Raw genomic sequence first — 57,189 nt, forward strand, 5'->3', positions numbered from 1 at the left:
GTGATCAGGTCGCTGATGGTACCGATTTTCATGTCGTGGGTTTTGGCAAATTCGACCAGATCGGGCAAACGCGCCATTGTGCCGTCGGCTTTCATGATCTCGCAGATCACGCCCGAAGGGTTCAGCCCGGCCAGGCGCGAGATATCCACAGCGGCCTCGGTATGGCCCGCGCGCACCAGCACCCCGCCCCGCTTGGCGCGCAGGGGGAAGATATGGCCGGGGGTTGCGATGGCCGCCATGGTGTTCTGCTCGTTGATCGCAGTCGCAACGGTCAGGGCGCGGTCAGCGGCGGAAATGCCGGTCGAGACACCTTCGCGCGCCTCAATCGACACGGTGAACGCGGTTTCGTGACGGGACGAGTTGTTGACGGCCATCATCGGCAGGCCCAGCGAATCCACGCGTTCGGCAGTCATCGGCAGGCAGATCAGCCCGCGCCCATGGGTGGCCATGAAGTTGATCGCCTCGGTATCCGCGAATTCGGCAGCGATAACCAGATCGCCTTCATTCTCACGATCTTCGTGGTCGACCAGAATATACATCCGGCCTTTGCGCGCCTCTTCGATGATCTCTTCGATCGGGCTGATCGCGTCGCGCAGTTGTGCTTCGACGGGTCCGGGGGTTTCAAAGCTCATTGGGCAGCCTTTCGCTGAGCAAGTTTGCACGGGTGGATAGACCACCGCGCGCGCAAAGGCCAGTCTGCAAACGCCCCGAACCGGCCTGAACGCGGCGTTTCAGTCAGGACATTTCAGCCAAACGCGCGACGTAACGGGCCAGCGTGTCAATCTCAAGGTTCACTTTGTCACCGACGGAAACGTCGCCCCAGGTTGTTACTTCTTTGGTATGCGGGATGAAGTTGATGCCAAAATCGCAGCCTGCGACGTCATTGACGGTCAGAGACGTTCCATTCAGTGCAACCGAGCCCTTGGGCGCAATGAAACGCGCCAGGTCCTTGGGTGCGCGCAGAGTTACGCGGGTGCTGTCGCCCACGTCTTCCACCGCGACAACTTCGGCCACGCCGTCGACATGACCGGACACAATGTGCCCGCCCAATTCATCCCCAACCTTCAGGGCGCGCTCCAGATTGACACGCTTACCAACCTGCCAACTGTCCAGATTGGTTTTCGACACGGTTTCAGCGCTGATCTGGACATCATACCAATCGTCGCCCAGCGCAATAACGGTCAGGCAGACACCATCGCTGGCAATCGAGGCGCCAATATCAATGCCGCCCGTATCATATTCCGTTTTGATCCGCGCCCGCAGATCGCCCTGCTGGTCCAACTCGGTAACAGTGCCAACATCTGTAACGATCCCCGTAAACATTGCTTTAACCCTCAGCTTCTAACCTGTGACCAGTTTTCCAAGCCGAGGTAAGCGTAACAGACTGCATGGGCAAGCCCCGCCTTGCCGCGAATGATACAAACGGGCATAATTTCCGCACCAAAACGAAACGAGCAGCACCAATGCCACCACTCACCACCGGCGCAGATGGCCGCGTGTTCCTGTTTCTACAGGGGCCGCATGGCCCATTCTTCAGCGCTCTGGGCCGCGCACTGCGCGGAACTGGGGCTGAGGTCTGGCGCGTGGGTTTCAACGCCGGGGATGAAGTGTTCTGGTTCGACCGCAACAGTTTCATTCCCTTCCTCGATCCCGTCGACACATGGCCGGGTCGGTTCGCGGACCTTATCGAAACTCTGAACGTCACGGATATCGTGTTGTACGGAGACACCCGGCCCGTCCACGCCCAGGCAGTAGAAATCGCGCGCGCCCGAGGTGTCACGGTGCATGTGTTCGAAGAGGGTTATCTTCGACCATGGTGGATCACCTATGAGCGTTCAGGCTCTAACGGGAATTCTCGGCTGATGACACTGGCAGTCGAGCAGATGGAACGGGCGCTGGATCGCTCTGACACGCCGAAGCCGCCGCCTCCGTCGCATTGGGGTGATATGCGGCAGCACATTTTCTATGGCGCGCTCTACCATTGGTTCCTTTTGTTTCTGAACCATCGTTTCAGCAACTTCCGGCGGCACCGAGACTTACCGGTCTCAAAAGAATTCCGCTTGTACTTCAAACGGTTGATGCTGATGCCGTTTCACAGGATACAACGGCGCTGGGCCACGGCACGGGCGCGCAGCAGCGGATTGCCGTACCATCTGGTCCTTCTTCAATTGGGACATGACAGTTCCGTTCAGTCTCACTCGGATTATTCCTGCATGTCCGACTTTCTGGAACACGCGATCCAAGGATTTGCAGAGGGCGCCCCCCAGCATCACCAGCTTGTCGTGAAAGAGCATCCACTGGAAAACCACCGCGAACCCTTGCGGCACAAAACCCGCATTATTGCCAAGAAATACGGGATCGCGGATCGGATTCATTATGTCCCAGGCGGAAAACTCGCCAAACTGCTGGATGACGCCAATTCCGCGGTCACGATCAACTCGACAGCAGGTCAGCAGGTGCTGTGGCGTGGAATCCCGATACGTACTTTCGGCACATCCGTCTATGACAAGCCGGAGTTCGTGTCAGAACAGCCCATTGCAGAGTTCTTTGCCCACCCCGATCCGCCAGACCACGACGCCTATCAGGTATACCGGGATTTTCTATTGAAAACCTGTCAGGTGCCGGGCGGGTTCTATTCCAGATACGGTCGACGCCAGTTGCTGCGCCGCGTCGCAGACATGATGCTTAGCCCATACGACCCTTACCATTCGGTCCTTGCTGAGACAGAGACTCAGACGCCACAGTTAAGAATAGTGGAAGGAAACGAACAGGTTGTTACTGGAAGTCACGCGAAGAAACAGATAGCGTAACGCAAACAAAAAAGACTGAGGATATTCGGCAGTGCAGAGCTTTCCAATCCACTGGATGCGGGGGGTTACCCTTGTGGCCGCGCTTGGCCTTCTGGCGGCGTGTCAACTTCCAAAGTCCGGACCCAGCAAGAACCAGATTCTGGCCGGTTCCGTTGAAAACGGCGGCAACGCCTTCGTCGTGGAAGTCGACGATCGTGTCGCGCAGGCTACGTCCGCAGTTCCGCAATTCGGCTTTCCCGCCTCGTTTCAAAGTGCGCAGAGCTTGGCCGCAGACACAGTCCGCCCAGGCGACGTGTTGGGGCTGACGGTGTGGGAAAACGTCGATGATGGCCTGTTGACTGGGCCAACCGGGGCCGCCACAGCGCTGAACGAGGTTCAGGTAGACAGCGACGGGTTTATCTTTGTGCCCTATGCGGGGCGTGTCCGTGCAGCCGGAAACACCCCGGAACAGTTACGCACGCAGATCACCCAAGAGCTCAAGGATCAGACGCCCGATCCGCAAGTCGAAGTGCGTCGTATCGCCGGTGACGGATCAACCGTTTCGCTCACAGGTACCATCGGGGCACCGGGTATCTATCCGATTGAACGCCCGACACGCACCCTGACGGGCATGCTGTCCCAAGCTGGTGGTGTTGCTGTTGGGTCAGACATCGCACTGGTAACGCTAATTCGCGGCAACGAACGGGGCACGGTCTGGTACGAGGACTTGTTTAGCAACCCGCGGATGGACGTGGCCCTGCGCGGCGGTGACCGAATTCTGGTTGAGGCTGACGCACGGTCTTATATCGCATTGGGCGCGACCGGCGGGCAGTCGCGTGTTGCCTTTGACAGCCAGGACCTGTCCGCGCTTGAAGCGCTTGCCCAAGTTGGCGGCTTGCAGTCCTTATCTTCGGACCCCACAGGCATTTTCGTTCTGCGGCGAGAGCGGCAGGACATCGCGCGTTCGGTTATGGGGCGCGCGGATCTGCAAGGGGATCAACGTATGATCTACCTGCTGAACCTGACCGCCCCGAACGGGCTATTCGTGGCCCGGGACTTTGTCATTCGCGACGACGACACGATCTATGTGACCGAGGCGCCCTACTCGCAGTGGAGTAAGTCGATTTCCCTTATCGCGGGCGGGCTGACACCCTTCGCGAACGTCGCCACGCTCACGGGCGGCTGATGTATCCCGAGACATCGGTCGGGGCTGATCGCACCCGACTGTTTGTTTACAACGGCGGTTTTCTGACGGGGCAGCGCATACGCCGCATTCTGACGCTTGCAGGCTACGACATTCGGTTAGGCCTTCCCAGGGAGGACGATGTTGTCGGCATTTGGGGCAACAGCCCTACGGCCCATCGCGGCCTAAACATAGCCAAGAAGCATAACGCGCCCCTTCTTAGGGTCGAGGATGCCTTTTTACGTTCGCTGCATACGGGACGAAGCGGCGAGGCCCCGTTGGGCCTGCTGCTAGATCGCACCGGGTTGCACTTCGATCCGGCCCAACCGTCTGATCTTGAAACGCTTCTGAGCTCTCACCCGCTGGACGATACCGCCCTGCTCAACAGGGCGCGTGGCGGGATCACCCGTATGAAAGAGCTCCACATCAGTAAGTATTCCGCGTTTGATACGGCCCTTTCGCCACCCGACCCCGGATATGTTCTGGTCGTGGATCAGGCGCGCGACGACGCATCGGTCACCGCCAGCAAGGGCGACGCTGCGCGGTTCCGTGAAATGCTTGTCATAGCGCAGGAAGAAAACCCGGGCGCGCGCGTTTTGATAAAGACCCACCCTGAAACGATCGCAGGGCATCGCGCCGGGTATTTTTCTGAGCAGGACTTGTCCGATCGGGTCACGATCTTTGACGCCCCGCTGAGCCCCTGGACCTTGCTGGAAGGGGCCGTTGGTGTTTACACCTTGTCGTCCCAATTGGGGTTCGAAGCCATCCTCGCCGGGCACAAACCCCGCATTTTTGGCGAGCCGTTCTATGCCGGTTGGGGATTGACACAGGACGAACATTTCTTCCCGCGCAGGCAGCGCACTTTGACCCGTGCGCAGTTGTTTGCGGCCGCTATGGTTCTGTATCCAAAGTGGTATGACCCGTTTCAAGACCAGTTGTGCGAGTTCGAAACGGTTCTCGACATTCTTGAGGCGCAAACGCGCGCTTGGCGGCAGGATCACAAAGGTTGGACAGCCTCGGATATGCGGCTGTGGAAGCGCAAACACCTGCAACAGATGTTCGGGCGCGAAAAGAAAATGCGGTTCACGGCTGGGGTTCCTGAAAATCCGGACCGACCACACATGGTATGGGGCAATCACGCGCGCGACGCCGGGCATGTCACGCGGGTCGAAGATGGATTTCTCCGGTCCCGAGGGCTTGGCGCGCGTCTTGTGCCACCCCTGTCCCTGGCCACCGACGACATCGGAATCTACTACGACCCGACCCGCCCGAGCCAGCTTGAGGACTTGATCGCCCGGCGGGAAACCCTGCGACCGGATCAGGAAATCCGAGCTGAAAAGCTTGTCTCGCGCATCGTGTCTGCGCAACTCAGCAAATACAATACGGGCGGCTCATGCCCGGAATTGCCCGAAGGCCACCGGATACTCGTCCCCGGTCAGGTAGAGGATGACGCGTCAATCCTTCTGGGCACCAACAATGTGCGGACCAATCTTGAGCTGTTGCGCACGACGCGCGAGGCGAACCCTGACGCCGTCATCATCTACAAGCCGCACCCGGATGTCGAAGCCAAGCTGCGCGAAGGCGAGATTGACACGGCAGGGCTAGCTGATGTCGTCGCGATGAACACCGACCCGGCACTGTTGCTTTCGCAAGTCCAGGAAGTCTGGACCATGACGTCGCTGCTGGGGTTCGAGGCGCTAATACGGGGCGTCAGCGTCACGACGCTTGGCGGGCCTTTCTATGCAGGCTGGGGGCTGACCCAAGATCTGGGATCCGTTCCCGCGCGACGCGGAGCGCGCCCTACGTTGTTGGGTTTGGTGCACGCGTCGTTGATAGACTATCCACGCTATTTGGACCCCTTCACCGGCCAGCCCTGCCCTGTCGAGGTTGCGTTACAGCGTTTGGCCGACGGTTATGGGGCGACAGGTGGCGCGTCTGTTCGCCTGCTGTCCAAACTACAGGGCATATTTGCCACACACGCGCATCTCTGGCGGAGAGGTTAGCGGAAAGATCGCGTCCAGCGGTGAAGCACATCCGGCCCAACAGCCCGCGCCTCCAACAGTTCGAACCGAGGTGCAGCATCCAAAGTCTCCAGCCCAAGTGAACCGATTGCCGACAAACCTTCCGCGCCGATTGTCAGGCCAGCACTGAATCCGACCAACTCATCGACAAAGTCTTCGGCCAGCAATGACGCCGCCAGCGCTGACCCTCCTTCGCAGAAGACACGGGTCAGACCGGCCTGCCCCAACTGCTGCAAAAGGTCCGTGGCATCAATCTGGTGATCGTTTAGCGCGCAAGGGATCAGCGTCGCGCCAAGCCCTTCCCAAGCGCGCGCACGCTCGGGATCCGGCGATGGGCCGTGGCACAGCCACAGCGGAATCTGCGCCGCGGTTCTGGCAAGTTGGCCGATCAACGGAATGTCCAGGTGGCGCGACACGACAACCCTTACAGGCTGGTTGTCTATTCCAAGATCGCGCACATTCAGCGACGGGTCATCTGCCCGCGCGGTTCCGGCCCCGACCATCACCGCGTCATGCCGGGCGCGCATCGCATGCACCACACGCCTTGCCTTGGGGCCAGTGATCCACTGGCTATGACCGCTTGAGGTCGCGATCCGGCCATCAAAACTGCTGGCCAGTTTGAGGGTCACAAAAGGCCGCCCCTGTTCAGTTTTCAGGAAGAACCCCGCATGATCCCGGGCCGCTTGATCGGCGAGAACCCCGGTGGTCACTTCAATTCCTGCCTCGCGAAGCATCGAAAAGCCCTGCCCGGCCACGCGCGGATCGCTGTCCTCGATCGCTGAGACAACGCGCGAGACACCCGCCGCGATCAGAGCTTCGGCGCAGGGCGGCGTCTTACCGTGGTGAGAACATGGCTCCAGAGACACAAATGCTGTCGCACCGCGCGCCGCATCTCCGGCCTGAGCCAGGGCTTCGGTCTCGGCATGGGGTCGTCCGCCCGGCTGCGTCCAGCCGCGCCCGACGATCCGACCGTCACGCACGACAACGCAACCGACGGCCGGGTTTGGCCAACACGTTCCCTGACCGCGCTGACCCAAGGACAGGGCCAATGCCATATATCGCTTATCTGTTTCGATCACTCGTCTGACGAAGGCTGCGGCGGTCGCAACTCGTGGACGAACTCCTCAAAGTCATCGGCCGCCTGGAAATTCTTGTACACGCTGGCAAAGCGAACATAAGCCACCGTGTCAATCCGCGCCAGAGCTTCCATGACGATCTCGCCGATCTTGCTTGAGGGGATATCGGTTTCGCCCATGCTTTCCAGACGGCGCACGATGCCAGAGATCATCTGGTCAATGCGATCCGGCTCAATCGGGCGTTTCTGCATCGAAATGCGGATCGAGCGTTCCAGCTTGTCGCGGTCGAAGTCTTCGCGCTTGCCGTTGGTCTTAATCACAACCAAATCGCGCAACTGTACGCGTTCATAGGTCGTGAACCGTCCGCCACAAGCCGGGCAGAAGCGGCGTCTGCGGATCGCAACGTGATCCTCTGCCGGACGTGAATCTTTCACCTGAGTGTCGATATTTCCGCAAAACGGGCAGCGCATCCGCCGTCTCCTCGTCCCTTTATCCGCCTCTTTTTGTAAGCACTACGGCTTACTTATCCACAACTATAGGGCAGCCGCTAGGGTTTGGGTAGTCGGAATTTTTCACCGCAAGATAAAGGGGTCAGGCAAAATGCGCAGCGACCCTTCTATTATGAGCCATCGCACGATGTTCAAACAGGTAAACACCCTGCCATGTTCCCAGCAAAGGGTGCCCGTTCGTTACCGGAATGCTAAGGGAAACCGGTAAAAGTGCGGCCTTGATATGCGCGGGCATATCGTCGGGACCTTCGTAAGTGTGACGCAGATAGGACATCGACGGGTGATCAGATGGCGGCACCAGCCTTTCAAAGAAGGCTTGCAAATCCGTCTGAACCTCAGGGTCCGCGTTTTCCTGGATCACGAGGGAACAAGACGTGTGCCGCACAAACAATGTCAGCAAACCATCGCCTGAGACCGAGTTAAGCCAGTTGCGCAGGTCCAAGGTGAATTCATACAACCCCGGCCCTTTCGTCGAAATAATAAACTCGGTCTGCATTTAGTGGTTCGCTTCGCCTCAGTTCAAGAAAGGACGGACGTTACAGCGCCCGTTGGCACCCTGAACTGACATGCTTTCGCCGGGGTTGAAACCCGAAGACACCGAACTGCTTTGCTGGGCCACCCCACCCGCAGGCGGTTGTGTCGAGAACTGGACGGCCGTACGGCGGCCCGTTGCCTCGCTGGGGCCATAGCCGCGCACGACATAGATGCGATCTTGCCAGCCCGCACCCAAAGTTCGACGCGCAAAATCCGCAGCCGCGCACCAATAGCCGTCAACGTCCCTCCGTGATCGCGGGATCACTTCGAAAACCGAGTTGTTCAGCGCGACGGTCTGAAACCCGTTTCGCGCAGCTGAGGCCGAAGCCGGTGTACTCAGCAAGATCGCAGCAGTCACTGCTATAGTCATAACCTTTTTCATAATCATACTCTTTCCTGTTACGAGGTGAATTTTGAAATAGTGTACATTCATAGCGAGCAAGGCCGGTTCACAATCAATTCAGACGCGCCCTAAGATCACGTGAGCGCGCGTCAGAATTGTATCAAGCTGTTCGCCTTCTTTACAGGTCTTCGACCCGCAAGCACTCACAACTGCTTGATGAAAGGCTGATCACGTGTCGGGGAGCCTCTGGTCGTCTGCGCGACAATTTGGCTGGGCTCTGACCTTCATCCCCATAAAGGTGCCAACCCGACAACGCGCGAATAATAGATGGATCATCAACACAGGGCTTGCCGAATTCTGCCAAACTTTTACGATTTACAGTCAGTTGAAAGAAAGTTCCCTCAGGCCCTCCAGCGGGTAGTCTGGTGGAAATCACATTGAATGCGCTAAAAAGACATTATGGATGTAGATATTGCTCGCCTCCAATTGTTGACCAGAATGCTTGAAGATCAAGCGAACGATCCGGCTATTGTGGATCAGGTTCTGGAGAAAAGCGGCCTAAGTCGCGACGACCTATCGCCTGCGGCTTCGACCTATAGCGCCCAGAAAGAGGCGCTTTTTGTGCGGTTCGCCTGCGATGTGCTGGCCGACGCGACATTTGCGGCCAGGGCCGGTCTGCAGTTCAAGTCATCATCAAGCCTGACGGCCTATATCAGTAAGTACTCGCGCGATCTGAAGCAGGTACTGGAAAATGCGTCCCGGTATCACGGCCTCATAGACCCCGCCCTGATGTTCAGCCTGAGAGTGGCAGGAAACTTCGCTGCAATCGAGGCGGAGTGGAAAGACGCAAGCTATGCCCGCTATCACCGGCGAACCGAATTCCTGTTGTTCGCGGGTCTTGCCCGGCTGCGGGACCTGACGCAATCGAACTTCTTTCCGATTGAAATTCGCTTTCAGCATGAAGTTGGAAGCAGTAGGAACAAATACCAAAGGCTGGCTGGCTTTCCGGTGCTGTTCGGAGCTGAGAGGGTCGAAATCGTACTGGCACTGTCCTCGCTGGACCTTCCGGTTCCAACCTATGATCCAAAATTGCGCGAGCATCTGTTGGAATACGGCGACCGCGTTATCGCCGAAAAGCGGCAACCAAAACAAAAGCTGCGCGCTCAGGTCGAAGGGTTGATCACCCGATCCTTGCCCGGCGCCATCATTCAATCCGAAGACGCCGCCGCAAATCTGGGGCTAAGTGCCCGGACCTTTGCCCGAAGGCTCAAGGAAGAAGGCACAAGCTATCGCGAAATCGTCGAGGACCTGCGATGCGATCTGGCCCAGACCTTTATCACCAACGGGATGCCCCTGTCCGAGATTGCGTTCTCTTTGGGATATGCCGATCAACCCGCGTTTTCGACCGCATTCAAAAGGTGGACGGGGCAAGCCCCAAGTGCGTTTCGAAGCAGGCTGGATGTGTCAGCCAAAGTTTGAGACCGGGGGTCATTGGCGCGAACGCCTCGCCCCGGCCCGTCCCATGAGTGGACACCCGCGATATAGAACCGCTGCCACCCGTTGACTTGTGAGTTCTCGCCAATTTGAGTTTTGAACAAGACTTCGTGTTCACGATGGTTGTCCAAAGAAAAAGGCGCCTGATGTCAGGCGCCTTTTTTTGATCACTGATCCAGGAAGGACCGCAGTTTGCGCGAACGGCTGGGATGTTTCAGCTTCCGCAGCGCCTTCGCCTCGATCTGACGGATACGTTCGCGGGTCACGCTGAACTGCTGACCCACCTCTTCCAGCGTATGGTCGGTGTTCATACCGATGCCAAAGCGCATCCGCAGAACCCGCTCCTCACGCGGGGTGAGCGAGGCCAGAACTCGTGTGGTCGTTTCCTTGAGGTTTTCCTGAATGGCGCTGTCCAGCGGCAGCACGGCATTCTTGTCCTCGATGAAATCCCCAAGCTGGCTGTCTTCCTCGTCGCCAATCGGCGTCTCGAGGCTGATCGGCTCCTTGGCGATTTTCATCACCTTGCGGACCTTCTCCAGCGGCATTTGCAGCTTTTCGGCCAGTTCTTCCGGCGTCGGCTCGCGGCCGATCTCGTGCAGCATCTGGCGGCCGGTCCGAACCAGCTTGTTGATCGTCTCGATCATATGAACCGGAATACGGATTGTGCGGGCCTGATCCGCGATAGACCGAGTGATCGCCTGACGAATCCACCATGTCGCATAGGTCGAGAATTTGTACCCGCGGCGGTATTCGAACTTGTCCACCGCCTTCATCAGGCCGATGTTACCTTCCTGAATCAAATCAAGGAATTGCAGACCGCGGTTCGTGTATTTCTTGGCGATCGAGATCACCAGACGCAGGTTGGCTTCGACCATTTCCTTCTTGGCCTGACGCGCCTCTTTCTCACCCTTTTGAACCTGCTGCACGATGCGGCGGAATTCGGGGATATCCAGACCGACATATTGCCCGACCTGAGCCATATCGTTGCGCAGTTCTTCCACCTTGGCGGTCGAGCGTTCGATGAACATCTGCCAACCCCGGCCCGGCTTTTCGGCCATATCCGACAGCCAGTTCGGGTCCAGCTCGCGCCCGCGATAGGCGTCGATGAATTCGCGGCGGTTGATCCGTGCCTGATCCGCCAGTTTCACCATCGCGCTGTCCAAAGACATCACGCGGCGGTTGATGCCGTAAAGCTGGTCGATCAATGCTTCGATCCGGTTGTTATGCAGGTGAAGCCCGTTCACCAGTTCCACAATTTCGGCGCGCAGTTTCTGATAGGTCGCTTCGTCCTGTTCGCTGAACGAGCCGTCTTCGTTCAGGGTGGCCGAAATCCGGCTGTCCTGCATTTCTGACAGCATCGAGAAGTCGGTCGAGATGCGTTCCAGCGTCGTCAGAACCTGATCTTTCAGCGCGGCTTCCATCGCGGCCAGCGACATGTTGGCCTGATCGTCGTCGTCATCGTCGTCGTCGTTGTTGAGCGGGTTGCCGTCAGCATCTAGCTCGGGACCGGTATCTTTAGCTGGCTTCGCCGCCTGCACGTTCGAGGTATCGACCACAGGCTCCTCGACATCGCCGTCTTCGTCCATCTGGTTGCCAAAGGTGGCCTCCAGATCAATGACGTCGCGCAGCAGAATATCTTCGGACAGCAATTCGTCGTGCCAGATCGTGATCGCCTGGAAGGTCAGCGGGCTTTCACACAGACCGGCGATCATCGTGTTGCGGCCAGCCTCGATCCGCTTGGCGATGGCGATCTCACCCTCGCGGCTCAGCAGTTCGACCGAGCCCATCTCGCGCAGGTACATGCGCACCGGATCGTCGGTGCGGTCCAGCTTTTCGGTTGCTGCCCCTGACAGGGCAACTTCGCGGTTGCTTTCGGTCGTGGTGAGTTCGGTCGAGCCTTTGTTTTCTTCTTCCTCGGCCTCTTCATCTTCGATGATGTTGATGCCCATCTCGGACAGCATCGACATCACGTCTTCGATCTGCTCCGAGCTGACCTGATCCGGCGGCAGCACCTGATTAAGCTGGTCGTAGGTGATGTAACCTTTCTCGCGGGCCTCGGCGATCATCTTCTTGACCTGGGCCTGGCTCATGTCCAGCGAGATTTCCTGTTCCTGCTCGTCGGATTTGCGGTCTTCGTTGGTATCCTTGGCGGCCATTCAATGCTCCTGCAGGGATGGGTGATTCGTCTGATCCGAATCATTAGCGCGTAGAAGTGATTCGGCCACCCGTTTACCTGTTTTTCTTTTCCAGTGCCTTACGAAAACACCACTTTACCGGCGTTTTCGCTCAAAATTGATTCCGGACGTGATTGCCTCGAACGCGTCTTTCTCGTCGCGGTTGATTCGCGCACCATTGTCGGCCACGTCGAATATCGCCCTGTCTTCGTTCTGGCTGCGGCTTGTGCGGTTACGCTCTTCGGCGGCCTGAGCCAGCCGATATGTCAGCGCCTCATCTGCCAGTTCAGACAGTTCCTCCTCGGCTTCGGCAATCTCTGCATCCAACCCCCTGAGAGCTTTGATTTTTGCGAGTTCCTCGGCCAGGGTCATCTCGGCCTTTTCAACGTCGCCCGGTTTGAACACACAGGGGATCACTGCGACATGGCGAAGGCGCAGAAGGTTTTCAAGGGCGTCCGGCCCCAAAGTTTCGGCAATGTGGTCTTTCAGGTTATCGGGGTCATCAATCGCATGCCGCAAGATCGCGCCGCGCAGGGCGGCGTGGTCGGGATCGCGACACTCCATCTCCTCCAATTGATGTTCAAACTGCACCACGACCTGCGGGTTCAGCGCCGCGATCGCCAAGATCGCACCTTCACGCAGTTGGATTTCCGCGCCCTCGGACGAGGCTAGGAACGAAGCGCGCGCGCCCGGCGTCGCCGCCGGTTTGGGCTGCCATTTGCCGCGCGGCTGCCATGGGCGGTTCTGCGACTGTCGCTGCGGGCGGAATAGCTGCCAGCGCAAATCCTTGATTTCCTGCCCGTAATGCGAGCGGATCGACGGGTCGCGGATCAGCTTGATCTTGTCGCGCAGCACCTTGTCCAGCGCCGCTTTGCGCTCGGGACTGTCGAAGACTTTACCCTCGGTTTCGCGCTGCCACAGCAGTTTGACCATGGGGATCGCGCCCTCCAGCACCGTCTGCACGGCGCCAGGCCCTTCGGCGCGCAGCAGGTCGTCGGGGTCTTTCCCCTCGGGCATCAAGGCAAAGCGCAGGGATTTCCCGGCCTCAAGCAGCGGCAGGGCCAGATCCACCGCCCGCATCGCGGCGCGCAGACCGGCTGTGTCGCCATCCAGCGCAATGATCGGTTCATCGGAAATACGCCAAAGCAGTTGCAGTTGATGTTCGGTAATCGCCGTCCCTAAGGGCGCAACGGACGCGCCAAACCCGGCCTCGGCCAATGCGATGACGTCCATATAGCCTTCGGCCACAATCAGAGGCTGCCCCTTTCCCGCCGCTTGCCGTGCGGGGCCGTGGTTATAGAGGTTGCGGCCCTTGTCGAACAGCTCAGTCTCGGGCGAGTTCAGGTACTTGGCGTTGTCATTGGGGTCCATCGCCCGACCGCCAAAGGCAATGCAGCGTCCGCGCGGGTCGCGGATCGGGAACATGATCCGGTTTCGGAAGGTATCGTAGGGCTTTTTGCCCTTGTTCGACGGCTTCGCCAGACCTGCCCCAAGGATCAGATCCTCGGCCACACTCTTGCCGGTCAGATGATCCCATAGCGCCTGCCATCCATCGGGCGCAAAGCCGATCTCCCAACGATCCAGCGCCTGCGCATCCAAGCCGCGGCCAGTCAGGTAATCTCGCGCGGCCCCCCCTGCCCCGGTCTTGAGTTGCAGACGGAAGAACTGAACCGCCTGCTCCATCACCTCGGCCAGTTGCGCGCGGCGATCGTGCTTTTCCTGCGCCTTTGGATCGCGCTGCGGCATCGGCATCCCGGCCTCGCGCGCCAAAATCTCAACCGCTTCGATGAACGAGACATTCTCGGTCTCTTTCACGAAACTGATTGCGTCCCCTTTGGCATGACAGCCGAAGCAATAGTAGAACCCTTTTTGGTCATCCACATGGAACGAGGCAGTCTTTTCATGGTGAAACGGGCACGGTGCCCACATGTCCCCTTTGCCCTGATTGGACTTGCGCTGATCCCACATGACCTTGCGGCCAACGACCTGAGACAGGCTGAGGCGCGTGCGCAATTCATCTAGAAATCCGGGGGGCAAAGACATGGGTCAAACCTGACAGAAATGAAAACGCGCGCCAAGGGGATGACACGCGTTTGTCCACAGCGAATTACTGATCTTGTGGATTATTGCTGCAAACACAGCTCCAGCCACGCGGCGGCAAGGTCCTTTTTGCGGATATCGCGCATCTTCTGCTCATAAACCCACGGAGTGATCAACGGGATTGCCGCGTTGTAATTATCCGGCCATGTCGGGCTGGATGCTGCAACGGCACCCGGCACGTCCCGCTCTTTCACTTTATCAAGTCGCGCTTTCTGAATGGCTGCGACAACGTCGGCCTGGTATTGGCAGTCCTGTTTCTTGGCTTCCTGGGCTGCCAAGGGCGTGGCCGCTAGCAAGGCCACTATTGCTATTCGCAACACGGTCGTCTCCCGGATTTGATTCCTTCCGGGCAGCTTACCCGCCTCCGGGCACCCCTGCCATCATCCATTTTCACCTGTCCGGGAAACACTCTGAAAATACAAGGGCGGCCGAAAATACATCCGACCGCCCCAATTTCTAAAACGTCAGAGACCTTTGGCCCGATAGCTTTTCGAAACGCGATCAATGGCCACAATATAAGCTGCCGTTCGCAAATCTTCGACGTCATCGCGGTTGTGCCAGACTTCGCGCATGGACTGATAGGCGATACGCATCGTGTCATCCAAGCCTGAACGAACCAGTTCCAACTCGTCTGCGCCCTTCAAGTACTTGGACTTGAAATTCGGCGACATCGACCAGGCATCCCCCAGATAACGATCCAACCGTTCAAGCTCGCTGACGATAAGCTCGTGGCGGGCTTCTTCCTGTCGGCGCTGCATACGACCAAACCGGATATGGCTGAGGTTCTTGACCCACTCAAAGTAAGAAACCGTCACACCGCCCGCATTGGCGTACATGTCAGGGATGATCACCGTGCCTTTCTTGCGCAGAACCTCATCCGCACCCGCTGTCACAGGACCATTCGCGGCTTCGATGATCAAAGGCGCCTTGATGCGATCGGCGTTGGCCAGGTTGATGACGCCTTCCAAGGCGGCAGGAATCAGGATGTCGCACTCTGCTTCCAAAACCGTCGCACCGTCTGCCGAATGGGTCGCGTCGGGATAGTCACTTACCCCTCCATGCTTGACGATCCACTGGCGAACGGATTCAACATCAATTCCTTCCGGGTTATAGAGCGCGCCATCCCACTCGATGATACCGACAACGCGGCTACCATCCTCCTCGCTCAGGAACTTGGCGGCGTGATAACCCACATTGCCAAGCCCCTGCACGACAACGCGTTTGCCATCCAGCTTACCGGACAGGTTCGCTTTTTTGACATCCTCAGGGTGCCGGAAAAACTCGCGCAGCGCATATTGGATACCCCGGCCCGTCGCCTCGACCCGCCCGGCGATCCCTCCGGCATTTAGAGGTTTGCCCGTCACACAGGCGCGTGCGTTGATATCGGTGGTGTTCATACGGGCGTATTGATCCGCCATCCACGCCATCTCGCGTTCACCCGTGCCCATATCCGGCGCCGGGACGTTCTGCGAGGGATTGATGAGGTCGCGCTTGGCCAGTTCATACGCGAACCGGCGCGTGATCTGCTCAAGCTCATGCTCTTCATATTGGCGCGGGTCGATGCACAACCCACCTTTGGAACCACCAAACGGGGTTTCCACCAGGGCGCACTTATAGGTCATCAGCGCAGCAAGCGCTTCGACCTCGTCCTGATTCACGGCCAAGGCGTAGCGGATACCACCCTTCACCGGCTCCATATGCTCTGAATGAACAGAGCGGTAGCCTGTGAACGTGTGGATATCGCCCCGCAACCGTACACCAAATCGTACGGTATAAGTGGCGTTGCAGACCCGGATTTTCTCTTCAAGCCCCGGAGGGAGGTCCATCAGGGACGCTGCCCTGTTGAACATCAGATCAACACTCTCGCGAAAGCTGGGTTCTTTTGTGGCCGTCATTTAATCCTCCGTGCCAGCGAGCGACCTACGCTCTGACTTTTTGTCGCACCCCTTTCGTAAACGATCAATATTTAAGCAAAAATAAAATTCCAAATCCCCACACTTTTTTGCGACCTGCGGTGAGTCGCAGTCTTTTCAGACGTCGCAGGGAATTGTCCCCAAAGAGAATACAGACCAACGCAAACCTTATGAATTATCCGCCATCGGACAGGAAAAGGGCTTAATCTAAGGTTTTTTCGCCCAATTCCCGCCACGTTTCAGGGCTAATTTTCTCGCGTTAACTTTTCCTTAGCAGAGCCAGGCTTCTGTTCAGCGAGGTCAGCAATATGATTAAGAACGCTTTTCTCAGCGGGTTTGAAAAATTTGGAAAAAAGAGCGTACCGGTCCGTGACTTCGCTGAACGCGAAGACGGGACGTTCACTATTTTTGTGCTGTTGGGATTCTTGGTTATCTTCGCCACCACCGGGATGGGCGTCGATTTGATGAACTACGAGCGTGACCGCGCGAATCTGCAGTCAACGCTGGATCGTGCTGTTCTGGCCGCCGCCGACCTTGACCAGAAACTGCCCCCGAAAGAGGTTGTGGCATCCTATCTGGAAAAAGCCGGATTGGAGGGCAAGCTTGTCGGCGAACCCATCGTGATCGAAGGGTTGGGCTCCAGAACTGTTTCTGCAACCGCCCAGACCGTCGTCAAAACGCATTTCATGAGCTTCTCGGGGGTCAATTCGCTGACCGCGCGCGCTGCAAGCACAGCGGAAGAATCCGTGGGTGCCGTTGAAATTTCGCTGGTCCTCGACATGTCGGGTTCGATGGACAACCCATCCGCCGAAGCTGGAAAAACCAAGATCGAAGTTCTGCGGGACGCTGCGAAAGAATTTGTCACGCTGATGCTGTCGAAACAGGACGCGACAGAAGTTTCGATGTCGATCATTCCCTACGCGACACAGGTGAATGCCGGCGAGGATATTCTGAGCAAGTTCAGCAATGTAACTTCCGAGCACAACTACTCGCACTGCGTGAATTTTTCGTCGTCGCAATTTGGCAGCCCATCAATGGATCCGAGTTCGGCGTTCCAGCGCACCGCGCATTTTGACCCGTTCCGCTATAGCAGTGGCGCTGAGCAATTCCCGCGTTACCCGGTATGCCCTGTCCGTGCCGGCAGTGAGATTACGGCCGTCACAGACGATATCGACGTCTTGCACAACCGAATTGATGCTCTGACTGCGAAAGGCAACACGTCGATCGACGTTGGAATGAAGTGGGGCTCTGCCATGTTGGACCCGAAATTCCAGGGCATTGTCAAAAGCCTGTCGACCGAGGGCGCGGTTCCCGTGAAGTTCGACGACCGCCCGCTGCGCTACGAGGATGATGTTCTGAAAGTAATCATCGTCATGACCGACGGTAAGAACACGACGCAATATATGCTGAACTCCAATTTCCGCAGCGGCAATTCCAATGTCTGGTTCAACCCCGAATACGACCGCGGCAATGGGAAATTGGGCGAATACAGTGTTCGCTATACCACGAACCCGGATCGTTGGGTCTGGATGCAGCACACAGATGCGGCGGGCTACTATGTCACGGCGACGCATCCGTTTGGCAATCCGCCCAACGAAAACGCTTCGAACGAAGAAGTCGGCACATCCGTGCGCCTGACCTACCCCGAACTCTTCAACCTTGCTTCGACATGGTGGAATGCCAAGAACAACTACTACTGGCAGAACAACCACGAGAGCAACTGGCACTACAACATTCGGTCATCGGTGGGCGCATCCACCAAGAACACGCGCACCAGCAACATCTGTGGCGCGGCGAAAGACAAAGGCGTGATCGTCTACGGTATCGCGTTCGAAGCCCCGACCGAAGGGCTGACAACCATCAAGAACTGCGCGAGCTCGGACAGCCACGTCTACAAAGTCGACGAATTCGATGATCCCGAAGGGATTTCTCTGGAAGACGCCTTTGTCTCCATCGCTTCGTCGATCAAGAAACTGAGGCTGACACAATGAGCATGAAGACGCTGGCGAAACTCCTGAAATTTCGAAAATCAGAGTCCGGCTCTGTAACGGTCGAATTTGTCCTGATTTTCCCCGCGTTCCTGTTTTTCATCCTGAGCGCGGTGGAGTATTCACTCGTCACCCTGCAACAGGCGATGTTGGAACGCGCGGTTGACCAATCCGTTCGGGATATTCGCCTGGGCACAGGGGCAAACTTCAACCATGACCAGATCAAGGACTCGATCTGCAACAAGTCGATCATGGTCAGGGAGTGTGATAAAAACCTGCGGCTCGAAATGATCATCCAAAATGCGTTTGTTGGCGTTGACCTGCCGGCAGCTCCGGACTGCACCGACAATTCGGAAGAGGTGAAGCCCGTTCGTCAGTTCAAACAGGGCCAGTCTAACGAACTGATGATCCTGCGCGCATGCGCAAAAATTGATCCGGTGTTCCCGACCTCTGCGATGGGTCGTGCGCTTTCGGACGAGACAGGCCAGATCGCGTTGACCGCGACCACAGCATTTGTTCAGGAGCCTTGATAGACCCATGTCCTTTCTGTCCAAGTTCAAAAAGCTCTTTAGCCGAACCGCGCGTGACGAAAGCGGTCTGCTGACCGTCGAAGCGGTTCTGATTTTTCCCATGCTGGTCTGGACTGTCACCGGGGCCTTCACCTTTTTCGACGGGTTCCGTCAAAGTGCAGCCAACCTGAAGGCGGCCTATACGATTGGCGACCTCGTTTCGCGGGAAACGCAAACCATTACAAACACCTATGTGGATTCTCTTCACGAGCTGATGCAGCGTATGGTCAATAATGGTTCGGAAATGAAGCTGCGGCTCACACTCATTGTTTTTGATGAAGAAGATGACCGCCACTATGTAAGGTGGTCAACTGAACGCGGGTATAACGACGTTTGGACAGATGGCAACATCAACAACATGCGCGACAGCCTGCCCCCCATGCCAAATCAGGACACGCTGATTATCGTTGAAACGTCCAACAGCTATGTACCGGTTTTTGGATCCGGCTGGATTTCTGACGACTATACGTTCAGGAACTTTGTGTTCACCCGCCCCCGTTTCACAAACGAAATCGCGGCTAACCTTTGATCTCACCTCTGTCTGCGATCATCGCAGACAGCATCTCGGACATAAACTTGGTTTCTGCGGCGGCGGTCATTCCACCGATACCGACCCGGTGACCCAGCCGCCACCAAAGGCCTGGTGCCCAGACGTTCTTTTCCTTGGAACTTGTTCGTACAAGAAATCCATTGGATGGTTTGAACGCAAACACCCCCCGGTCAACGGCTTCGACATCCTGCACGCGGGCAATAACGCGCCCTGTTCCGGTGCGCAGTTCGGTTTCGGTCAATTCAATGCAATCTTCGGTCGCGTACCACATGCGGTGCGCCAACCAGAACGCGGCAGCCCCCACCACGATCAGAAACACCTGCCAATGAGGTTCGGGCGGGGCAGCCAGGGCCACATACAGAACCATGGCACCGACCACCGCCAACATACCAACCCCAAGCCATCGCCTGGGCGTCGACGCTTTTACTGTGGCCAGAACTTCTTGCTGCATGTCCATCCCCTGCATGATTTTGACCGGGTTTAGCGGCTTTCCACGGCGAAAGACAGAGGGCGCGTCATCGCTAATTTCTGCACACTGTCCGTGCCCAATCGCAAATTGACGCAGATTGCGCACAGGATACATGATCGACGACGTATCAGGAGGCCGCAATGTCGCTACGACGCACTTTGGAAACCCGAAAATCCGTGCCAACGATGGAGGGCGCAGGCGTTAAACTGCATCGCGCGTTTGGGTTTCAGGACCCGTCCGAACTTGACCCGTTTCTTCTGTTTGACGATTTTCGGAACGAGCGCCCGCAGGATTATCAGGCCGGTTTCCCGTGGCACCCGCATCGCGGGATCGAAACGATCACCTATGTCTTGTCTGGAACGGTTGAGCATTCGGACTCTCTGGGAAATACCGGAACGCTGGGCGCAGGGGACGTGCAGTGGATGACAGCAGGCTCGGGGATCCTTCACCAAGAGATGCCGAAAGGGAACGCCGTGGGTCAGATGCACGGGTTTCAACTGTGGGGAAACTTACCATCTGACCAGAAAATGGCGGCTCCGCGGTATCAGGATGTAGAAAGCAAGGACATCCCAGAGATTACCGATGACGATGGAACAACCGTTCGTGTCATCGTCGGTGAGTTCTGGGGAAAGACAGGTCCGGTAGACGGTATCGCAGCCGATCCGCAGTATCTTGATATTCAGATCCCACCCGGCGTGAAAAAGACATTTCGCATTGACACTTACCGCAGGGCGTTTGCCTATGTTTTTCAAGGGCAAGCAGCGTTTGCGGATGCCTCTCAACCCACCGGTGTTCTGCTGGAAAAGGAAATCGCGGGGCAAGAGGTCAATATCCGCGATATGTCAGGCGACAGGACACTGGTTCGCTTCGGAACCGGCGACGAGATCACAGTTCAGGCCGGTCCCGAAGGTGTGCGATTTCTGCTGATTTCCGGCGCACCAATAGATGAACCGGTTGCGTGGCATGGTCCAATTGTCATGAACACTCAGGCCGAACTTGAGCAGGCATTCCGGGAATTGCGCAATGGCACCTTCATCCGGCCCGCGCACTGATCACGCGGTCACGGAGCGTCTGACCATATCCCAATAGACCTGCTCGACCTCGTCCAACGACAGGCGTCCGCCTGCGCGATACCACGTCATCACACCGTTCAGCATGGCAATGACGGCCAGGGTCGCCATCTTGGTGTCGGCAACCAAGAAGGCCCCCACCTCTTGCCCATCCTTTAGGATTTGTTCGAGCGAATCTTCGTAGTCCCGGCGCAACGCCTCGATTTCACTAAAATTCTCGGGCGTTAGGTTGCGCAGTTCCATATAGGCGATGAACACCTCATCCGGACGCTCAAGGTGGAACCGGATATGAAAACCGACAAACTGGCGTAGCGCGTCAACGGCGGCCGCTGGTTTTTCAAGCTTTGCGTAGGTCGATAGAAGATCCTGCATGTGATCGTACATCAGGCGATACAGAAGGCTCTGCTTGTCGGGGGTATAGTTATAGAGCGCGCCAGCCTGCACGCCGACCTCTGCCGCGATCTGGCGCATGGAAACCGCAGCATAGCCTTGCTGCGCAAACAGGCGCAAAGCCGCCTTTCGTATGCGGGGCCCGGTAATGTCGGAATGAGAACCTTGTGTGCGTGCCATGCCCCAACCGTATATGAACGGATGTTCAGATAGAACCCCGCTTGAACGCCCACGGTAAAAAGTGCATCACGGGGGCATTGGTAAACGAAAGAGCAGTATGAAACCCCTGCCCCTGCTGATCCTGACGCTTTGCTGTGCGGCATGTGCGGATTTTCCGGAACTGGAAGGCAGCGAGCCAGCCAGCCTGAAAACGGCTCGTTATCCAAAACTGATCCCCCTGCAGGAAAACCTTGGCCCTCCGATCGACCCGATCAGCGAGGCATCGGAGGTCGAGGAAGAGCTTGAGGCACGGCGCGAAGAGCTGCAGAAAAAGGCGGATCAGCTCCAAAGCGAACAAATCAACTGACCAAGTGATTGCCGCGGCTCACCACGCATTGCACCCCTTCGCCGAACCCGCTAAGGCAGCGTTGAACGGGGCAACCCGGCATTCAAGAATTTCGAGCGGAAAGGAACCCACGGGATGACACAGGCGCTGCGGCTGGGAATTGCGGGCTTGGGAACGGTCGGCGTGGGCGTCGTCAAGGTCGTGCGCCGTCATGCGGACCTGTTGCAGGCGCGGACAGGCCGTGCGGTGGAAATCGTGGCTGTCTCCGCGCGGGATGCAAGCAAGGACCGTGGTGTCAACCTGTCGGACTACGCCTGGGAAATCGACCCGGTCGCTTTGGCCAAGCGCGATGATATCGACGTGTTTGTCGAGTTGATGGGCGGCGAGAACGGCCCCGCCAAAGCCTCGGTCGAGGCGGCGCTGGCAAGCGGCAAGGATGTCGTCACCGCAAACAAGGCGCTGCTGGCAATTCACGGTCAGGAACTGGCAGAAAAGGCCGAGAGCGCAGGCCGCGTCATTCGTTTCGAAGCCGCTGTCGCCGGTGGAATTCCGGTCATCAAATCCCTGACCGAAGGGCTTGCAGGCAACGAGATTACCCGCGTGATGGGGGTAATGAACGGCACGTGCAACTATATCCTGACCCGAATGCAGTCGCAGGAACTTGGCTATAACGCTCTGTTCGAGGAATGCGCGCAGTTGGGGTATCTTGAGGCCGATCCAAATCTGGATGTCGGCGGTATCGACGCTGCGCACAAACTGGCCTTGTTGTCCTCAATCGCTTTTGGCACCAAGCCGAATTTCGACGGGATCGAGATTGAAGGCATCCAGCAAATCAGCCTCGACGACATTCATCAGGCAGATGACATGGGATACCGGATCAAGCTGTTGGGCGTCGCTCAGCGTACCGCGCGCGGGCTGGAACAGCGGATGCAGCCCTGTCTGGTACCCAGCGGTTCACCGTTGGGACAGCTCGAAGGCGGTACGAACATGGTCGTGATCGAAGGCGACGCTGTGGAACAGGTTGTCCTGCGCGGCCCCGGTGCAGGCGAAGGGCCAACGGCCAGTGCTGTGATGGGTGATGTCTGCGATCTGGCGCGCGGGCTGCAAATTCCGACCTTTGGGCGCCCCGCTACAACGCTACAGGATGCGGCCCCGGCAATTACGGGCCTGCCCGCGCCATACTACCTGCGCCTTGCGCTGCACGACAAACCCGGTGCGCTGGCCAAAGTTGCCGCTATTCTGGGCGATGCAGGTGTGTCCATCGACCGGATGCGCCAATACGGACATTCCGAAAGCACCGCGCCGGTTTTGATCGTCACACATAAGACCACGCGCGCCACGCTCGACATTGCACTGGACGGGTTTCGCGAGACAGACGTTGTCGCCGGAGAGCCTGTCGCGCTGCGGATTGAAGAGGTTTGACCCTTGCGGCCTGCCCAAGACGCAGGCTATGCCCAAGAAAACGCCCATACTGAGCTAAGGATACTGAAAAATGAGTGCTGCCAAGATTGATTTCAACGACCGCCTGCTGTCACTGGGCCTTGCACGGGTGGCAGAACAGGCTGCACTTGCGTCGGCATCTTTGGTGGGGCGTGGGGATGAAAAGGCCGCTGATCAGGCTGCTGTGAACGCCATGCGCGAACAGTTGAACCTGCTGGACATCGCGGGTGTCGTTGTCATCGGTGAGGGCGAGCGTGACGAAGCGCCGATGCTGTATATCGGCGAAGAGGTTGGCACCGGCAACGGTCCCGGCGTTGATATCGCGCTAGACCCGCTGGAAGGCACCACGCTGACCGCCAAGGATATGCCCAACGCGCTGACCGTGATCGCGATGGGTCCCCGTGGTTCGATGCTGCACGCGCCGGACGTCTACATGGACAAGCTGGCCGTTGGGCCGGGCTATCCCGAAGGCGTCGTCAACCTTGACATGAGCCCGCGCGAACGGGTTGAGGCACTGGCCAAGTCCAAGGGCTGCGAGCCTGCCGATATCACCGTCTGCATTCTTGAGCGTCCCCGTCACGAGGCGATGATTGCCGAGGTGCGCGAGACCGGCGCGTCGATCCGCTTGATCACCGACGGCGACGTGGCAGGCGTAATGCACTGCGCCGAAAGCGAAGTGACCGGCATCGACATGTATATGGGTCAAGGCGGCGCGCCCGAGGGTGTGTTGGCTGCGGCTGCTCTGAAATGCATGGGTGGTCAGATTTTCGGCCGCCTGCTGTTCCGCAACGATGACGAACGGGGCCGTGCGGCCAAGGCGGGCATCACCGATCTGGACCGTGTTTATGCGCGGGATGAGATGGTGACAGCAGATGTGATTTTTGCCGCTACCGGCGTGACCGGCGGCTCGCTGCTGCCGCGCATCAAACGCGAGCCGGGCTGGGTTGAGACCACCACCCTGCTGATGCGGTCGAAAACCGGATCGGTCCGGCGCATGTCCTACCGCACGCCGATGTGGTCGCACGACAACGCGTAATCGCGTGCGCAAGGCGATCCATACAGACACAAAGGCCGGGTCCGCGAGGGTCCGGCCTTGGCATATCAGGGGCAGGTCATGAGCTTTCTAGGGGTTGAACAATCGTTGTCCGGGCGGCGCTGGGTCGGCCCCTCGGCGGATGTGGAACGCGCGACCGAGATGCTGGTGCAACAGGCGGGGCTGCCGCGTGCGGTCTGTCAGGTTCTGGCCCGACGCGGTGTTCCGGCGATGGAGGCCCCCGGGTTTCTGGACCCCAAGCTGAAGGAATTGCTGCCCGACCCCCGCGCGATGAAGGATATGGAGGTCGCCGCCACCCGTTTTCTGGCGGCGGTACGTGCCAAGCAGCGGATTGCCGTCTTTGCCGATTACGACGTGGATGGCGGCAGCTCAGCCGCTTTGTTGCTGGTCTGGCTGCGTCAGATAGGGCTGCAAGCGACGCTTTATGTCCCCGACCGGATTGATGAGGGTTATGGCCCCAACGTCCCTGCCATGCAGGACCTGGCCGCAAATCACGACCTGATCATCTGCGTCGATTGCGGCACACTCAGCCATGAACCGATTGCGGCTGCCAAGGGCGCGGATGTGATCGTGCTGGATCACCATTTGGGCGGTGAAACCCTGCCCGATTGCGTGGCCGTGGTGAACCCGAACCGGCAGGATGAAAGCGGCGAACTTGGCTATCTCTGCGCGGCGGGCGTTGTGTTCCTGATGCTGGTCGAGGCCGGGCGGCAGTTGCGTGAGGCCGGGGTAAAGGGGCCAGACCTGATCTCTCTGCTGGATCTGGTGGCGCTGGCGACTGTGGCGGACGTGGCCCCCTTGATCGGGGCAAACCGGGCGCTTGTGCGGCAAGGGTTGAAAGTCATGGCGCAAAGGCAGCGCCCCGGTCTGGTGGCCTTGTCGGATGTGGCGCGGATGGATTCGGCGCCCAACAGCTATCACTTGGGGTTCCTGCTGGGGCCACGTGTGAATGCCGGTGGGCGGATTGGTCAGGCCGATCTGGGCGCACGGCTGCTCAGCACCGAGTCCATCCACGAGGCCGAAGCCCTGTCACAACGGCTGGATGAACTGAACACAGAACGTCGCGATATCGAAAACGCCGTGCGCGCAGCCGCCATGGAACAGGCTGAAGAGCGCGGGCTGGATGCGCCCTTGGTCTGGGCGGCAGGTGAGGGCTGGCATCCGGGCGTCGTCGGCATCGTCGCCTCGCGCCTGAAAGAAGCTGCAAACCGCCCTGCCATCGTGATCGGATTTGACGGGGATGAGGGCAAAGGCTCGGGCCGTTCGGTTTCAGGCGTCGATCTAGGGGCGTCAATTCAGCGTCTGGCAGCCGAGGGGCTGCTGGTCAAAGGTGGTGGGCATAAGATGGCCGCCGGTCTGACCGTGATGCGCGATCAGTTGGAGCCGGCGATGGCGCGGCTGTCGGAATTGCTGGCCAAACAGGGCGCGGGCGAAGGCGGCCCGGCTGACCTGAAACTGGACGGCACCCTGATGCCGGGTGCCGCCACGGTGGACCTGATCGAACAGATTGAAAAAGCAGGCCCGTTCGGGGCCAGCGCCCCTGCCCCGCGCTATGCCTTGCCCGACTTGCAGGTGCGCTTTGCCAAGCGTGTGGGCGAATCCCATTTGAAACTGTCCCTGTCCGACGGTGTGGGCGCAGGGCTGGACGCCATTGCATTCGGCGCGTTCGACGGGCCGATGGGTGAAAAGCTGTCCAACCACGGCGGCGCGCGGTTCCATTTCGCCGGTCGGCTCGAGGTCAACACATGGGGCGGACGGCAATCTGTGCAGCTCAGGCTGGAGGATGCGGCCGAGGCCCATTAGCCCCTCATTCGGCCCTGCCAAAAAACTTGTCCCTCCCTGCATTTTTCGGCTTGCGGGGGGTGTAGGTAAACCGTAAAAGGCGCTCCACAAGCTAACGTGGCCCGTTCGTCTATCGGTTAGGACGCCAGGTTTTCAACCTGGAAAGAGGGGTTCGATTCCCCTACGGGCTACCACTTGTGCTTGTATCGCCTTAAATGGCCCGTTCGTCTATCGGTTAGGACGCCAGGTTTTCAACCTGGAAAGAGGGGTTCGATTCCCCTACGGGCTACCATTTCTCTACACTCCAAACTTCTCGCGGCACAGGTCTTCGATCTGACCCCAGGTAGATTTGAATTCCGGCGTGTTTTCAGCCGCATAGTGAAAGTTTTTCATCAAACCCGTCAACTGCGTAAAGACCTGCCGCACCTCGGCCTTATCGGTGAATTCGGCGCTGGATTGCGTCACGCCGTAGACCAGCTTGAAGGTCATCTTCTGCCGCTCCAGCGGGACGGTCGCATCCACCTTATCGAACGCATCTTGTTGCAGGTAAACCATGTCCACGAACAGCGCCTTTTGCTGAGTGACAAAGTCCTCAATCGTGACGCCCTCTTCACCCGTCACCTGCATCATCTGGTCGACCTGTTCGCCCTTTTCGATCAGTGCCAGAAGATCACGAACCTTCCCTGTCCACCCCGCTTCGGCGTTGGCATCGTACCAGTCAGACAATTGATCCAGATACCGTGACCAGCTGAGCATTGGGTCCACCGCAGGATAGAATCGTTTATAGGCGCGCTCAGACGACAGGCCGAGGAAGCATTTCACCGTAGACAAGGTCGACTGCGTGACCGGTTCGTCAAAGTTGCCGCCAGCGGGTGAGACCGTCCCGATCAAGGTAAGGCTGCCCAGATCGCCATCATTGGTCTTCAGGGCACCCGCGCGCTCGTACAACCCTTTGATCGAGCTTTCCAAATAGGCCGGAAACCCCTCTTCGCCCGGAATTTCTTCCAGCTTGCCAGACGTCTCACGCATGGCCTGCGCCCAGCGGCTTGTGCTGTCGGCGATCAGCAGAACATCATACCCCATCTGGCGATAGTACTCTCCCAGCGTGATACCGGTGAAAATCGACGCTTCGCGCGCCGCAACGGGCATGGACGACGTGTTGCAAATGATGATCGTCCGGTCCATCAGGCTGCCGCCCGAGGTCGGGTCAGTCATCTTTGGGAATTCGCTAATGGTTTCAACCACCTCCCCCGCGCGCTCGCCGCAGGCGACGACGATGACGATGTCCACCTTGGCGTTTCGCGCGATCAGGTTCTGCAACACTGTCTTGCCCGCACCAAACGGCCCCGGAATACAGGCGGTTCCACCCCGCGCAATGGGAAAGAATGTGTCGATCAGGCGCTGAGATGTCAGCACCGGCTCGGTTGGATAAAGCCTTTCGGACAGCGCGCGCTTCAGAACCCCTTCGGGCAATGGACGGCGCACCGGCCATTTCTGTGAAAGGGTCAGAGTATGCTCTCCGCCCTGTTCGTCCTCAAGCCGTGCCACGATATCGTGGATCGTGGCCGCGCCCTTCTGGACCCAGACAACCTTGTAGTCGCCAACCCAGTTGAACGGCAGCATGATTTTGTGTTCAAACCTACCCTCGGGCACGGTTCCGATACTGTCCCCGGCGCGAACAGTATCGCCAACCTTGATGGTCGGAGAAAACGACCACTTGGCCTGATCATCCAACGGGGCCACATCCGCACCGCGCGGCAGAAAGGTGCCAAACTCAGCCGCGACTTTCGGCAAAGGGGATTGCAGACCGTCGAACACCTGTCCCAGCAGGCCCGGTCCCAGTTCGACCGACAGCAATTGCCCGGACTGTTCGACCGGATCGCCCACGGCGACGCCGTCCGTGCTTTCATAGACCTGCACGTCCGCCGTTTTCCCACGCACGCGCAGCACTTCGGCCTTCAGGCGTTCCTGTCGACCTCCGGGGCCGAGGCGAGTCGGCAGGATAAACACCACCTCGTTTTTGACCAACTGACCGGGGTGACCTTCTGCATCCGGTTTTGCTTCGATCTGAACCAGCCCCTCCTGAACCGAAACAACACGAGCGGTGGCGGTTTGAGTGGATGGGGTTGGGGCGGTCATGCGTAAGCTCCCTCAAAGTCGATATCGGCGACGTCGGCCATGGCCTGTTGCGCCAGTTTTTCAAATCGTGCTGCCGCCTCCTGTGCGCTGCTTTGCGCCCAGCGGTCGAAAATATTCCAGATCAGCACATAGATCGCCACGGCCTCGAAATCGAAAAGATGCCGCGCAGTGTGGCGCTTTAACTGTTTGTGACTTATCGACAAAAGCAGTCTTTCCAGCCCCAGCGGATCCTTGGCTTCCAGCAACTGACGGGCCTCTTTGATCCAGGGCATGGCTGCATCCAACCCGAAACCGGGATCATTCCAATGCGCTGGGATATGGCGGCTCCATCGTCCGAAGCCAAAAGACATTGCAGGCGGTGCCTCCCCCCGATCCCGAAGTCGCAAAGCGGCGACAGCGGTGCGCAAGTCCATCCGTTCGATAAGCAATTTTTTTAATGTTGGTTGCGGAATGTCATCCAACGCCGTCTTGCAACGCGCAATCGCCTGATCGTCCGTGACGTCCATGTCGTAATCGTTCCAGTTCAGAGCGTGCTCCAACACGCGCAGAACCCGGGCATCTTCGGGTGCCAACGCCTTCAACCGGCGATCCAGTCGCAGTCGGGACAAAGGCGGCTGCTTGGCAACAAACAACCGCTCCGAGCCCGGCAAACTGCTGATCAGCGCGATATAGGCGTCCGGGTCCGACATGTCAGCGGATCACCCCTTCCAGTACGGCGCGAAATCTGGGTTGCAGATGCTCCATCAACAGCGAGGCCACGGCTTTGTCTGTGAGGTCCAGCGCAACGCCCTGTTCCTCGGCCTGGATGCGAATGCCATCCTGTGTATCGTCTGATGCGTGCAGCTCGACCTGTTCCCGCAGCATTTCAGCGGTCAGTCCCAGCACGTATTTGGTCAACTTGCCCGACTGGATATCGTCGGCGTTCTGTTTGATATCTTCCTGAGTGGCCACTTTCGCGGGCAGGATCACCTGCACTTTACCGTCCAACTTGGCACCTGCTGCTGCCCGACCAACAACCTCAAGGATCATCTGTTTCAGCATCTCGGGATCAGCCATTTCCTTGGTGACAAGGCGCTCGACATCTTTGCGGAAGCGGTCGGTCAGACCGGCTTTCATGGTCAAAACGGCATCGCGCATCGCGGTGTTCAGCGCCTCTTCCCCAGCCGCGCGGTAATTGTCCGAGTCGGCGCGGGCTTTCTTCTGACGCGCCTCAGCCTCGCGCTTGGCATCTGCGAGGATCTTGGCGGCCTCAGCCTTAGCCTCTGCGCGCAACTTCTCGGCCTCTGCCTGACCTGCGGCAACCCCGTCATTTCGCAGCTTGTCGATCAGGGCATCAACGCCATGAGAGATCATTCCATTCTGTGCCATCAGCTAATCCCCGCGCTGATGACCAATGCGAATACGAAGGCGAAAACGCCAAATCCTTCGATGATCGCCGCCGGAGCAAGCGCCAAGCCGAAGATTTCAGGTTTCTCTTTCGTCGCGTTGATCGCCGCGGCGCAGGCCCGGCCCTGCCAAATACCGCAATACATAAGCGCGATGCCTGAAAGGATACCGATCCCAAACAGCCCGCCTGCATTTTCGGGCGTCACCTCGCGGTTCAGGGTAAACATGATGACGATCCCGTAGATCACCATCGTAGACGGGAATGCCGAGACACCGACGAACCGACCATAGCCGCCTTCGGTTTCCGTCATCGCGCCGATGCTGGCCTGCCCAGCGATGGCGCACCCAATGGCGCTTGCCGCCGCGCCCAACGCCATTGGCGCGTAGATACCCAGCCAACCCAATGTCAATACAAGCTCATTCATTCCTGTACCTCCTTGCGGGCGAACGGGCGAAAGACGATGCCTTCATCCGGCAGACCCCATTTAAAGAATTCGATGTAATTCAGACGCAAACCGTGAACGACGCCGCTCATCATCGCGAGGGCGAAGTTCAGAATATGGCCGACGATCAGGATCAGCAGCCCGAACAGAATGCCCGGCCCCTTCATTGCCTGCATCACCGAAACGGCCAGATCGTTGAAGGTGATCGCAAGCGAGGCCGAGGCCAGACCCAGCGCAAACAGACGCATATAGCTCAGCACATCGCCAAAAGCCCCCATCGCCCCGGCAAGGCTTTGCAGCCCTTCAATCAGCCGCCACAGCCAGTCGATCGGTTTGCGCACCACCCGCTCGCTTGAGAACAGGACAATAGCCAGAACACCCGCAGCCAATACAACCGACCCCGGCAGCATCGACCCGCCCTTCATATAGCTGAGCCACATGATAAACCCGCCGATTAAGGCACCGATCCAGCCGAGGTTTGCAACAGCCCTCCGCTGCCCCCATGCCGCGCGCGCGGCCAAAGCATTGGCCAACACCAGATGCAATACGCCCACCACGATCGAAATCATCATCATCGCGCCAAAGTTGTTGAGGTCCAGTATCTTGAGCTTGGCCCAAACCGTGCCTTCGGCTGGAGATGCACCGAAATAGCTGCCGACCAACACGCCGTAGACAATCGTAGCACCGGAAATGATCACCCCATATTGGCGCCAGGACCGTTCACCCGGCGTTTTGCCCATCCGTTTCCAGAACGCCAGCAGGCCCAGCAGAATGACCGCTCCGTACCCAGCATCCGCCACGATCATGGCAAAGAAAAACGCGAATGAGGCGGCGACGATAATGCTCGGGTCCCAATCCTTGTACCCCGGCACCTGATAGAACAGCGCAAGATCAACTGCCGCGCTGCGGCTCTCCGGTTGCTCCAGCAGGGTCGGTGGATTGTCATCCGGCCCAGGTTCTTCAATCAGAACAGCGGCGTGTTTGGATTTTGCCATGTCCAGTACTGCCTCGATGCGATCCTCGGGCACCCAGCCCTGCAAGGCGAACATCGCCTCCGCATCGCAGACCTTCTGGGTCGCATGGGCCAGTTCCGCAGCGCTTTCCGCCGCCGATAAGTTCCGGCGCATCAGGGTCAGATAGCGTGTCTGGGCAACCCGTTCGGCCTCCAGCGCTTCGATCGCGATCTCAGCCTCTTCCAGTTGCGCTTCCAATTCGTGAATCGGCAAAGAGCCGGTATGCGTGCGCGGCACCGGCAGGATGTCGTCGCCCGGATCGTCGGGTGCAATCAGGACGGCGTAAATGTACCGATGATCCTGCTGCAATATCGCCCAAGGCAGATTGATGTCCGACAATGCCTCGCGATGTTTCAGGGGAAGCTGATAGAACCACAGCCGATTGCCCGCCAGCACATCGGTCGGTGGGAAATCCAAATCCCCCCAAGGGCGTACCCGCGCGATCCGGTCGACCAGAAAATCCCGGCGATCCGTCATATCGCGGGTGCGCTGCATCAGGTCCAGCACGTCGCGCACGAACTGGCCCATGTCGAACGCGGGATCGCGCTGTATCTGTCGGCGCGGGTCGGCGACGTCGGTCAAAAAGCGCAGCGCCTTATACGCATTACGCGCGCCGCGTTCGCTGATCTTTTCCGGCTCGGCTGGCGGAGGCGCAAGTGGCAGCACATGCATACAGCCCTGCTCTTGCAGCGCCTCCAGCGTGTCGCCCTTCTGCGCGGCGGGTCCGACGAGGGACAGTTTCTTCAGCCGCGCGACGCTCATGCCCGCGCCTCCTGCGCATGTTTGCGCTTGGAGATTTTCGAACGCACAACCGCCTGCATCTGTTCATCGCTCAGATAGATGCGGATCTTCTTGATATTGGCCTTGGCGCGCGGGATCAGAACCTTTTCGAACAGATTCACCCGCTGCGTGATCGTGGCGACGGCCTTGTCGAAGATGAGAACCCGTTCCTCAGCGACCTTCACACGCAGCCGCGCCTCGATCATGTCATGCAACAGGTTGGCGGCGGCATCGACCCAATGGGGTTTCGCCAACAGCGAATAGGGCCGCACGGCAACCTCGATCCGGTCCAGATCGGGCATCTTGACACCGACCACGTTGACCTCTTTCAGCTGGTAATCCCTCAACTCGACCAGCCCGTCCAGATCGATCCCTTGCTGCGCCAGCATCGGCAGTTTTTCCCCGACCTGCTGCGCCAGATCATGCACCTCTTGCTGAAGGCGCTGCACATCTTCACGCGCCTTGGCACGTTCCGCCATCAACTGCTGGCGTTTTAGGTCCAGCGACGGCAGGAACCGTTCATAGCTTTTCAGCTGGGTCTGCTGGCGGGCCAGCGACGATTTATTCAGCTGCAACCGCGCCATCGGCATCCTTTGGAAAATACTTGTCGACCAGCGCCTGCTTCATCAGCAACTGTTCGGGCTGGAAACACTCGGCCAGCGTCTTCCACCCCAGATCCAGCGCATCCTCCAGCGGGATCGAGACGTTGATATCCATGAACCGCGCCCGGAACAGCGCGCCGAACTTCAGCAACTGGTGATCGTAATCCGACAGATCAAAGGCCATCGCCTGTTTCTGCGCGGCGTCGCGGCTTTCGGAATAGAAGCGGATCATTGTGTTCATGATCTGCCCGTGATCTTCGCGCGTGGTCTTGCCGATCACATTCTGTTTGAGGCGTGACAGGCTGCCGAACGGATCAATCACCCCCGAATGCAGATAAAACTGCCCCTCGGTGATATAGCCGGTGTTGTCGGGCACGGGATGGGTCACATCATTGCCGGGCATCGTTGTCACGGTCAGAACCGTGACCGAGCCGCCCTTGGCGTAATCGCACGCCTTCTCATACCGCCGCGCCAGTTGGGAATAGAGATCACCCATGTATCCCCGCTGCGAAGGCACGCGTTCCTGACTGATCCCCACTTCCTTCATCGCATCCGCATAGGCGGTCATGTCGGTCAGCAGCACCAGCACGCGCTTGCCTTCTTCCACCGCGAATTTCTCGGCCACCGCCAGCGCCATATCTGGCACCAGTAGCCGTTCGACCAGCGGGTCCATCGCCTGATTGACGAACATCACCGTGCGCGAGAACACGCCTGCATCCTCGAACGACGTCCGGAACGCGTGATAGTCGTCAAAGATCAGCCCCAGCCCGCCAAACACCACGATATCCGCATCGGCCTGAATACCGATCCGGCTGAGGAACGCATTGAACGGCTCGCCCGAGACAGAAAAGATCGGGATTTTCTGGCTTTCGACCAGAGTATTGAACACGTCGATCATCGGCACATCGGTGCGGATCATCTTGTTGGGAACGGCACGTTCCGATGGGTTCACCGTCGGCCCGCCAATCTCAATCCGTGGCTCGGATGACAGATCAGGCCCACCGTCGATTGCCACCCCTGCCCCGTCAAAAACACGGCCCAGAATATTCGCCGAATAGGGCGTCTGCATCGGATGACCCAGAAAGGTCGCCGTCGCCTCGGTCGAGATCCCTTTGGTGCCGGAAAACACCTGCAGCGTGACCACATCGCGGTCGATGAAGATCGCCTGCGCCAGCGTTTTGTGCCCGTCCACCGTTTCGATCACGGCCAGGTCGTTGAACCGAACCGCAGCATCGGTTTCGCCATCCAACGGCACTCTGACTTTGAGTGTGTCCCCGACAATTTCCAGAACACGTGTGTACTTCAAAAGACTTTGGGACATCATTGAACCTCAGTCGTCTAAAAAGAAATAGCGAAATCACTGTGCAAGACATCCGCTCGAAACCAGCGAAATCCCGATCAGCTTACAAAGAATCAAGGACTTGGCAAGGAAAGATAACGCCGAGGGTCGACCGGTGCGCGGTTCAATTAATCGCCGTTCCAGAAAACCAAAAATGGACGTTTTTTACAATTAAAACAATAAATTACTTTCAATCCCCGCCATTTACTAAAAAATTAGTTTGACAGCTAAGCGCGAAATCGCTGATGCTGTTCGTCATCCGGTCAATACCGGAACTCATAATCTTTTGGGAGGAGACAGATGCGGAGACATCTACTTTCTGCAGTGGCGGCGGCTGCCGTCATTGCGGGGCACGGCCCTGCTTGGGCTGACGAAGCCGCAGCACAACGCTGGATTGATGACGAATTCCAGCCATCAACGCTGTCGAAAGACGAGCAGATGGGTGAGATGAAGTGGTTCATCGAAGCTGCACAGCCCTATGCCGGCATGGAAATCAACGTCCTGTCCGAGGGTATCCCAACCCATTCCTACGAATCCGAGGTTCTGACCAAGGCGTTCGAGGAAATCACCGGCATCAAGGTCAATCACCAGATCCTCGGTGAGGGTGAAGTGGTTCAGGCTGTTCAGACACAGATGCAAACCGGACGGAACCTGTATGACGGCTATGTCAACGACAGTGACCTGATCGGTACCCACTCGCGTCTGCAACTGGCCTATCCGTTGACCGACATGATGGAAGGCGACTGGGCGGCGACGACCTCGCCGACGCTGGATCTGGATGACTTCATGGGCATTCAGTTCACCACCGGTCCCGATGGCAAGCTGTATCAGCTGCCGGACCAGCAATTCGCCAACCTCTACTGGTTCCGCAAGGACTGGTTCGATGACGAAGCGAACAAGGCCGCGTTCAAGGAAAAGTACGGCTACGATCTGGGCGTCCCGGTCAACTGGTCGGCCTATGAAGACATCGCCGAGTTCTTCACCAATGACGTGAAAGAAGTCGATGGCGTCGCGATCTATGGCCACATGGATTACGGCAAGCGTGCGCCTGACCTTGGCTGGCGTATGACCGACGCGTGGCTTTCGATGGCCGGTGCCGGTGACGTGGGCGAGCCGAACGGTGTTCCGGTCGACGAATGGGGCATCCGCATGGAAGCGGGCACTTGTAACCCTGTCGGTGCATCCGTTTCGCGCGGTGGTGCGGCAAACGGCCCGGCTGCGGTTTATGCGATCCGCAAGTGGGATGAATGGCTGCGGAACTATGCGCCTCCGGGTGCGGCGTCTTATGACTTCTACCAGTCGCTGCCGGCGCTCAGCCAAGGCAACGTGGCCCAGCAGATCTTCTGGTACACCGCCTTTACCGCCGACATGGTGAAGCCGAAGTCCGAAGGCAACAACACCGTGGATGACGAAGGCACACCGCTGTGGCGGATGGCGCCCAGCCCGCACGGTCCCTATTGGGAAGAAGGCCAGAAGGTCGGCTATCAGGACGTGGGCTCCTGGACCTTCCTGAAATCGACCCCCGAGGATCGTGCTCAGGCGGCTTGGCTCTATGCTCAGTTCGTGACGTCCAAGACTGTCGATGTGAAGAAGTCCCATGTGGGTCTGACTTTCATCCGCGACAGCTCGGTCAACCACGAGTCCTTCACCGAACGCGCACCCAAGCTGGGTGGTCTGGTCGAGTTCTATCGCTCGCCTGATCGTGTGGCATGGTCGCCGACCGGCATCAACGTGCCGGACTATCCGAAGCTGGCTCAGATCTGGTGGCAGCAGATCGGTGACGTGAACTCGGGCGCGTTTACGCCGCAAGAGGCGATGGACCGTCTGGCCGAAGAGATGGACATCACCATGGCCCGGATGCAGGCCGCGGATGAAAGCGCCGGTGTCTACGGCGGCTGTGGTCCGCGTCTGAACGAGCCGCAGGATCCTGCCTTCTGGCTGGAGAAAGCCGGTTCGCCCAAGGCCAAGCTGGACAACGAAAAGCCGCAGGGCCAGACCGTCAACTACGACGAACTGGTGGCGCGCTGGCAGGCCAACTAAGCCAATGCAACCGGGGGTGCCGTGCGCGGCATCCCCACCCCACGACCAGTGCGCCGCACTGAAGGACCGGAACCCACGGACATGATCGAACTTCAAGACGCCACCAAACGGGTTGGCAACGTCATCCACATCAAGCCCACAAACCTGACGCTTCAGACCGGCCATTTCAATGTTCTGTTGGGCGCGACAGGATCGGGCAAGACCTCTCTGATCAAGATGATGGCCGGGCTGGACCCGATCGCGTCCGGAAAAGTCCTGATGGACGGGCAGGACGTGACCCGGCTGAACACGCAAAAGCGGCAGATCAGCCTGGTGCACCAATTCTTTGTGAACTACCCGAATATGACTGTTTTCGACAATATCGCCTCGCCCCTGCGCGTGGCGGGCATGGCAAAATCCGAGATCGAAGGCCGTGTCGAAGAAGCCGCCGATCTGCTTCAACTGCGCCCCATGTTGCACCGCCGGCCGCATGAGCTGTCGGGCGGACAGCAACAACGTACAGCGCTGGCCCGCGCGATTGCCAAGGAAAGCCGCGCGGTGTTTCTGGACGAACCTCTGGCCAACCTTGACTATAAACTGCGCGAAGAACTGCGCGAGCAGTTACCCGATTTGTTCGCCGGACGTGGCGCAGTGGTGGTCTACGCGACCTCGGAACCCGAAGAAGCACTGCTGTTGGGTGGCTATACCGCACTGATGGAAGACGGCCGCGTCACGCAGTTCGGCCCCACCGCCGATATCTACCGCAACCCCGAAAACATCGCCGCAGCCCGCGTCTTCTCGGACCCTCCGATCAACGTGGCGCGCATCTCAGTTTCAGGCGCGCAAGCGCAACTTGCCGGGGGCGGTGGCTGGGCCGTCTCAAACATCGCTGACGGAGATTACATGGTCGCCGTGCGCCCGCACCGGGTCACCCCATTCCGCACCTCGGACGCCGATGTCGAACTGACAGGACGCGTGATCGTGACCGAGCTGTCGGGGTCGGACTCCAGTGCGCATTTCCAACATGGGGACGACGCCTGGGTGTCTTTGGCGGCAGGCGTTCACCCTTATCAAGTTGGTGAAGATCACAGTTTCTACATGAATCCAGCGCATTGCCGGTATTTCAGCCAAGACGGGAAAAGGGTGGTCTAATGGCGCAGATCAAGCTTTCAAACCTCAAGCACAGCTATATGCCCGCGCCGAAAGGCCCCGAGGATTACGCGCTGAAGGAAATTGATGTGACCTGGCGCGATGGTGGCGCCTATGCCCTGTTGGGACCGTCGGGTTGCGGCAAGTCCACGCTGCTGAACATCATCTCGGGCCTGTTGACCCCGTCCGAGGGTCAGATTCTGTTCGATGGTCAGGACGTCACCGCCCTGCCCCCCGATCAGCGCAACATCGCGCAGGTATTCCAGTTCCCGGTGATCTACGACACGATGACTGTGGGCGAAAACCTGGCTTTTCCGCTGAAAAACCGGGGCGTCGATGCCGCAACGATCAAGCGCCGCGTCGATGAGATTGCCGAGATGCTAGACGTCACCGATATGCTGAACACCCGCGCAAGCGGTCTGAGCCCGGATAACAAGCAAAAGATCTCGATGGGGCGCGGGCTAGTCCGGGATGACGTGAACGCGGTGATGTTTGACGAACCGCTGACCGTGATCGACCCGCATCTGAAATGGAAACTGCGGTCCAAGCTGAAAGAACTGCATCAGCGGGTCAAAGCGACGATGATTTACGTGACCCACGACCAGACCGAGGCGTTGACCTTTGCAGATGAGGTGGTCGTGATGCAGGAAGGCGAAGTTGTGCAGATCGGCACGCCGGTTGACCTGTTCGAACGCCCTCAGCACACGTTTGTCGGCCACTTCATCGGCTCGCCCGGTATGAACGTCCTGCCCTGCGAGACCAAGGGCGACCGCGCGGTGTTCGAAGGCCACGAAGTGATATTGGAAGGCCCGACCATAGGTGACGGAGGCCGCACCGATCTGGGTATCCGCCCCGAATATGTCGGCTTTGGTGACACCGGCATCCCGGCACATGTGACGAAGGTTTCAGACATTGGACGCCACTACGTGGTCAGCGCCATGGTCGGCAACACGGCCCTGAAAGCCGTGACCGAACACAGTGTGCCCGAGCCGGGTTCGCAAGTCTTTCTGCAATTCAAACCAGAACAATCCCGCGTCTACCGCGACGGTTGGATCGCAACCGAGGAGCGCAGCTGATGAGAACGGAAAACCAAAAAGCGTGGTTCTTTGTCCTGCCTGTGCTGGCGCTGGTCGCGTTCAACGCGTTGGTGCCGATGATGACGGTGGTCAACTACTCGGTGCAGGAAACCTTTGGCAACAACCAGTTCTTCTGGGAAGGGCTGGGTTGGTTCGAACAAATCCTGCGTTCGGATCGGTTCCAAGCGGCCCTCGGTCGGCAGTTCCTCTTTACCTTCCTGATCCTGCTGATCGAGGTGCCGCTGGGCATCATCGTGGCCCTCTCCATGCCCCGCAAAGGCTTCTGGGTGCCGGTCTGTCTGGTGCTGATGGCCCTGCCGATGCTGATCCCGTGGAACGTGGTCGGCTCGATGTGGAACATCTTTACCCTGCCGAAAATCGGCCTGATGGGATATTTCCTGAATGATGTTCTGGGCATCAACTATGACATGACGCAACAGCCCTTGTCGGCCTGGATCACCGTCATCGTCATGGACGTCTGGCACTGGACCTCGCTGGTTGTCCTGCTGTGCTATGCGGGCCTCGTGTCGATCCCGGATGCCTACTATCAAGCTGCCAAGATCGACGGTGCCAGCCCCTGGTCGGTCTTCCGCTATATCCAACTGCCCAAGATGAAAACCGTCCTGACCATCGCCGTTCTGCTGCGCTTTATGGACAGTTTCAACATCTACACCGAGCCCTTCGTTTTGACTGGAGGCGGCCCCGGAAACTCGACCACATTGCTGTCGATCGACCTTGTGAAGATCGCGCTGGGACAGTTCGACCTCGGCCCTGCGGCCGCGATGAGCCTGATCTACTTCGCCATCACGCTGCTGGTCTCATGGCTCTTCTACACTCTGATGACAAAGGATGACGCGCAATGAAGAAGCGGTCACTCATCCCGATCCTCTATATCGCGTTCCTGATGCTGCCGATCTATTGGCTGGTAGCGATGTCCTTCAAGACCACGAACGAGATTCTGTCGGGCTTTTCCCTGTTCCCCCAGACCTTTACGTTGGACAATTACATCACGATCTTTACGGATCCAACGTGGTACTGGGGGTACATCAACTCGATCACCTATGTGACTCTGAACACGGTGCTTTCGGTCTGCGTTGCCCTGCCTGCGGCTTATGCGTTCTCGCGCTATCGGTTCCTGGGGGACAAGCAATTGTTCTTCTGGCTGCTGACCAACCGGATGGCTCCGGCGGCAGTTTTCGCACTGCCCTTCTTTCAGCTCTATTCCTCGATCCACCTGTTCGACACTTATCTGGCCGTGGCGCTGGCGCATACTCTGTTTAACGTGCCGCTGGCGGTGTGGATTTTGGAAGGCTTCATGCGCGGCATTCCGAAGGAACTGGATGAAACCGCCTATGTGGACGGCTATTCCTTCCCGCGGTTCTTCGTGACGATCTTTCTGCCCAACATCAAAGCGGGCGTCGGCGTGGCAGCCTTCTTCTGCTTCATGTTCTCATGGGTGGAGATGCTTTTGGCCAAAACCCTGACCGCGGTCGAGGCTAAGCCCATCGCCGCCGTGATGACCCGCACCGCCTCAAGTGCAGGGTATGAGCTGGGCTTGCTGGCCGCTGCCGGGACGCTGACCATCATCCCCGGTGCCATCGTCATCTGGTTTGTCCGCAACTACATCGCGCGCGGTTTCGCGATGGGCCGTGTGTGAGGTTCGATATGCGTAAACTACTTTTTACCCTCCCCTTCCTGCCGTCAACGGCCTTTGCCCAAGCCAAAGCCGGATGGGGCAATGTCGGACAGGAAGAAGAGAAAGGGTTTTCCTGGACGGACCCCCTTTGGCCCGATTTCTGGATGGCATGGACCCCGGCGACACTGGCCGTGTTTGTGGGCATCTTTTCGGCTATTGCGCTGATCGGCGTTCTCGAAGTCACCAAGTTCCGCGACGGGATCGAACGTCGGGGCGTTCTGGGGCTGACGACCACTCTGGGGGATCGGCTGTTTATCACTCTGCTTGGCTCAGCCTACATCTTCCTTGCCTGGCTGGGGTTGGTGGGTCAGCCCATCTGGACCCCCCTCTTCCTGTCCATCGGCTGGGGTATTTTCGTCTTCTGGAAAGTTTGAGCTTTGCGAAACAGCGAAAGGATGCTTGTCTGTCAGGCATACTAAAAAATGCGACACGAAAGACCGATGCGAAAGAAAAAAACAACGAACCTGCTGACCGAGGTCGAACTGGAGTTCATGAATGAGCTTTGGGCGCTGGGTCAGGGCTCGGTCCGTGACGTGCTTGATCGCCTGCCAGAAGAACGCAATCTGGCCTATACATCCGGCGCAACCATCCTGCGCATTCTCGATGAAAAAGGGTTCGTCGAAAGCCGCAAGGACGGAAAGACGCTGATCTATACGCCGCTTCTGGAGAAAGACAGGTATCAGGCGCGGTCGCTGCAGAACCTGTCGCGAACTTTGTTCGACGACACACCTGCCACGCTGGTCGCGCGTCTGGTGGATGATGCCGGTCTGAGCGAAACCGATCTGGAGGAAATTCGGGCATTGGTAGAAAGGAGACTGCAAAATGACGGCGGTTAAACCGGTTCTCGATGCCTATCTCGAACTGAACCTTGTTCTTGTTCTGGCAGCCCTTGTTTGGTTGGCGGTCAGAGCTGCCCTTACAAAGACGCCATTGCAGCATGGGTTCGTGATCCAGCTTCGCGCGCTCAAGGCGCTGTGCCTGTGCGTTGTTCTCAGCCCTATCCTTGCCCTTGGCGTTTTCGCGCTGGCTGCTCAGACCTCGGCCCGCGGCGTTGTTGCGATCGGGGATATAGCAGTCGCCGCATATCTGCGGGGCGATATTGCCATGCCAGCCACGCAGTTCGAGGCGCTGCTCAACACGCGGCAGCGCTGGGGTGATCTGGTCTTCTCGGGTGAATATCCGATTGTATCCGCGATACTAGTCCTGCTGGCCATCATCTCAGTGGGATACGCGCTTCGTATTGCCTATGACGCATTGGCGATACGCGACACGATCAATAGCAGCTATCTTTGGCGGTGCTCTGCCAAGGTGGATATCCGGCTATCTGATCGCATCGCCGTTCCATTTGCTGTGCGCGGTCTGCGCAGGCGTCATGTTGTTTTGCCCAGCCATCTTCTCGATACGCCACGCGATTTGCGGTTTGCGCTGGCGCATGAGTTGCAACACGTGCGCGCCGGAGATGTCGAGTGGGAACTGGGTTTTGAGTTGCTGCGCCCGTTCCTGTTCTGGAACCCGGCCTATGTGGTTCTGAAATACCAGTTTGACCGGCTCCGCGAACTCGCTTGCGATCAATCTGTTGTCGCCCGAAGGGGTATCAACGCGCGCGACTATACAACCTGTCTACTGGACTATTGCGCCAGAACCGTTGTTCAAGGAAGCCCACGCGTCTTGAACGTGGCCTTGGTAACAGGCGGCAAGGCAAAACGAGTTCTGCGTCAACGGGTAATCGCCTTGGCCGAAGCGCCTTCGGTTCAATCTTCCATGCCGCTGCTGTTTCTTGGCCTGACACTCGCGTTTGCAATGGTGCTTGGTTTGGCCGCAGCCTCGGTTCGGCAGGCAGATGATTGGAGCCACGACCGCATCATGCTGTCCACAGTGGTGAACCTTGAAAGGTTGGAAGCGCGCAGCATTCAGGCGGACTGACCTTCGCTACCAACCGCGCCGTCCAAACAAGGCCTGCAACCGATTTTGTCCCGCAAACGGATCAACCGGCTGCGGCGTCGTCATCCGCGATACCACGCGGCGGACAAGAACGATACAGATAGCCGCGAAAATGACGCCACCCAGTGCCTGCCCGATCAACACACCGGGCGCGCCTGCGATATAGGCACCGGCCACGGCGAATGGCCATGTTCCCAATGTGTGTCGCCCCCAATTGACCCAGGTTGAATACACAGGGTGACCCAAATTGTTGAAGCTGGCATTGGAGACGAAAATCACCCCATTGAAGAATGACGCAAGCGCCAGAGGGCCGCAGAAAAGATAGATCAAGGCCCGCGTTTCCCCCTGCGCTTGGAACAAATCCGCGATGGGTGCGCGCAAAATATACAGGGTGGCAGCCATGAGGCAGACATAGACGGCTGTGAACTTGACCCCGGACCAAAAGGCCTCTCTCACGCGGTCGTGCTGTCCGGCTCCAAAATTCTGCCCAACGATCGGCCCGATTGCCCCTGAAAGGGCAAAGATGACCGAGAATGCGACAGGTATCAGCCGTCCGATCACGGCCATGCCAGCAACGGCGTCCGTGCCGAACTGGGCGATCTCACGGATGACGATTGCATTGCCGACCGGGGTCGCCACATTCGTCAAAACAGCAGGCACAGCTATTGCCCGCACCGAGCGGAAATCCCCGGCAACCTGTTGGAATGACGGGCGCGCGAACGCGCGGTGCACGCGCACGGCGGGTCTTATCGCCGCGATCAGCATGCAAATGCGGGCGATCACAGACGCAATGGCCGCACCGTCCAGCCCAAGTCCGACAGCAAAAATCAGGATCGGGTCCAGAACAGCGTTCGTGACCCCGCCGTAAATCGTCGCCATCATCGAGCGCCGGGCATCTCCGTTGGCGCGCAGAACGGCCATGCCAGCCATCGCCATGGCCATGACCCACATGGTGGGCAAGATGATCGACACGTAGCGCGCCGCCAGACGCAGCACCTCACCTTCTGCCCCCAAAGCAGACAGAAGAAAACGTATGTTAATCATCACGATGGCGGACACAATTAAACCGAACAGAATCCCCAGAATGGCAACACTGGTCGCGAATTGCCTTGCACGCTCGGGCCGTCCCGCCCCCAACTCTCGCGCCACCAACGCACCTGCTGCGATCGAAAGACCGACGTTAACGGAATTCGTAAAAAACAGCAGAGTACCGGCATATCCCACAGCCGCGGCCAGCGCGTCATTGCCCAGCATCGAAATGAAGACCATGTCCACAAAGTCGACAGCAAATATTGCCATCAACCCGATACTCGTGGTCAGCGACATCCGCGTGACGTGTCGCATCAGGCTGCCTGTCAAAAAAACAGCCTTGCCGGACGATCCTGATTGCATGTGCTCGATGTCCCCCCGCTTGCGACGACAATCTGCCAGCGGTCGCTACGATGAAGCAACCGTTTATTGGGCCCTCGCGTTCTTTTGCGATCTTAGGAAGTTGTGTCGGTCAAATGCTCGGCCAGCCGCAGGGAAAGCTGGACAATCGTAAAGGTCGGGTTTGCATGCCCACTGGTTGGGAAAACCCCAGACCCCGCAACATAGAGGTTGGTCGCGCCATGCACTTTGCAGTTGGCGTCCACCACACCGGTTTCGGGTGTCAAAGACATACGCGCGCCGCCCATATGGTGGCTGGAATAGTCAAGTGGCAACTGTTCCAGCGGCTCACGGTTCCAAAGGGACGGATCGACGCGCATCCGACCAAGCCCACTGCGGATCAGAAACTTGGCTGCTTCGGCGGTAGCACCGCGCAGAGTCTCGATGTCTTTGTCCGTCAGCCGTAAATCCAGCCCCACAATGCCTATCCCAAACCGGTCCCGGTTTTCGGTCAGGACAATTCGGCTGTCCAGGTTGGGCTGTTGTTCCCCCATCACAAAGGATGTCCCTGTGAAGAAGTAATCCTCTTCGAATTGCAGACCCTTGATGAACTCGGCATCGCCGATTGCTTTCTCTCTGATCGGCAGAGAGTTAAGGCGCTGCAGCCGCACGGCTGAGTTCAGCCATCCGTTTTTGAGCATGTGGTCGTGGCTGGGGCTCAGCAGCAATTCAGGCCGGGATCGGCGCATCAAGCGTTCCAATTCCCACGTGGGAGAGTGCGAATAAAGCCGCTTGGTAATGAAATAGATGTCATTGTCGATGATCGGGTGCTCCATGAAACACCGCCCGACCATATCGTTCTGATTACCAAAGCGATTTTCGTGCCCCTCATTCAGATGCAACAACATGCGGCTGGTTTCGATGCCACCCAAGGCAAGAACAAACCTGTCGGCCTTGGCCGTGCCCTGTCCATCCTCATAGTTGCGAATCTGTGCCTCGGTGATGCGGCCCGTGTCACCGTCGACCGCGAACCCAACGACATTGGCGTTCAGGACCAAGTCAATATTCGGGGCATTCTTCAATTCGCTTTGGAACGAGACACCGAAACGAACAGGATCCTCATTTCGAACATCGTGAAACTGGCGGTTGGAACTGAAACGCTGTTCAACGACCTCCAGATTTCCCATATCATCCACGGGCTTTCGAATATCGGCGCTGAAGCGACCTGTTTGCAGAAGGTCGGCCGCCTCTTCCTGATAGGGTTCCAGATCCTCAAATCGGATCGGCCAGCCGCTTAGCGGGACGTCATCGCGCGGCAGGAAATCCGAACGATCCAGCAACAGACACACCCCACCCCAATGCCCTGTGCTTCCACCAAGGGCGCGAAGACGCGGGGCAGACAGGGGATAGTATTCCAGCCCCAGATTTTCCCCTTCGTAAAGGTCCTGAGATTCCCAGGTCACCTCCCAATCGCCAGCTTCAAGCAACAGAACCCGCTGCCCGGATTCTGCCAGTTTGAAGGCAAGCGTCATGCCTGCGGGTCCAGCACCCACGATGCAACAATCGTAATGATCATCCAATGCCGGAACTTCGCTTCGCGCGTCGAGGATCATGACACCTCTCCGTCGTCGAGATCGCTTTCGTCCAGCAACCAGCCATCGACGAGGACAGGTTTAGGGTCGGCAACAGGAGGAAGGGGGTTGTCCTTGATCCGCAGGAATCCAACCCGTGTGATCGGTGGTATCAAGACAATAGCAGCCAGCACCCCAAGAACGTGCCGCCGCTTAACAGTTCGTTTCTGTGAAGCCATCGGTAACCACAATACTCTTACAATCAACAAATTTGCGAACGACCAATACCAGCCATAGCAACAGTAAGCCCTGTATTTATACTTTCTTTGAGTGGATTTTTGCAAAACCTAAAAAATTTGCCTCGATTTAGCGCGCCCTTTGCGAAAATCAGGCAGTACAGCCCTGTTTTGTTCGATGTTCTTCGGTCACGCGTCGCCCTATCATCCGGTCCTAATATTTGTGGAAAATGGCGGCGTTCATACTCAGGCGAGCGGTTCGTGAGAAAGGCACACGCCGGGACAAATGGTCGATTTCACGTTGGGAAATAGAAATATCTGCCTTCTCCCGGTTCAAAGTGACCTATATTGGGGGCAACGAAACCAAGTTATGCGAGAAAAGCAGTTGCTATTGAAGAATTGGGTTCAAGGTTTGGCCGCTGCGACATTGGCGCTTTCGCTTCATGCGGGTGGCGCTGCGGCTGGTATTCCGATTGATTGGGCAGACCTGCCAGACCCGGTCGCTCAAGTCTTCGAAGACCCCTACAGCGAGCTGACCCCGGAAGAATTCGATGATGTTCTGTTTGTCGTTCGACTGCGTGGCAGGCTACAGCAAGACAGCGGAACCACCGAAGAACGCCAGAACTGGCAAGAGATGCTGGCCGAAACCGAAGCTGCCCTGGTCGCGGGCGGCATCGACATCGACTGGCTGCTTGACCAGCGTCATGTCGTCATGGAGCGCCGCGAAAAAGCGGGGAATGCCGGAAACCCGTTATTTGATGGCAAAACCATTACCGTAGCGGGATTTGCGATCCCGGCCCCACCCGACGCTGAAGGTCGCCAGATTGCCTATTTGGTGCCCCAGAGGGGGATGTGCAGCCACATGCCGCCGCCACCACCAAACCAGATGATCCGGGTCAGGTTGAACGGTGACTGGACGCCCGCCTATTTTCACGAACCTGTTCGGCTAACGGGTCAGTTGAAAATCGACCCGACCGACCATCAGATGGTTGTAGTGGACGGCCTTATGCCAATGCGGGCCACATTCATGCTGGACGCTGAGCATGTCGAAACACTGGAAAGCCGTGTGGATCGTTTGGAGTGGAGCGACAGCGCAGCCGACAAACTCCGCGCGGCTGGCCGTCGCAAGACCGGTGGACAGACGGCGTCCGATTAGACCGCCACTTCTGGGCTGGGGACGGCGTCAGGGCTATGCCCGCTAACGCAATCCCAATACGGATTTTTGCATCGCAACGATCAGAGCGTCCCGTTTTCTGGACAGTTCCGCAGGGGTTTGCCCGTGCGCTGCCGTCTGAACACCCACAGACATTTGCCGTTTGACGTCATCGGTCAAATGGACTTGGCCCAGATCATCCCACCACCCGTTGAACGTGTCTGAAAAGTGATCGCAAAACGCGTCCAGACCGCCCTCACCCGCCCCAAGGTTGAACAGCATGGTCGGTCCCATTGCCGCCCATCTCAGGCCCGGCCCTGCCCAGACCGCCTTATCGACATCTTCAACCGATGCGACGCCGGAAATGACAAGGTGAATGGCCTCGCGCCAAAGCGCGGCCTGCAGGCGGTTCGCCACATGACCCGGCACCTCTTTGTTTACCCGGATCGTCGTTTTACCGAGGCTTTCATAAAAATCCTGCGCCGTTTGGACGACGCCCGTGGCTGTCTTTTCGTTTCCCTGCACTTCGACCAGCGGAATTAAATGCGGTGGATTGAACGGGTGCCCCAAGACAAAGCGTGAGGGATCGGCCCATCCGGATTGCATCTGGCCCAATGTCAGACCGGAAGCAGAGCTTGCGACGATCGCCCCCTTCTCCAACGCAGGTTCGATCAGGGCATAGGTTGCGTGCTTGATCTCCAGCCGCTCTGGTACGTTCTCTTGCACGAAACCAGCACCTTCCACGGCTTGGGACGCATGTTGGCAAAAGGTGATCGCATCCGGGTTCCCGGTCCGAACAAGACCCAGTTCCTCCATGCTCGGCCAGGCATCGGCGATATAGCTGCGCACCTTTCCTTCAGCTTGCGGATCAGGGTCGAACATCGAAACGGACCGTCCCGAGGCCAGAAATAAGGCAGCCCAACTTGCGCCAATAACCCCTCCTCCGAGGCAGGCCGTATGCTGGATATCCGTCAAAACAACCCCGGATTGAGGGGCGACGCCGCAGTCATGCCACCGTCGACAGTGAACAATTGACCGGTCGCGAAACCTGCTTCGTCAGACGCGAGCCAAACGGCCATGCTTGCTATATCCTGTGGCTTGCCAAACCTTCGAACAGCGTGCCGCGCCAGCGCGTCCTTACGTGCGGCGTTGGGGTCACTCGCCAGATCAAACCCGGCGTCCAACATGCCTGTTTCAATCCAGCCGGGGCAAATCGCATTGCAGCGCAGCTTCGGCCCGTGATCGACTGCGATTGATCGGGTGAGCCCATGCACAAAGGCCTTGGATGCGTTGTACAAAGCCATCGAGGGATCTGCGGCCATCCCGGATATCGAACCGATGTTGATGATCGAGCCGCGCTCTGCCATTCGGGGGATGAACGCGCGGCAGAGATTGAATACGCCTTTACAATTCGTTCCAATCACCGCGTCCCAATCTGCGTCCGAGCTGTCGACCACGTTTTTTTCGACCTGCACACCTGCGTTGTTCACAAGGATGCTCAGGTCTTTGAGCGATGTTGCCAGATCGTCCACCGCAGATACGTCAGTGACATCGAGCGATATCCAAGCGATGTCATCCCTCAACCCGTCCGGTCTTGGTCCACGGCCGCAGGTCGTCACTGACGCGCCTTCCTGTGCGAAAGCTTCGGCAATTCCCCGGCCAATTCCCTGTCGTCCGCCGGTCACGAATGCTGTTTTGCCTGCCAACCGCATCACTGCACGCCCCTCATTCGCTGCACCAACGTGTGGGTTTCCTGCACATCGAAGAACATTTCATGGCCCGACCCCGTTCAACCGTTGCTTCGGCGACATGGTGGATTGGTTTGCTCATAGTGTCATCTGCTGAACCTGCGCGCTCAACCCTCCGTCCAGAACCCAAAGCTGGCCACTGGCATAGCGTGCCTCGTCCGAAGCCAGCCAGTTGACCAGATTGGCAATATCTTCGGGCGTTCCGTAAGTGCGCATCGGGTGCACGTCCCGAACGGCCTGTTGCAACTGGTCAATGGACTGACCGCCCCCGCCGGACCCTTCGCCCGCAAAGAAACTTTGCAGCATCGGCGTATCAACATACCCCGGGCAAATGGCGTTGACGCGAATTCCCTCGGGTCCGTGATCGCAGGCCATCGCCTTAGTCAGCGCATGCACCGCCCCCTTGGTTGCGCAATACGCGGCAAGGCCGGGGTCCGCGATAAACCCATCATAACTGCCGAAATTGATGATTGAGGCGGTTGTCCCTTGTGCCGCCTTTCGCAACAGCGGCAGCGCATGTTTGGCGGTCAGAAAAGTCCCTGTCACATTCACCGCGAACGAGAGGTTCCATTCCTCCAGCGTTGTTTCCTCGATGGTCTTTTCAATCTCGATACCGGCCGCATTGACGAGCACATCAAGCTGCCCTGCCTCGCGCCCGACTTGCGCCATCGCCGCAACCACATCAGCCTCTTGCGTGACGTCCAGTTTCACAAAGATGCTGCCATCGTCATCATGGGCGGCGAGCGACCCCTCTGGTGTCAGGTCTGCGGCATAGACCCGCGCACCTTCCCGCAGGAACCGCGCCACGATCGCCCGCCCAATACCACCGCGCCCGCCTGTGACCAGTGCGGTTTTACCCTTCAGCATCATTGGGACTTCTCCTTCAACGGTGGATACCGATACCGTTTGGCGGCTACGGTCCAATCCATGTGATTGCGCACATATTCCTGCGAGGCATCGCGTGGCGGATTGTAATCCCACGTCTCGCCTGCCCCGACCTCCATCGCTGTATGAAGCGCACGGCGCGACTTCTGGGTGGCGATCACATCGGCGCGCAGTCTCTCGCTATCCCAACGCTCTGCAACTTCGGCCGCGAAGTGTTTGGCATCAGACGAATAAGCAGGATCAGTGGCCACGTTGGTCTTTTCATACGGATCCAGCGCCAAATCATAAAGCTGCGGCGGGTCCGGGTCGCAATGAATGTATTTCAGCGCCCCTCTGCGGATCATGAAAACAGGGTATGGCGTCATCTCGGCGCAGTATTCGCCAATGGCTTCGTTCACCGGGTCATTCCCTCCGCGCGCAAGGGGCAAGAGCGAACGGCCATCCACGGGTTCTCCGAACATGTCCGGCGTTCCACCGGCAATGTCCACGAAAGTTGGCAGCAGATCCACCAGTGAACAGGCGTTGCCAGCCACACCCTGAACAACCCCCGGCCCTGCCATGATCAACGGCACGCGGGCTGAGTGTTCAAAGAAGTTCATCTTATACCACAGACCACGTTCCCCCAGCATGTCGCCGTGATCTGCTGTGACGACAACCAGCGTATTGTCCAGTTCACCAATATCCTTCAACGCGCGCACCATTGCCCCGACCTTGCTGTCGAAATAGCTGACATTTGCCAGATACGCGCGGCGTGCCCGTTTAATTTCCTCGTGAGTCAGTGGGACATAGCTTGCCTCGATCCCATCCATTACGCGGCGCGAGAACGGGTCCTGTTCGTCCGCAGTCAGCGTAAACTCCGGCATCGGCACATCTGCGTCGGAATACAGGTTCCACCACTCGGGCTTTGCGACATAGGGGTCATGCGGATGTATGAAACTGGCCACCAGACAAAAGGGCGCGTCATCCCCGCCTGCGCGCTCTCGCCCGAGGTCGATCAGCCAGCGGCGGGCTGCGAATTCGACCTCGTCGTCGTAATCCGTCTGAAAGGTAGCGATTGCCTCGCCACTTTCCTTGACCGTCTGCATGTTGTGATACCATTTGTCGATCCGCTCGTCCGGTGCTTCCCAGTCCGGCGTCCAGGCAAAGTCGGCGGGGTAGATGTCGGTCGTGACCCGATCCTGAAACCCGTGCTTCTGGTCCGGCCCCACAAAATGCATCTTGCCGGACAGACACGTCCTGTATCCCAGCGACATAAGGTAATGGGCAAAAGTCGGGACCGAGGCGCGAAACTCGCTGGCATTGTCATAAGCCGCGATCCGGCTGATCAGTTGCCCGGACATGAAAGCAAAGCGCGACGGAGCACACAGCGGCGAGTTGCAATAAGCCGCATCAAACCGCATTCCGCGCTGCGCCAGCGCATCAATATGCGGGGTTTTCACCGTTAGATGCCCGTAGGCACCGCAAAAATGGGGTGCCAACTGATCAGCCATGATCACAACAATGTTGGGCCTGTTCACGGCGCGGCCTTCGCGTAAGCATCCAGCACCAAGCCGTGAAAGTGGTGAACGGCATGTTCCGACTTGCCCGAACCGTTGGGGTCGTGAACAATACGGCCCTGCGTGAAGGCCGGAGTGCTCATCCCACGCTGGACACTTTCGACAATGTCGATGTCTTCGCGTTGCAGAACCTCATCCAGATAGCGGATCGCCTCTAGCTCGGCGTCGTCAGGCTCGGGTGTTTCCAAATAGAAATCATAAGTCTCCAGCGTCCGGTCCGGGCCAATCGGGATGATGTTCAGCACGATCATCGAAGACCGCCCCGGATACCGCATCAGGCAGGTCGTGGGCCACAGCCACCAAACCGCATGCGTTCGCACGGTTGCGTTGGACACGTCATACGCGGTGTTGCTGCTTTTACCGGCTTCGGCCATGTGGCTTGAGTAAATGCCGTAGGTCGTCACCTTATACGTATCCATATCGACCAGATCACAGAAATCCTTGTGGGCGGTTGGGCAGTGGTAGCATTCCAGAAAGTTGTCGACGACATTCTTCCAGTTCGACTTGATGTCATAGGTCAGCCGGTGCCCAAAAGTCAGGTCTTCGATATCGGGTGCCCAATGGCGTATCTCGGTCTGTAGATCGCCCGAAACTTCGGCCAGAGGACGCGCGTCATTGTCGAGGTTCACAAACACGAAGCCCGCGAATTCCTCAACCTGAACCTGATCCAGACAGATGTCCGACGTGCTGAAACCTGTCAGGTTCTCGGTTTCCGGCGCGCGGACAAGCTGTCCGTCCAGCTTGTAAACCCACGCATGGTACGGGCACATGATCCGAGTGGTCTCGCCCTCGCCAGACAACAGATGATGCGCACGATGTTTGCACACATTGTAAAATGCGCGAAGTGTCCCTTCGCGGTCGCGAACGACAGCTATCGGCCGGTTCGCAATCTCAACCGTCACAAAAGACCCCGGCATTCGCAGCTTTTCGACATGGCACACCCATTGCCATGTCTTGGCGAGGATTTCGTTCAGGTCCACCTGGTGCCATGCCGGATCAACGTAGGCTTCGGCCTTCAAGGAACTGGTATTCAAGGGATCAGGGCTGAAGCCATCTGAAATTCGCGCAAACTGGGTTTTCGAGGGAAGCTCGCTCATCGGTCACTCCACTAATCTTGGCCACGTCTGGACCTGGTGTTGGATAGTAGAGGCTATTTTCTGCCGAAAAATTCTGATTTTCTAAACTTTTCTCGCCACAAAATTGATATTTCAAGACATCAACCGATGCCCGGTCACCCCGTCTGAGGCTTGCGATGCATAGGCCAGGCCCGAAATTCAAAGGGGACGCGCCCTTCGATCCGGTCCTGACTTGGGGGCAGCCCAAACCTTTGCTTGTACGACCGGCTGAAATGCACTTGGCTGGCAAATCCTGAAGCCATCGCGACTTCGGCGATCGGCATGTCCGTTTGAGTGACCAATCCGCGCGCGCGGTCCAGACGAATGTCCCTATAATACAAGGCAGGTGTTTTCTTGATGTAGGTTGAGAACAATCGGTCAAGCTGACGCTGCGAAAGGCCCGCCGCCTTGCTGATTTCAGGAACCGGTAATGGTTCTTCAAGATTGGCTTCCATAACCTGAATGGCCGTTCTCAGCCTGGACGGAACGGTTGTGCCCAAAGGCTCGCGGCCCTCGGGCTGCTGCATGTCTGCGGGGCCGCGCAATCTGTCGTGAAAAATATACCGCGCCGCCGCGTTCGCCAAGGCACTGCCATGGATGCCCTGCAGAACTTGCAGCCCCAAATCTACCGCAGCGGTTCCTCCGCAACAGGTGATACGGTTGCCATCCAGCACAAACAGGTTTTCGACCACCTCTACGTCCGGAAACAACTCCTGAAAGGCGTCGATATGCTCATAATGCACAGTGGCCTTCTTTCCGTTTAACAGCCCCGCCTGCGCCAGAATGAAGGCACCCGTATCCAGCGCCCCCAATGTCGCGCCACCGCGCGCCCACTGTCGCAGAGCTTTCGCAATATGCGTTGTGACGTGCTTTTCCGGCGCCCAACTGGACGAGATTACGACAACGTCGAAGCCCTTGGCTGCGACTTGATCCAACGCCACCGTGTCAATCCCGCTACCATTACTCGAAACACAGTAACCACCTGTTTCAGAGGCAAAATCCCACTTGAAATACGGCTTTCCATCCAGGTAGTTGGCAGCTCGAAAAGGGTCAACGAAGCCCATGGTTGCGGCCAAGTTGAAACTTGGCGCGACGACAAAAAGCAACCGAGTTTCTGTCCTTTGAGACTTTGCCATAAGAGCACCTTTTGCAAGCAGGACTCAGATTGCCAGAAGAAAGGTTTTGGCTGGCTCACGCAAGAGACGCGGCAGGACATTCGGTGCGTTGCAGGAAAACCCGATCAGGCGGCGTCAGGTTTTCTTGTGAACGCACGATTTGCCACGCCTTTTTTCGCGTCGACAATTGGGAATTCCACGAAGAACTCAGTCCCCACTCCAACGGTACTGTAATAGTCAATCGTTCCGCCGAACTGCTCCACGATTTCCTTGGAAATGTTCATCCCAAGCCCGGTGCCTCCGGCGTGGCGCTCATCGGAGGAGTCGATTTGAGAGAAACGGTCAAAGACCTTGTCCCGGCTGCCTTCGGGAATGCCCACACCCTGGTCTTTCACGAACAGCCGCACCCGTGGTCCAACTTTCTTGAACCCGACCGTAACTGTGCCGCCCTCGAACGAAAACTTGGCCGCGTTCGAGATCATGTTGGTCAGAACCTGAATAAGGCGGGATGCATCGCCCTTGATCAGCAGGTCCTGCTGCTCGGGCGCGTCCTCAACAAGTTCCACATTATGCGCGCTGGCAAAGCCAAGGTTGCAGGCAATCGCTTCTTGGACCAGCGGGGCAACCTCAATCGTCGTCTGGCGCATGACCATTTCGCCAGCTTCCATCTTCTGAATATCCAGAACATCGTTGATAAGGGACGCCAAACGCTCGCTGTTTTTGCTCGCGAGGGCGATCAGGTTTTGCATGTTTTCCGGAACCTCGCCCATGACACCGGAATTAATCAGGTCCAGCGAACCCTTTATCGAGGTCAGAGGCGTTCTCAATTCATGACTCACGGTCGAGATGAACTGAGTTTTTGCGATGTAAGCCGCCTTAGTACGCTCGTGTTCCTCTTTCAGTTTTTCAAGCTGTTCGAGGTTTTTGCGGTAGAGCTTGAGAAAAACCAGCGAACAGTCGATCAGAAAGTACATCACGAAAACGACTGTGAAGAAATGCAGCCATAGGTCCGAAGATAAGTCCGGCTGTTCAACCCAAATATCCTTGACCACAATGACCATGAACGAAACGCCATACATGGCCAGCCGCACGATCATCGCCCACACAAACTGATGGTTGTTCATCGCGGCAAACAAGGCCGCCGCAAAGAGGAAAAACAAAGGGGTAAAGTGGCCACCGGTCGGCTGCTCCAACGCCACCGAAACAGCATAGAGGCATATCGCAGTGGAACTGAGGATCGTGTTCAACAAAATCCAGGCAATCATCACTGCGATTGCACCGCGCTCATCCTGGCTTAGACGAGCAACCCGTTTGGCCAGATACAGGTCCTGCGCTTCGCAGATCAGGATTGTTCCATAAAACAGCAGAGCGTTGAGAGGGTCGAAGAAAAAGCCCGTAAGTATCGTGGTCGCCAGAAATATCGCTTGCCGCTGCCACAGCAGCGCAAAGCTCATGGCCGTGTAGTCTTTGATATTTTGCAGCAGTTTGTCGTCGGGTTCACCCGAGTCCCGTACCTGTTGCGATGCGTCGATAGCCGTCATCCCAGTGTCTTCATTGCTTTGCCTCTCAGGTTGTCTGTATCGGCACAATGAGGACGCAGTAGGTCGGAATTTCGTTCACAGTTTGGCAATACTCACAAACCTCATGGGGAATTGTTCCGCCCGCCCCCCGTTGCACAATTGCATACGTCTTGAATTGTTTCCTCAAAATAGGCCCATCAATCCCGTCTAAGACCACGAACTCATTGCTTTTTTGCACTTTCTCCACATAAATATTCCCAATGACCGGCGAAAAGCGAAAAGGGACCGCGTTTTGACCACAATTGGGAAACGTCAGATGGAACAGTTCGACGTGACGCCGGTTTCAGCGAAGCTCGCTGAAAAGCCGGTGACGTTGCTTCAGTTCGCGCGATCCGCTGGTCGGAACATGTTAGAAGTCATTCCGGCCGAAACGCTTCGGCAGACCTATGTGCGCGGCCCTCTGAACATCCACTACATTTGCGATCCGGAAATGGTCACCGAACTCCTTGTCGGAGGCGGTCGCTATTTTCCCAAAGCAAAGTTCACAAAGGATATTATCGGATCTGCGGTCGGCAATGGCCTGATCCTGTCCGAAGGTGAAAAATGGCGCAAGCAAAGGCACCGCTATTCCCCGCTTTTTGCAGCCAGAAACCTGCCTGTTTTGTCCCGCCACTTTGCCGAAACAGGCTATGAGGTCGCCGAGTCGCTTGCTGAAAATGAGGGGCTGGTAGATGTCGCACAGATCGCGCCCGCGTCTACGCTGACGAACATTTCACGGGTCATCTTCTCGGGGAACGAAGAAGTCAGTTCCGAGCAAATTCGCGTCGGGCTGATCGCCTATTTCAACTATATTTCAGACCTGTCCTTGTTCGATCTGATGGGGCTTCCGAAATGGCTTCCGCGCAAAAAATGGCTGAGCAGTAAGGCTCCGGTCACTGACATGCGCGATCTGGCCCGGCACGTGATCGAACTGCGCAGATCGGAAAACCGCGAAGAACCGGAAGACTTCCTTGACCTGATGATTGATGCGCTCAAGGAAGACTTTGAAGATGCCGAGACAACCGTCGACAACCTGCTGACTTTTGTCGTCGCTGGCCACGAAACCTCGGCCAATGCCTTGGCGTGGGGATATTATCTGCTGGCCCTAAACCCTGAGATGCAAGCCCGTATCCGGCACGAAATCCGGTCGGTTTGTCCCGAAGGCAAGCTGGAGTATTCACATCTCGAGCATTTGCCGCTGTTGCGAGCCCATATCAAAGAAACCTTGCGCCTGTACCCATCTGCGGCATTTTTTGCCCGGGACGCATCCGAGGCCATTCAGGTCAAAAACGTCAAAATTGAAAAAGGGGATGCGCTGTTCTTCCCGGTGTATTCTCTGCATCGGAATGAAGTGTTGTGGGAAGACCCTGCGCAATACCGTCCCGAGCGTTTCATGGGAACTCCGCCCCCTCGTGGACAGTATATTCCATTCGGAGCCGGACCCCGTATTTGCATTGGCGCTCAGTACGCGGAAACCGAGATCATGATATTGATGGCTTCAATCCTGCGGCGAATACATTTTTCGCTGTCAGATGCCGAAATGCCGGAACCTGTTCTCACATTCACAATGCGAACCAGCGGCCCACTGATCTTGAACGCGGAAGAAGTTCCCGCAGGGTCCTGACCGGCACAAGGACGTATTTATTTTCGCGCCAGATAGGTTTCGTTTCCGTACATCTCGCGCAGAACCGTATCGAAAAGTCTTTTATGAGATTTTTCTTTGCGCCCGACCCGGACTTCATATCTTTGCTGAGGCTCGATTTCGGTCCCCTTTCGAAGAGCCGTTTCGCGACCGTCAACTTTTTCGATAGCATTGTTCATAGCAGCAAACGCACCTGTCTTGGAAATTGAACGCATTGAAACCGGCGGGCTCATCAAAGCCCTCATGTAGCCGGAGGCCCCCCGCCGACCGAGTGTTTCACTGAACACGTGATTGAGCTGGTCTTCCTTCGGCAACCCAGCCGCCCGGTCCCGCCCGTGAACAACAACAAGAAACGCACCGCCCCCCCTATAGGAAAAGACGGCCTCGGTGTTCTCGGTCGTGAGTTCGATGCTGCGGCCAAGATCAGTCATCGCGCGCCGGAACCCCCCGAAATCGTTTAGATCAAAGCGGAACTCAGCATCCTGAAGCTTGACGGCCGTAACCCAGGACTCAAACAGGCGGCCTCTTGAAAGCTGCTCAATGTAGTTGTCGAACTCGACATATTTCAGGCAGCGTTCGAGCCCATCAATGGTGACCGGGTCCTCGAAGCTGAAGTGCTGGTTGTGGTCCAGCTCTTCGCGAAGGTTTTTCACCGATGCTGATGTCCTGCGCGCCTTGATCCGCTCCTGCATCAGCAGGTGGGCTGCGTGCATACGGCTGCGCAGTTCAAAGAAATCGAAAGGCTTGCTTACATAGTCAAACGCGCCCTGAAGAAACGCGTCTTCAACGTATTTACGGCCACTCATTGCGGTCAGCATGATGGCCGGTGTTTCCACGTGCTCCGGAATAAGCCGAATGCGGCGTAACAACTCAATGCCATTTGTCTCGGGCATCTGAATATCCAGCAAGAAACAGTCGAACGGAGTCTCAGAAGACTCTATTTCCTGAAGCGCTTCACTGGCGGAACCAGCGACGGAAATCTCATAGTTTTCGAATTCTCCCAATGCAGCCTGCAGCAACTCCAAGATGCTCGGCTCGTCATCGACGGCAAGCACTCTTAGCGTTCTTTTCTGCAGCGCGCGGGTTTCCAGCTTACGCTGAAATTGATCTTTCCCCGGGTTCGTATGTTTCATGACTAGTGAACCGCATTTGACCTCATTAACGCCCTTAGCCTAGGCAGTGAGTGGGACGAAACAGCGGCAAAAAGCCGGGAAAAGCCCCTAAATGTTGTTCATTTCTTGACGTTATTTTGGCGCGCACCGATCTAATTTCGACAATGCCGCGCCCCGATTGAATTTTTTACAAGTTAAATCAAATAGTTAACTCAGGTCCAAAGCGCACATCTGTGCACGTGTGACAAACGGCCTGACCTTACTGCGTATTCTAGCAGATCCGGGCGCCGTCGAAAAGCGCCAGAGTTCACTCTTGTTATTGATAAATCGCGATGGGCTAGTCTGAATCGTTCTTGATATTGAACAGCACGGATTGGCTGTAGGTTCCTTCGATCGCAAACTTGGCGCCGACGGGTGCAGCGCCAACGCCCAAACGCCGCGACCAACGTGCCCAGATGGATGGCACAATCCCCAGTATCCGTGAGGCGCCGCCCTCTTCAGCATTTACCGTCATCTGATAAAACAATTCGTGCTGAACGGCCATCCTGCGCGCTGACGGAACAGTGTCAGTAATGAAAAAGCGCGACGCTTCC

53 protein-coding genes and 2 tRNA genes (2 of these 55 only partly in view) are annotated in these 57,189 nt (G+C 57.6%); 24 read left to right on the top strand and 31 right to left on the bottom strand.

The genetic code is table 11. From position 1 onward, the window contains the following. Both ribB and ACR0MS_RS03785 read right to left on the bottom strand, forming a co-directional pair. Positions 1–632, bottom strand: partial view of a 3,4-dihydroxy-2-butanone-4-phosphate synthase gene (ribB, locus tag ACR0MS_RS03780; RefSeq protein ID WP_480569009.1) — the 5' portion only. Its footprint begins 490 nt before the window's first position; the window shows 632 of its 1,122 coding nt (coding positions 1–632); the start codon lies at positions 630–632; its stop codon lies off the left edge, out of view. A gap of 103 nt (positions 633–735) precedes the next feature. Continuing rightward, positions 736–1,323, bottom strand: a complete 588-nt coding sequence (locus ACR0MS_RS03785) for a riboflavin synthase (protein WP_480569006.1) — start codon at positions 1,321–1,323, stop codon at positions 736–738. Between the two features lie 140 nt (positions 1,324–1,463). On the opposite strand from ACR0MS_RS03785, the gene ACR0MS_RS03790 reads away from it, so the two are divergent. Genes ACR0MS_RS03790 through ACR0MS_RS03800 form a run of 3 tightly spaced genes read left to right on the top strand, consistent with a single transcriptional unit; the run spans position 1,464 to position 5,975 of the window. Continuing rightward, positions 1,464–2,810: a capsule biosynthesis protein gene (locus ACR0MS_RS03790; protein ID WP_480569003.1), complete on the top strand. Its 1,347-nt coding sequence runs from the start codon at positions 1,464–1,466 to the stop codon at positions 2,808–2,810. 31 nt (positions 2,811–2,841) lie between these two features. Further along, positions 2,842–3,975, top strand: a complete 1,134-nt coding sequence (locus ACR0MS_RS03795; RefSeq protein ID WP_480569000.1) for a polysaccharide biosynthesis/export family protein — start codon at positions 2,842–2,844, stop codon at positions 3,973–3,975. Next, positions 3,975–5,975: a capsular polysaccharide biosynthesis protein gene (locus ACR0MS_RS03800; protein WP_480568997.1), complete on the top strand. Its 2,001-nt coding sequence runs from the start codon at positions 3,975–3,977 to the stop codon at positions 5,973–5,975. Before ACR0MS_RS03795 ends, ACR0MS_RS03800 begins: the two co-directional genes overlap by 1 nt. Here the strand turns inward: ACR0MS_RS03800 and ribD are convergent. From ribD to ACR0MS_RS03820, 4 genes are all read right to left on the bottom strand, one after another. After that, a complete protein-coding gene (ribD, locus tag ACR0MS_RS03805; RefSeq protein ID WP_480569756.1) occupies positions 5,972–7,069 on the bottom strand; it encodes a bifunctional diaminohydroxyphosphoribosylaminopyrimidine deaminase/5-amino-6-(5-phosphoribosylamino)uracil reductase RibD in 1,098 nt (365 codons plus the stop codon). The genes ACR0MS_RS03800 and ribD overlap by 4 nt on opposite strands. Continuing rightward, on the bottom strand, positions 7,069–7,539 hold the full coding sequence (gene nrdR, locus ACR0MS_RS03810; protein ID WP_171120987.1) for a transcriptional regulator NrdR: 471 nt from the start codon (positions 7,537–7,539) through the stop codon (positions 7,069–7,071). Before nrdR ends, ribD begins: the two co-directional genes overlap by 1 nt. A 121-nt stretch (positions 7,540–7,660) precedes the next feature. Further along, the gene (locus ACR0MS_RS03815; RefSeq protein ID WP_480568994.1) at positions 7,661–8,074 is read right to left on the bottom strand and encodes a secondary thiamine-phosphate synthase enzyme YjbQ; all 414 of its coding nucleotides are present in this window, start codon (positions 8,072–8,074) and stop codon (positions 7,661–7,663) included. Positions 8,075–8,092: 18 nt separating this feature from the next. Further along, the gene (locus ACR0MS_RS03820) at positions 8,093–8,494 is read right to left on the bottom strand and encodes a hypothetical protein (RefSeq protein ID WP_480568991.1); all 402 of its coding nucleotides are present in this window, start codon (positions 8,492–8,494) and stop codon (positions 8,093–8,095) included. A 459-nt stretch (positions 8,495–8,953) separates the two neighbouring features. On the opposite strand from ACR0MS_RS03820, the gene ACR0MS_RS03825 reads away from it, so the two are divergent. Further along, positions 8,954–9,934 (top strand): helix-turn-helix domain-containing protein, encoded by a 981-nt coding sequence (locus ACR0MS_RS03825; RefSeq protein ID WP_480568988.1) that lies wholly within the window; start codon positions 8,954–8,956, stop codon positions 9,932–9,934. 182 nt (positions 9,935–10,116) lie between these two features. Here ACR0MS_RS03825 and rpoD read toward each other — a convergent pair whose 3' ends face one another. The 4 genes from rpoD to ACR0MS_RS03845 form a co-directional block, all read right to left on the bottom strand. After that, positions 10,117–12,105, bottom strand: coding sequence for an RNA polymerase sigma factor RpoD (gene rpoD / locus ACR0MS_RS03830; RefSeq protein WP_480568985.1), 1,989 nt, complete (start codon positions 12,103–12,105; stop codon positions 10,117–10,119). 114 nt (positions 12,106–12,219) lie between these two features. After that, complete coding sequence (gene dnaG, locus ACR0MS_RS03835; RefSeq protein ID WP_480568982.1) at positions 12,220–14,166, bottom strand: DNA primase; 1,947 nt, start codon at positions 14,164–14,166, stop codon at positions 12,220–12,222. 80 nt (positions 14,167–14,246) lie between these two features. Further along, positions 14,247–14,543, bottom strand: coding sequence for a hypothetical protein (locus ACR0MS_RS03840; RefSeq protein ID WP_480568980.1), 297 nt, complete (start codon positions 14,541–14,543; stop codon positions 14,247–14,249). A gap of 144 nt (positions 14,544–14,687) precedes the next feature. Beyond that, positions 14,688–16,118, bottom strand: a complete 1,431-nt coding sequence (locus ACR0MS_RS03845) for a Glu/Leu/Phe/Val family dehydrogenase (RefSeq protein WP_480568977.1) — start codon at positions 16,116–16,118, stop codon at positions 14,688–14,690. Positions 16,119–16,444: 326 nt separating this feature from the next. Here ACR0MS_RS03845 and ACR0MS_RS03850 point away from each other — a divergent pair, with 326 nt between their 5' ends. The 3 genes from ACR0MS_RS03850 to ACR0MS_RS03860 are packed head-to-tail and all read left to right on the top strand — an operon-like array spanning position 16,445 to position 19,222. Continuing rightward, positions 16,445–18,127 (top strand): pilus assembly protein TadG-related protein, encoded by a 1,683-nt coding sequence (locus ACR0MS_RS03850; protein ID WP_480568974.1) that lies wholly within the window; start codon positions 16,445–16,447, stop codon positions 18,125–18,127. Then, the gene (locus ACR0MS_RS03855; protein WP_480568971.1) at positions 18,124–18,654 is read left to right on the top strand and encodes a TadE/TadG family type IV pilus assembly protein; all 531 of its coding nucleotides are present in this window, start codon (positions 18,124–18,126) and stop codon (positions 18,652–18,654) included. The genes ACR0MS_RS03850 and ACR0MS_RS03855 overlap by 4 nt, the downstream gene beginning before the upstream one ends. Before the next feature lie 7 nt (positions 18,655–18,661). Then, positions 18,662–19,222: a TadE/TadG family type IV pilus assembly protein gene (locus ACR0MS_RS03860; RefSeq protein WP_480568968.1), complete on the top strand. Its 561-nt coding sequence runs from the start codon at positions 18,662–18,664 to the stop codon at positions 19,220–19,222. Here ACR0MS_RS03860 and ACR0MS_RS03865 read toward each other — a convergent pair. After that, positions 19,212–19,694: a hypothetical protein gene (locus ACR0MS_RS03865; protein ID WP_480568965.1), complete on the bottom strand. Its 483-nt coding sequence runs from the start codon at positions 19,692–19,694 to the stop codon at positions 19,212–19,214. The genes ACR0MS_RS03860 and ACR0MS_RS03865 overlap by 11 nt on opposite strands. A 158-nt stretch (positions 19,695–19,852) precedes the next feature. Here ACR0MS_RS03865 and ACR0MS_RS03870 point away from each other — a divergent pair, with 158 nt between their 5' ends. Continuing rightward, the gene (locus tag ACR0MS_RS03870; protein ID WP_480568962.1) at positions 19,853–20,764 is read left to right on the top strand and encodes a pirin family protein; all 912 of its coding nucleotides are present in this window, start codon (positions 19,853–19,855) and stop codon (positions 20,762–20,764) included. On the opposite strand, the gene ACR0MS_RS03875 is transcribed toward ACR0MS_RS03870, so the two are convergent. Continuing rightward, the gene (locus ACR0MS_RS03875) at positions 20,765–21,352 is read right to left on the bottom strand and encodes a TetR/AcrR family transcriptional regulator (protein WP_480568960.1); all 588 of its coding nucleotides are present in this window, start codon (positions 21,350–21,352) and stop codon (positions 20,765–20,767) included. Positions 21,353–21,449: 97 nt separating this feature from the next. Between ACR0MS_RS03875 and ACR0MS_RS03880 the strand changes: the two genes are divergently transcribed. From ACR0MS_RS03880 to ACR0MS_RS03905, 6 genes are all read left to right on the top strand, one after another. Further along, positions 21,450–21,698: a hypothetical protein gene (locus tag ACR0MS_RS03880; RefSeq protein WP_480568957.1), complete on the top strand. Its 249-nt coding sequence runs from the start codon at positions 21,450–21,452 to the stop codon at positions 21,696–21,698. A 114-nt stretch (positions 21,699–21,812) separates the two neighbouring features. Then, positions 21,813–23,099, top strand: a complete 1,287-nt coding sequence (locus ACR0MS_RS03885; RefSeq protein WP_480568954.1) for a homoserine dehydrogenase — start codon at positions 21,813–21,815, stop codon at positions 23,097–23,099. 70 nt (positions 23,100–23,169) lie between these two features. Next, complete coding sequence (gene glpX / locus ACR0MS_RS03890) at positions 23,170–24,153, top strand: class II fructose-bisphosphatase (RefSeq protein WP_480568951.1); 984 nt, start codon at positions 23,170–23,172, stop codon at positions 24,151–24,153. Positions 24,154–24,231: 78 nt separating this feature from the next. Next, complete coding sequence (gene recJ, locus ACR0MS_RS03895; protein WP_480568948.1) at positions 24,232–25,974, top strand: single-stranded-DNA-specific exonuclease RecJ; 1,743 nt, start codon at positions 24,232–24,234, stop codon at positions 25,972–25,974. A gap of 98 nt (positions 25,975–26,072) precedes the next feature. Next, a tRNA-Glu gene (locus tag ACR0MS_RS03900) sits at positions 26,073–26,147 on the top strand. Between the two features lie 23 nt (positions 26,148–26,170). Then, a tRNA-Glu gene (locus tag ACR0MS_RS03905) sits at positions 26,171–26,245 on the top strand. Between the two features lie 5 nt (positions 26,246–26,250). On the opposite strand, the gene ACR0MS_RS03910 is transcribed toward ACR0MS_RS03905, so the two are convergent. From ACR0MS_RS03910 to ACR0MS_RS03940, 7 genes are read right to left on the bottom strand one after another with little or no spacing between them, the layout of a single operon-like run. Then, positions 26,251–28,092 carry a V-type ATP synthase subunit A gene (locus ACR0MS_RS03910; RefSeq protein WP_480568945.1) on the bottom strand — a complete coding sequence of 614 codons (1,842 nt, stop codon included), beginning with the start codon at positions 28,090–28,092 and terminating at the stop codon, positions 26,251–26,253. Next, on the bottom strand, positions 28,089–28,781 hold the full coding sequence (locus ACR0MS_RS03915; RefSeq protein WP_480568942.1) for a hypothetical protein: 693 nt from the start codon (positions 28,779–28,781) through the stop codon (positions 28,089–28,091). Before ACR0MS_RS03915 ends, ACR0MS_RS03910 begins: the two co-directional genes overlap by 4 nt. Before the next feature lies 1 nt (position 28,782). Then, positions 28,783–29,460, bottom strand: a complete 678-nt coding sequence (locus tag ACR0MS_RS03920; RefSeq protein WP_480568939.1) for a hypothetical protein — start codon at positions 29,458–29,460, stop codon at positions 28,783–28,785. After that, positions 29,460–29,903, bottom strand: coding sequence for an ATP synthase subunit C (locus ACR0MS_RS03925; RefSeq protein ID WP_170383554.1), 444 nt, complete (start codon positions 29,901–29,903; stop codon positions 29,460–29,462). Before ACR0MS_RS03925 ends, ACR0MS_RS03920 begins: the two co-directional genes overlap by 1 nt. After that, positions 29,900–31,696, bottom strand: a complete 1,797-nt coding sequence (locus ACR0MS_RS03930) for a V-type ATP synthase subunit I (RefSeq protein WP_480568935.1) — start codon at positions 31,694–31,696, stop codon at positions 29,900–29,902. Before ACR0MS_RS03930 ends, ACR0MS_RS03925 begins: the two co-directional genes overlap by 4 nt. Continuing rightward, positions 31,693–32,298: a V-type ATP synthase subunit D gene (locus ACR0MS_RS03935; RefSeq protein WP_480568932.1), complete on the bottom strand. Its 606-nt coding sequence runs from the start codon at positions 32,296–32,298 to the stop codon at positions 31,693–31,695. The genes ACR0MS_RS03930 and ACR0MS_RS03935 overlap by 4 nt, the downstream gene beginning before the upstream one ends. After that, positions 32,276–33,637: a V-type ATP synthase subunit B gene (locus tag ACR0MS_RS03940; RefSeq protein ID WP_480568929.1), complete on the bottom strand. Its 1,362-nt coding sequence runs from the start codon at positions 33,635–33,637 to the stop codon at positions 32,276–32,278. The genes ACR0MS_RS03935 and ACR0MS_RS03940 overlap by 23 nt, the downstream gene beginning before the upstream one ends. A 318-nt stretch (positions 33,638–33,955) precedes the next feature. On the opposite strand from ACR0MS_RS03940, the gene ACR0MS_RS03945 reads away from it, so the two are divergent. From ACR0MS_RS03945 to ACR0MS_RS03980, 8 genes are all read left to right on the top strand, one after another. Continuing rightward, positions 33,956–35,695 carry an ABC transporter substrate-binding protein gene (locus tag ACR0MS_RS03945; protein ID WP_480568925.1) on the top strand — a complete coding sequence of 580 codons (1,740 nt, stop codon included), beginning with the start codon at positions 33,956–33,958 and terminating at the stop codon, positions 35,693–35,695. 81 nt (positions 35,696–35,776) lie between these two features. After that, positions 35,777–36,826 (top strand): ABC transporter ATP-binding protein, encoded by a 1,050-nt coding sequence (locus ACR0MS_RS03950; protein ID WP_480568922.1) that lies wholly within the window; start codon positions 35,777–35,779, stop codon positions 36,824–36,826. Beyond that, entirely contained in the window at positions 36,826–37,899 is a 1,074-nt protein-coding gene (locus ACR0MS_RS03955) for an ABC transporter ATP-binding protein (protein ID WP_480568919.1), read from the top strand. The genes ACR0MS_RS03950 and ACR0MS_RS03955 overlap by 1 nt, the downstream gene beginning before the upstream one ends. Then, a complete protein-coding gene (locus tag ACR0MS_RS03960; RefSeq protein ID WP_170383538.1) occupies positions 37,899–38,762 on the top strand; it encodes a carbohydrate ABC transporter permease in 864 nt (287 codons plus the stop codon). Before ACR0MS_RS03955 ends, ACR0MS_RS03960 begins: the two co-directional genes overlap by 1 nt. After that, on the top strand, positions 38,759–39,556 hold the full coding sequence (locus ACR0MS_RS03965) for a carbohydrate ABC transporter permease (protein ID WP_170410573.1): 798 nt from the start codon (positions 38,759–38,761) through the stop codon (positions 39,554–39,556). The genes ACR0MS_RS03960 and ACR0MS_RS03965 overlap by 4 nt, the downstream gene beginning before the upstream one ends. A gap of 143 nt (positions 39,557–39,699) precedes the next feature. Next, on the top strand, positions 39,700–39,969 hold the full coding sequence (locus tag ACR0MS_RS03970) for a DUF2160 domain-containing protein (protein ID WP_480569753.1): 270 nt from the start codon (positions 39,700–39,702) through the stop codon (positions 39,967–39,969). A gap of 66 nt (positions 39,970–40,035) precedes the next feature. Next, positions 40,036–40,431 carry a BlaI/MecI/CopY family transcriptional regulator gene (locus ACR0MS_RS03975; protein WP_480568914.1) on the top strand — a complete coding sequence of 132 codons (396 nt, stop codon included), beginning with the start codon at positions 40,036–40,038 and terminating at the stop codon, positions 40,429–40,431. Beyond that, entirely contained in the window at positions 40,418–41,518 is a 1,101-nt protein-coding gene (locus ACR0MS_RS03980; RefSeq protein ID WP_480568911.1) for a M56 family metallopeptidase, read from the top strand. The genes ACR0MS_RS03975 and ACR0MS_RS03980 overlap by 14 nt, the downstream gene beginning before the upstream one ends. 6 nt (positions 41,519–41,524) lie before the next feature. Here ACR0MS_RS03980 and ACR0MS_RS03985 read toward each other — a convergent pair whose 3' ends face one another. The 3 genes from ACR0MS_RS03985 to ACR0MS_RS03995 form a co-directional block, all read right to left on the bottom strand. Then, positions 41,525–42,928: an MATE family efflux transporter gene (locus tag ACR0MS_RS03985; protein ID WP_480568908.1), complete on the bottom strand. Its 1,404-nt coding sequence runs from the start codon at positions 42,926–42,928 to the stop codon at positions 41,525–41,527. Positions 42,929–43,020: 92 nt separating this feature from the next. Then, entirely contained in the window at positions 43,021–44,517 is a 1,497-nt protein-coding gene (locus ACR0MS_RS03990; protein ID WP_480568905.1) for a GMC oxidoreductase, read from the bottom strand. After that, positions 44,514–44,714 carry a hypothetical protein gene (locus ACR0MS_RS03995; protein ID WP_480568902.1) on the bottom strand — a complete coding sequence of 67 codons (201 nt, stop codon included), beginning with the start codon at positions 44,712–44,714 and terminating at the stop codon, positions 44,514–44,516. The genes ACR0MS_RS03990 and ACR0MS_RS03995 overlap by 4 nt, the downstream gene beginning before the upstream one ends. A 388-nt stretch (positions 44,715–45,102) precedes the next feature. On the opposite strand from ACR0MS_RS03995, the gene ACR0MS_RS04000 reads away from it, so the two are divergent. Then, on the top strand, positions 45,103–45,867 hold the full coding sequence (locus ACR0MS_RS04000; RefSeq protein ID WP_480568899.1) for a DUF3299 domain-containing protein: 765 nt from the start codon (positions 45,103–45,105) through the stop codon (positions 45,865–45,867). A gap of 42 nt (positions 45,868–45,909) precedes the next feature. On the opposite strand, the gene ACR0MS_RS04005 is transcribed toward ACR0MS_RS04000, so the two are convergent. From ACR0MS_RS04005 to ACR0MS_RS04035, 7 genes are all read right to left on the bottom strand, one after another. Beyond that, positions 45,910–46,839, bottom strand: coding sequence for a 3-hydroxyacyl-CoA dehydrogenase NAD-binding domain-containing protein (locus tag ACR0MS_RS04005; protein WP_480568896.1), 930 nt, complete (start codon positions 46,837–46,839; stop codon positions 45,910–45,912). Beyond that, a complete protein-coding gene (locus ACR0MS_RS04010; RefSeq protein WP_480569751.1) occupies positions 46,836–47,576 on the bottom strand; it encodes an SDR family NAD(P)-dependent oxidoreductase in 741 nt (246 codons plus the stop codon). The genes ACR0MS_RS04005 and ACR0MS_RS04010 overlap by 4 nt, the downstream gene beginning before the upstream one ends. Before the next feature lie 114 nt (positions 47,577–47,690). Then, complete coding sequence (locus tag ACR0MS_RS04015) at positions 47,691–48,482, bottom strand: SDR family NAD(P)-dependent oxidoreductase (RefSeq protein ID WP_480568893.1); 792 nt, start codon at positions 48,480–48,482, stop codon at positions 47,691–47,693. Further along, positions 48,479–50,014 carry a choline-sulfatase gene (gene betC / locus ACR0MS_RS04020; protein ID WP_480568890.1) on the bottom strand — a complete coding sequence of 512 codons (1,536 nt, stop codon included), beginning with the start codon at positions 50,012–50,014 and terminating at the stop codon, positions 48,479–48,481. The genes ACR0MS_RS04015 and betC overlap by 4 nt, the downstream gene beginning before the upstream one ends. Next, on the bottom strand, positions 50,011–51,150 hold the full coding sequence (locus ACR0MS_RS04025) for an aromatic ring-hydroxylating oxygenase subunit alpha (protein ID WP_480568887.1): 1,140 nt from the start codon (positions 51,148–51,150) through the stop codon (positions 50,011–50,013). The genes betC and ACR0MS_RS04025 overlap by 4 nt, the downstream gene beginning before the upstream one ends. 134 nt (positions 51,151–51,284) lie before the next feature. After that, positions 51,285–52,304: a GlxA family transcriptional regulator gene (locus ACR0MS_RS04030; RefSeq protein ID WP_480568884.1), complete on the bottom strand. Its 1,020-nt coding sequence runs from the start codon at positions 52,302–52,304 to the stop codon at positions 51,285–51,287. Positions 52,305–52,408: 104 nt separating this feature from the next. Continuing rightward, entirely contained in the window at positions 52,409–53,824 is a 1,416-nt protein-coding gene (locus ACR0MS_RS04035; RefSeq protein WP_480568881.1) for a sensor histidine kinase, read from the bottom strand. A gap of 295 nt (positions 53,825–54,119) precedes the next feature. On the opposite strand from ACR0MS_RS04035, the gene ACR0MS_RS04040 reads away from it, so the two are divergent. Further along, the gene (locus tag ACR0MS_RS04040; protein ID WP_480568878.1) at positions 54,120–55,466 is read left to right on the top strand and encodes a cytochrome P450; all 1,347 of its coding nucleotides are present in this window, start codon (positions 54,120–54,122) and stop codon (positions 55,464–55,466) included. Between the two features lie 17 nt (positions 55,467–55,483). Here ACR0MS_RS04040 and ACR0MS_RS04045 read toward each other — a convergent pair whose 3' ends face one another. Beyond that, positions 55,484–56,617 carry a response regulator transcription factor gene (locus tag ACR0MS_RS04045; RefSeq protein ID WP_480568875.1) on the bottom strand — a complete coding sequence of 378 codons (1,134 nt, stop codon included), beginning with the start codon at positions 56,615–56,617 and terminating at the stop codon, positions 55,484–55,486. Between the two features lie 316 nt (positions 56,618–56,933). Next, positions 56,934–57,189, bottom strand: partial view of an acyl-homoserine-lactone synthase gene (locus ACR0MS_RS04050; RefSeq protein WP_480568872.1) — the 3' end only. It continues 494 nt past the right edge of the window; the window shows 256 of its 750 coding nt (coding positions 495–750); the start codon falls outside the window, past its right edge — the gene reads right to left on this strand; it ends in the stop codon at positions 56,934–56,936.

This window comes from Ruegeria sp. CJ2, assembly GCF_056536745.1.

Coding starts and splice junctions, on each gene's coding strand:
- ACR0MS_RS03785 (WP_480569006.1), bottom strand. CDS start 1,323: ATGTTTACGGGGATCGTTACAGATGTTGGCACTGTTACCGAGTTGGAC.
- ACR0MS_RS03790 (WP_480569003.1), top strand. CDS start 1,464: ATGCCACCACTCACCACCGGCGCAGATGGCCGCGTGTTCCTGTTTCTA.
- ACR0MS_RS03800 (WP_480568997.1), top strand. CDS start 3,975: ATGTATCCCGAGACATCGGTCGGGGCTGATCGCACCCGACTGTTTGTT.
- nrdR (WP_171120987.1), bottom strand. CDS start 7,539: ATGCGCTGCCCGTTTTGCGGAAATATCGACACTCAGGTGAAAGATTCA.
- ACR0MS_RS03815 (WP_480568994.1), bottom strand. CDS start 8,074: ATGCAGACCGAGTTTATTATTTCGACGAAAGGGCCGGGGTTGTATGAA.
- ACR0MS_RS03820 (WP_480568991.1), bottom strand. CDS start 8,494: ATGAAAAAGGTTATGACTATAGCAGTGACTGCTGCGATCTTGCTGAGT.
- ACR0MS_RS03825 (WP_480568988.1), top strand. CDS start 8,954: ATGCTTGAAGATCAAGCGAACGATCCGGCTATTGTGGATCAGGTTCTG.
- rpoD (WP_480568985.1), bottom strand. CDS start 12,105: ATGGCCGCCAAGGATACCAACGAAGACCGCAAATCCGACGAGCAGGAA.
- dnaG (WP_480568982.1), bottom strand. CDS start 14,166: ATGTCTTTGCCCCCCGGATTTCTAGATGAATTGCGCACGCGCCTCAGC.
- ACR0MS_RS03845 (WP_480568977.1), bottom strand. CDS start 16,118: ATGACGGCCACAAAAGAACCCAGCTTTCGCGAGAGTGTTGATCTGATG.
- ACR0MS_RS03850 (WP_480568974.1), top strand. CDS start 16,445: ATGATTAAGAACGCTTTTCTCAGCGGGTTTGAAAAATTTGGAAAAAAG.
- ACR0MS_RS03855 (WP_480568971.1), top strand. CDS start 18,124: ATGAGCATGAAGACGCTGGCGAAACTCCTGAAATTTCGAAAATCAGAG.
- ACR0MS_RS03860 (WP_480568968.1), top strand. CDS start 18,662: ATGTCCTTTCTGTCCAAGTTCAAAAAGCTCTTTAGCCGAACCGCGCGT.
- ACR0MS_RS03865 (WP_480568965.1), bottom strand. CDS start 19,694: ATGCAGCAAGAAGTTCTGGCCACAGTAAAAGCGTCGACGCCCAGGCGA.
- ACR0MS_RS03870 (WP_480568962.1), top strand. CDS start 19,853: ATGTCGCTACGACGCACTTTGGAAACCCGAAAATCCGTGCCAACGATG.
- ACR0MS_RS03875 (WP_480568960.1), bottom strand. CDS start 21,352: ATGGCACGCACACAAGGTTCTCATTCCGACATTACCGGGCCCCGCATA.
- ACR0MS_RS03880 (WP_480568957.1), top strand. CDS start 21,450: ATGAAACCCCTGCCCCTGCTGATCCTGACGCTTTGCTGTGCGGCATGT.
- ACR0MS_RS03885 (WP_480568954.1), top strand. CDS start 21,813: ATGACACAGGCGCTGCGGCTGGGAATTGCGGGCTTGGGAACGGTCGGC.
- glpX (WP_480568951.1), top strand. CDS start 23,170: ATGAGTGCTGCCAAGATTGATTTCAACGACCGCCTGCTGTCACTGGGC.
- recJ (WP_480568948.1), top strand. CDS start 24,232: ATGAGCTTTCTAGGGGTTGAACAATCGTTGTCCGGGCGGCGCTGGGTC.
- ACR0MS_RS03910 (WP_480568945.1), bottom strand. CDS start 28,092: ATGACCGCCCCAACCCCATCCACTCAAACCGCCACCGCTCGTGTTGTT.
- ACR0MS_RS03915 (WP_480568942.1), bottom strand. CDS start 28,781: ATGTCGGACCCGGACGCCTATATCGCGCTGATCAGCAGTTTGCCGGGC.
- ACR0MS_RS03920 (WP_480568939.1), bottom strand. CDS start 29,460: ATGGCACAGAATGGAATGATCTCTCATGGCGTTGATGCCCTGATCGAC.
- ACR0MS_RS03925 (WP_170383554.1), bottom strand. CDS start 29,903: ATGAATGAGCTTGTATTGACATTGGGTTGGCTGGGTATCTACGCGCCA.
- ACR0MS_RS03930 (WP_480568935.1), bottom strand. CDS start 31,696: ATGAGCGTCGCGCGGCTGAAGAAACTGTCCCTCGTCGGACCCGCCGCG.
- ACR0MS_RS03935 (WP_480568932.1), bottom strand. CDS start 32,298: ATGGCGCGGTTGCAGCTGAATAAATCGTCGCTGGCCCGCCAGCAGACC.
- ACR0MS_RS03940 (WP_480568929.1), bottom strand. CDS start 33,637: ATGTCCCAAAGTCTTTTGAAGTACACACGTGTTCTGGAAATTGTCGGG.
- ACR0MS_RS03945 (WP_480568925.1), top strand. CDS start 33,956: ATGCGGAGACATCTACTTTCTGCAGTGGCGGCGGCTGCCGTCATTGCG.
- ACR0MS_RS03950 (WP_480568922.1), top strand. CDS start 35,777: ATGATCGAACTTCAAGACGCCACCAAACGGGTTGGCAACGTCATCCAC.
- ACR0MS_RS03955 (WP_480568919.1), top strand. CDS start 36,826: ATGGCGCAGATCAAGCTTTCAAACCTCAAGCACAGCTATATGCCCGCG.
- ACR0MS_RS03960 (WP_170383538.1), top strand. CDS start 37,899: ATGAGAACGGAAAACCAAAAAGCGTGGTTCTTTGTCCTGCCTGTGCTG.
- ACR0MS_RS03965 (WP_170410573.1), top strand. CDS start 38,759: ATGAAGAAGCGGTCACTCATCCCGATCCTCTATATCGCGTTCCTGATG.
- ACR0MS_RS03970 (WP_480569753.1), top strand. CDS start 39,700: ATGGCATGGACCCCGGCGACACTGGCCGTGTTTGTGGGCATCTTTTCG.
- ACR0MS_RS03975 (WP_480568914.1), top strand. CDS start 40,036: ATGCGAAAGAAAAAAACAACGAACCTGCTGACCGAGGTCGAACTGGAG.
- ACR0MS_RS03980 (WP_480568911.1), top strand. CDS start 40,418: ATGACGGCGGTTAAACCGGTTCTCGATGCCTATCTCGAACTGAACCTT.
- ACR0MS_RS03985 (WP_480568908.1), bottom strand. CDS start 42,928: ATGCAATCAGGATCGTCCGGCAAGGCTGTTTTTTTGACAGGCAGCCTG.
- ACR0MS_RS03990 (WP_480568905.1), bottom strand. CDS start 44,517: ATGATCCTCGACGCGCGAAGCGAAGTTCCGGCATTGGATGATCATTAC.
- ACR0MS_RS03995 (WP_480568902.1), bottom strand. CDS start 44,714: ATGGCTTCACAGAAACGAACTGTTAAGCGGCGGCACGTTCTTGGGGTG.
- ACR0MS_RS04010 (WP_480569751.1), bottom strand. CDS start 47,576: ATGCGGTTGGCAGGCAAAACAGCATTCGTGACCGGCGGACGACAGGGA.
- ACR0MS_RS04015 (WP_480568893.1), bottom strand. CDS start 48,482: ATGATGCTGAAGGGTAAAACCGCACTGGTCACAGGCGGGCGCGGTGGT.
- ACR0MS_RS04025 (WP_480568887.1), bottom strand. CDS start 51,150: ATGAGCGAGCTTCCCTCGAAAACCCAGTTTGCGCGAATTTCAGATGGC.
- ACR0MS_RS04030 (WP_480568884.1), bottom strand. CDS start 52,304: ATGGCAAAGTCTCAAAGGACAGAAACTCGGTTGCTTTTTGTCGTCGCG.
- ACR0MS_RS04035 (WP_480568881.1), bottom strand. CDS start 53,824: ATGACGGCTATCGACGCATCGCAACAGGTACGGGACTCGGGTGAACCC.
- ACR0MS_RS04040 (WP_480568878.1), top strand. CDS start 54,120: ATGGAACAGTTCGACGTGACGCCGGTTTCAGCGAAGCTCGCTGAAAAG.
- ACR0MS_RS04045 (WP_480568875.1), bottom strand. CDS start 56,617: ATGAAACATACGAACCCGGGGAAAGATCAATTTCAGCGTAAGCTGGAA.